General features: G+C 71.5%; 45 protein-coding genes and 3 pseudogenes (1 of these 48 only partly in view). 21 read left to right on the forward strand and 27 right to left on the reverse strand.

Translation table 11 applies throughout. From position 1 onward, the window contains the following. The first annotated feature begins 815 nt into the window (after positions 1–815). The 5 genes and pseudogenes from ACWGKJ_RS09620 (at position 816) to ACWGKJ_RS09640 (ending at position 7,153) form a co-directional block, all read left to right on the forward strand. Entirely contained in the window at positions 816–2,942 is a 2,127-nt protein-coding gene (locus ACWGKJ_RS09620; RefSeq protein ID WP_385020332.1) for a hypothetical protein, read from the forward strand. Positions 2,943–3,332: 390 nt separating this feature from the next. Continuing rightward, positions 3,333–3,824 (forward strand): annotated as a pseudogene (locus tag ACWGKJ_RS09625) (DUF2397 family protein); the annotation flags it as partial. An 86-nt stretch (positions 3,825–3,910) separates the two neighbouring features. Next, on the forward strand, positions 3,911–4,888 hold the full coding sequence (locus ACWGKJ_RS09630) for a DUF2397 family protein (RefSeq protein WP_385020385.1): 978 nt from the start codon (positions 3,911–3,913) through the stop codon (positions 4,886–4,888). A 121-nt stretch (positions 4,889–5,009) separates the two neighbouring features. Continuing rightward, a pseudogene (locus tag ACWGKJ_RS09635) lies at positions 5,010–6,221 on the forward strand (TIGR02678 family protein); the annotation flags it as partial. After that, positions 6,218–7,153, forward strand: a complete 936-nt coding sequence (locus ACWGKJ_RS09640) for a hypothetical protein (protein WP_385020329.1) — start codon at positions 6,218–6,220, stop codon at positions 7,151–7,153. The pseudogene ACWGKJ_RS09635 and the gene ACWGKJ_RS09640, both read left to right, overlap by 4 nt. A gap of 97 nt (positions 7,154–7,250) precedes the next feature. Here ACWGKJ_RS09640 and ACWGKJ_RS09645 read toward each other — a convergent pair whose 3' ends face one another. After that, on the reverse strand, positions 7,251–7,424 hold the full coding sequence (locus ACWGKJ_RS09645) for a hypothetical protein (protein ID WP_385020326.1): 174 nt from the start codon (positions 7,422–7,424) through the stop codon (positions 7,251–7,253). A gap of 252 nt (positions 7,425–7,676) precedes the next feature. Here ACWGKJ_RS09645 and ACWGKJ_RS09650 point away from each other — a divergent pair, with 252 nt between their 5' ends. From ACWGKJ_RS09650 to ACWGKJ_RS09675, 6 genes are all read left to right on the forward strand, one after another. Further along, a complete protein-coding gene (locus tag ACWGKJ_RS09650; RefSeq protein ID WP_385020322.1) occupies positions 7,677–9,275 on the forward strand; it encodes a hypothetical protein in 1,599 nt (532 codons plus the stop codon). Continuing rightward, positions 9,272–9,550 (forward strand): DUF2399 domain-containing protein, encoded by a 279-nt coding sequence (locus ACWGKJ_RS09655; RefSeq protein WP_385020319.1) that lies wholly within the window; start codon positions 9,272–9,274, stop codon positions 9,548–9,550. The genes ACWGKJ_RS09650 and ACWGKJ_RS09655 overlap by 4 nt, the downstream gene beginning before the upstream one ends. Before the next feature lie 285 nt (positions 9,551–9,835). Then, positions 9,836–10,546: a nucleotidyltransferase domain-containing protein gene (locus ACWGKJ_RS09660; protein WP_385020316.1), complete on the forward strand. Its 711-nt coding sequence runs from the start codon at positions 9,836–9,838 to the stop codon at positions 10,544–10,546. Between the two features lie 596 nt (positions 10,547–11,142). Further along, complete coding sequence (locus ACWGKJ_RS09665; protein WP_385020313.1) at positions 11,143–15,375, forward strand: nSTAND1 domain-containing NTPase; 4,233 nt, start codon at positions 11,143–11,145, stop codon at positions 15,373–15,375. A 327-nt stretch (positions 15,376–15,702) separates the two neighbouring features. Further along, positions 15,703–16,491 (forward strand): GntR family transcriptional regulator, encoded by a 789-nt coding sequence (locus tag ACWGKJ_RS09670; RefSeq protein ID WP_385020310.1) that lies wholly within the window; start codon positions 15,703–15,705, stop codon positions 16,489–16,491. A gap of 5 nt (positions 16,492–16,496) precedes the next feature. Further along, positions 16,497–17,261 carry a glycosyltransferase family 2 protein gene (locus ACWGKJ_RS09675; protein WP_385020307.1) on the forward strand — a complete coding sequence of 255 codons (765 nt, stop codon included), beginning with the start codon at positions 16,497–16,499 and terminating at the stop codon, positions 17,259–17,261. 198 nt (positions 17,262–17,459) lie between these two features. Here the strand turns inward: ACWGKJ_RS09675 and ACWGKJ_RS09680 are convergent, their stop codons facing one another. Further along, a complete protein-coding gene (locus tag ACWGKJ_RS09680; RefSeq protein ID WP_385020382.1) occupies positions 17,460–18,335 on the reverse strand; it encodes an FkbM family methyltransferase in 876 nt (291 codons plus the stop codon). Positions 18,336–18,584: 249 nt separating this feature from the next. Then, entirely contained in the window at positions 18,585–19,817 is a 1,233-nt protein-coding gene (locus ACWGKJ_RS09685; RefSeq protein WP_385020305.1) for an amidohydrolase family protein, read from the reverse strand. A 180-nt stretch (positions 19,818–19,997) separates the two neighbouring features. Here ACWGKJ_RS09685 and ACWGKJ_RS09690 point away from each other — a divergent pair, with 180 nt between their 5' ends. Together ACWGKJ_RS09690 and ACWGKJ_RS09695 are read left to right on the forward strand one after the other, a co-directional pair. Beyond that, positions 19,998–20,450, forward strand: coding sequence for a DoxX family protein (locus tag ACWGKJ_RS09690; RefSeq protein WP_385020302.1), 453 nt, complete (start codon positions 19,998–20,000; stop codon positions 20,448–20,450). 139 nt (positions 20,451–20,589) lie between these two features. Next, positions 20,590–21,630 carry a polysaccharide deacetylase family protein gene (locus tag ACWGKJ_RS09695; protein ID WP_385020299.1) on the forward strand — a complete coding sequence of 347 codons (1,041 nt, stop codon included), beginning with the start codon at positions 20,590–20,592 and terminating at the stop codon, positions 21,628–21,630. Positions 21,631–21,751: 121 nt separating this feature from the next. Here the strand turns inward: ACWGKJ_RS09695 and ACWGKJ_RS09700 are convergent, their stop codons facing one another. The 8 genes from ACWGKJ_RS09700 to ACWGKJ_RS09735 form a co-directional block, all read right to left on the reverse strand. Beyond that, the gene (locus tag ACWGKJ_RS09700; RefSeq protein WP_385020296.1) at positions 21,752–22,447 is read right to left on the reverse strand and encodes a polysaccharide deacetylase family protein; all 696 of its coding nucleotides are present in this window, start codon (positions 22,445–22,447) and stop codon (positions 21,752–21,754) included. Further along, positions 22,444–22,770, reverse strand: a complete 327-nt coding sequence (locus ACWGKJ_RS09705) for a hypothetical protein (protein ID WP_385020293.1) — start codon at positions 22,768–22,770, stop codon at positions 22,444–22,446. Before ACWGKJ_RS09705 ends, ACWGKJ_RS09700 begins: the two co-directional genes overlap by 4 nt. A gap of 67 nt (positions 22,771–22,837) precedes the next feature. Then, entirely contained in the window at positions 22,838–23,710 is an 873-nt protein-coding gene (locus ACWGKJ_RS09710; RefSeq protein ID WP_385020290.1) for a class II fructose-bisphosphate aldolase, read from the reverse strand. 61 nt (positions 23,711–23,771) lie between these two features. Next, positions 23,772–24,545 carry a DeoR/GlpR family DNA-binding transcription regulator gene (locus ACWGKJ_RS09715; RefSeq protein WP_385020287.1) on the reverse strand — a complete coding sequence of 258 codons (774 nt, stop codon included), beginning with the start codon at positions 24,543–24,545 and terminating at the stop codon, positions 23,772–23,774. Beyond that, positions 24,535–25,554 carry a D-2-hydroxyacid dehydrogenase gene (locus ACWGKJ_RS09720; protein ID WP_385020284.1) on the reverse strand — a complete coding sequence of 340 codons (1,020 nt, stop codon included), beginning with the start codon at positions 25,552–25,554 and terminating at the stop codon, positions 24,535–24,537. The genes ACWGKJ_RS09715 and ACWGKJ_RS09720 overlap by 11 nt, the downstream gene beginning before the upstream one ends. Beyond that, positions 25,551–26,408, reverse strand: coding sequence for a carbohydrate ABC transporter permease (locus ACWGKJ_RS09725; protein WP_385020281.1), 858 nt, complete (start codon positions 26,406–26,408; stop codon positions 25,551–25,553). Before ACWGKJ_RS09725 ends, ACWGKJ_RS09720 begins: the two co-directional genes overlap by 4 nt. 54 nt (positions 26,409–26,462) lie before the next feature. Further along, positions 26,463–27,416: a carbohydrate ABC transporter permease gene (locus ACWGKJ_RS09730; RefSeq protein WP_385020277.1), complete on the reverse strand. Its 954-nt coding sequence runs from the start codon at positions 27,414–27,416 to the stop codon at positions 26,463–26,465. A 28-nt stretch (positions 27,417–27,444) separates the two neighbouring features. Continuing rightward, positions 27,445–28,746 carry an ABC transporter substrate-binding protein gene (locus tag ACWGKJ_RS09735; RefSeq protein ID WP_385020274.1) on the reverse strand — a complete coding sequence of 434 codons (1,302 nt, stop codon included), beginning with the start codon at positions 28,744–28,746 and terminating at the stop codon, positions 27,445–27,447. 282 nt (positions 28,747–29,028) lie between these two features. On the opposite strand from ACWGKJ_RS09735, the gene ACWGKJ_RS09740 reads away from it, so the two are divergent. Further along, a complete protein-coding gene (locus tag ACWGKJ_RS09740) occupies positions 29,029–29,400 on the forward strand; it encodes a hypothetical protein (RefSeq protein ID WP_385020271.1) in 372 nt (123 codons plus the stop codon). A gap of 77 nt (positions 29,401–29,477) precedes the next feature. On the opposite strand, the gene ACWGKJ_RS09745 is transcribed toward ACWGKJ_RS09740, so the two are convergent. After that, a complete protein-coding gene (locus tag ACWGKJ_RS09745) occupies positions 29,478–30,236 on the reverse strand; it encodes a DeoR/GlpR family DNA-binding transcription regulator (RefSeq protein ID WP_385020268.1) in 759 nt (252 codons plus the stop codon). Positions 30,237–30,435: 199 nt separating this feature from the next. Continuing rightward, positions 30,436–31,149, reverse strand: coding sequence for a Rossmann-fold NAD(P)-binding domain-containing protein (locus ACWGKJ_RS09750; protein ID WP_385020265.1), 714 nt, complete (start codon positions 31,147–31,149; stop codon positions 30,436–30,438). A 224-nt stretch (positions 31,150–31,373) separates the two neighbouring features. Between ACWGKJ_RS09750 and ACWGKJ_RS09755 the strand changes: the two genes are divergently transcribed. Together ACWGKJ_RS09755 and ACWGKJ_RS09760 are read left to right on the forward strand one after the other, a co-directional pair. Then, a complete protein-coding gene (locus ACWGKJ_RS09755) occupies positions 31,374–32,360 on the forward strand; it encodes a hypothetical protein (protein ID WP_385020262.1) in 987 nt (328 codons plus the stop codon). A gap of 84 nt (positions 32,361–32,444) precedes the next feature. Beyond that, positions 32,445–33,647, forward strand: a complete 1,203-nt coding sequence (locus ACWGKJ_RS09760; protein ID WP_385020259.1) for a saccharopine dehydrogenase family protein — start codon at positions 32,445–32,447, stop codon at positions 33,645–33,647. Positions 33,648–33,713: 66 nt separating this feature from the next. On the opposite strand, the gene ilvD is transcribed toward ACWGKJ_RS09760, so the two are convergent. The 5 genes from ilvD to ACWGKJ_RS09785 form a co-directional block, all read right to left on the reverse strand. Next, positions 33,714–35,360 (reverse strand): dihydroxy-acid dehydratase, encoded by a 1,647-nt coding sequence (gene ilvD, locus ACWGKJ_RS09765; RefSeq protein WP_385020256.1) that lies wholly within the window; start codon positions 35,358–35,360, stop codon positions 33,714–33,716. Positions 35,361–35,506: 146 nt separating this feature from the next. Further along, positions 35,507–36,355 (reverse strand): fumarylacetoacetate hydrolase family protein, encoded by an 849-nt coding sequence (locus tag ACWGKJ_RS09770; RefSeq protein ID WP_385020252.1) that lies wholly within the window; start codon positions 36,353–36,355, stop codon positions 35,507–35,509. Between the two features lie 33 nt (positions 36,356–36,388). Further along, positions 36,389–37,762 (reverse strand): family 4 glycosyl hydrolase, encoded by a 1,374-nt coding sequence (locus tag ACWGKJ_RS09775; RefSeq protein WP_385020249.1) that lies wholly within the window; start codon positions 37,760–37,762, stop codon positions 36,389–36,391. Between the two features lie 134 nt (positions 37,763–37,896). Next, complete coding sequence (locus ACWGKJ_RS09780; protein ID WP_385020246.1) at positions 37,897–38,892, reverse strand: BadF/BadG/BcrA/BcrD ATPase family protein; 996 nt, start codon at positions 38,890–38,892, stop codon at positions 37,897–37,899. Positions 38,893–38,931: 39 nt separating this feature from the next. Then, positions 38,932–40,095 (reverse strand): SIS domain-containing protein, encoded by a 1,164-nt coding sequence (locus tag ACWGKJ_RS09785; protein ID WP_385020243.1) that lies wholly within the window; start codon positions 40,093–40,095, stop codon positions 38,932–38,934. A 268-nt stretch (positions 40,096–40,363) separates the two neighbouring features. Between ACWGKJ_RS09785 and ACWGKJ_RS09790 the strand changes: the two genes are divergently transcribed. Both ACWGKJ_RS09790 and ACWGKJ_RS09795 read left to right on the forward strand, forming a co-directional pair. Continuing rightward, positions 40,364–41,143 (forward strand): GntR family transcriptional regulator, encoded by a 780-nt coding sequence (locus ACWGKJ_RS09790; protein WP_385020239.1) that lies wholly within the window; start codon positions 40,364–40,366, stop codon positions 41,141–41,143. A gap of 117 nt (positions 41,144–41,260) precedes the next feature. Next, positions 41,261–41,827, forward strand: a complete 567-nt coding sequence (locus ACWGKJ_RS09795) for a hypothetical protein (protein ID WP_385020236.1) — start codon at positions 41,261–41,263, stop codon at positions 41,825–41,827. A gap of 123 nt (positions 41,828–41,950) precedes the next feature. Here ACWGKJ_RS09795 and ACWGKJ_RS09800 read toward each other — a convergent pair whose 3' ends face one another. Next, entirely contained in the window at positions 41,951–42,373 is a 423-nt protein-coding gene (locus ACWGKJ_RS09800) for a Dabb family protein (protein WP_385020233.1), read from the reverse strand. A 27-nt stretch (positions 42,374–42,400) separates the two neighbouring features. After that, a complete protein-coding gene (locus ACWGKJ_RS09805) occupies positions 42,401–43,042 on the reverse strand; it encodes a TetR/AcrR family transcriptional regulator (RefSeq protein WP_385020230.1) in 642 nt (213 codons plus the stop codon). Positions 43,043–43,247: 205 nt separating this feature from the next. Between ACWGKJ_RS09805 and ACWGKJ_RS09810 the strand changes: the two genes are divergently transcribed. Further along, entirely contained in the window at positions 43,248–44,030 is a 783-nt protein-coding gene (locus tag ACWGKJ_RS09810; RefSeq protein WP_385020227.1) for a hypothetical protein, read from the forward strand. A 64-nt stretch (positions 44,031–44,094) separates the two neighbouring features. Here ACWGKJ_RS09810 and ACWGKJ_RS09815 read toward each other — a convergent pair. From ACWGKJ_RS09815 to ACWGKJ_RS09825, 3 genes and pseudogenes are all read right to left on the reverse strand, one after another. Then, a pseudogene (locus ACWGKJ_RS09815) lies at positions 44,095–44,613 on the reverse strand (phosphotransferase); the annotation flags it as partial. A 69-nt stretch (positions 44,614–44,682) separates the two neighbouring features. Further along, the gene (locus ACWGKJ_RS09820; RefSeq protein WP_385020225.1) at positions 44,683–45,636 is read right to left on the reverse strand and encodes a nucleoside hydrolase; all 954 of its coding nucleotides are present in this window, start codon (positions 45,634–45,636) and stop codon (positions 44,683–44,685) included. 111 nt (positions 45,637–45,747) lie between these two features. Then, positions 45,748–47,172, reverse strand: coding sequence for an MFS transporter (locus ACWGKJ_RS09825; protein WP_385020222.1), 1,425 nt, complete (start codon positions 47,170–47,172; stop codon positions 45,748–45,750). Positions 47,173–47,306: 134 nt separating this feature from the next. On the opposite strand from ACWGKJ_RS09825, the gene ACWGKJ_RS09830 reads away from it, so the two are divergent. After that, positions 47,307–48,128 carry a GntR family transcriptional regulator gene (locus ACWGKJ_RS09830; protein WP_385020219.1) on the forward strand — a complete coding sequence of 274 codons (822 nt, stop codon included), beginning with the start codon at positions 47,307–47,309 and terminating at the stop codon, positions 48,126–48,128. Between the two features lie 54 nt (positions 48,129–48,182). On the opposite strand, the gene ACWGKJ_RS09835 is transcribed toward ACWGKJ_RS09830, so the two are convergent. Together ACWGKJ_RS09835 and ACWGKJ_RS09840 are read right to left on the reverse strand one after the other, a co-directional pair. Continuing rightward, the gene (locus tag ACWGKJ_RS09835) at positions 48,183–50,012 is read right to left on the reverse strand and encodes a serine/threonine-protein kinase (protein WP_385020215.1); all 1,830 of its coding nucleotides are present in this window, start codon (positions 50,010–50,012) and stop codon (positions 48,183–48,185) included. 103 nt (positions 50,013–50,115) lie between these two features. Further along, a complete protein-coding gene (locus ACWGKJ_RS09840) occupies positions 50,116–52,248 on the reverse strand; it encodes a glycoside hydrolase family 3 C-terminal domain-containing protein (protein WP_385020212.1) in 2,133 nt (710 codons plus the stop codon). A gap of 399 nt (positions 52,249–52,647) precedes the next feature. On the opposite strand from ACWGKJ_RS09840, the gene ACWGKJ_RS09845 reads away from it, so the two are divergent. After that, positions 52,648–53,685 (forward strand): glycoside hydrolase family 16 protein, encoded by a 1,038-nt coding sequence (locus tag ACWGKJ_RS09845; RefSeq protein ID WP_385020209.1) that lies wholly within the window; start codon positions 52,648–52,650, stop codon positions 53,683–53,685. A 125-nt stretch (positions 53,686–53,810) separates the two neighbouring features. Here ACWGKJ_RS09845 and ACWGKJ_RS09850 read toward each other — a convergent pair whose 3' ends face one another. After that, positions 53,811–54,146, reverse strand: coding sequence for a chaplin (locus ACWGKJ_RS09850; RefSeq protein WP_385020206.1), 336 nt, complete (start codon positions 54,144–54,146; stop codon positions 53,811–53,813). A 166-nt stretch (positions 54,147–54,312) separates the two neighbouring features. Next, positions 54,313–57,671: the 3' portion of a DNA repair ATPase gene (locus ACWGKJ_RS09855; RefSeq protein WP_453315702.1), read on the reverse strand. The gene runs 1,528 nt beyond the window's last position; 3,359 of the gene's 4,887 nt are visible here — the last part of the coding sequence; the start codon falls outside the window, past its right edge; the stop codon is at positions 54,313–54,315.

Below are 57,671 nucleotides of genomic sequence, written 5' to 3' on the forward strand. Positions count from 1 at the left end.
ACAGGCGCTGAGGCGCTGAGGCGCTGAGGCGCTGAGGCGCTGAGGCGCTGAGGCGACAGCATGCCAGCACGCCAGGCAACTCATCGAGGTGCTCGCCGAGTCCCCCGAACCGCTCATCACTCATATACCCAAACGGCATTCCCGACAGACTGAGCATGACGTGCTCAGCTGATTGTGCACTCGGCTCGCCGGACGCACCTCGGGGCTGGCCCTGACCCATACCAGCCGGGCTATTACCTGGAACCGACTTACGGCCGCGATCCAGTTCTTGAACCCCCGACCCCGGAATCACCCGCACTGAGGGCCCTTCCTTGCCTTGCGACCGACGTCAAGCATCTCCTGACGCCCGCAAAGCTCGCGGTATGCGCCGCCTATCAACACCGGTGCTACCCACACAAGACCTGCAGGGCGCCCTTGCTTCCTCAGAGATGAGCTGGGCAGATAAGAACATCCCGGGAGAAATCTCCTCATAGCAATCGGGACGGCGGTCGTCACGTGCCGCCCGTCCTCATGACCGCCGCAGGCCACTTCGGACCACTCATTGGAGATCTGCGCCCATGACCACCGGAATCCCCGCTGCTCTTTCCCTCGACGTTCTTTGGGGGACGGAACCGATCCGGGTAACCAACATTTCGCCCGAACTCCCTACAGACCCGACCGACACTCATGGCACGGCGGTGACCACCGCGGGCCGGTCCAATCCGGGCACCTGGCTGCCGGGCCCTTCGTGGGGGGCCATAGCACGCTCTACAACTCGACCCGAAGCGCTGGTAGTTCAGCTCCAGCCTGCGGCGGACGAGCCATCGGGTCTCCTGATGATCGAGAACGTCGAAGGGGCGACGCTGCGATCGGTGGTCACCCGCGTCCTGCTCAGCGAGCTCTTCCCAGGTCCCCAGCCTCGTACCGGCATGGAGGTCATGGAGGTGCCCGACCCGCAAGTCCAAGGAATCACCCATGAGGGCCGCCCCGCTGCGATCGTGCAATACCGCTACGAGAACCTCGCCCACCTTCGGAATCACGTGTGGCAGACCATCCACGCGACTCTGTCGCTCAACAGCTACGCGACCTCTATCCTCACACGATCCGTCACCCGCAACCTGATCACCCACCCCGTGGAGATCACCTTCGAGGACGGCGCGGACCCGATCCACGTTCTCGTTGTCCGTGACGGCATCACGCGACTCGCCAGCGCCTGGGCGGTACTGGCCGGGCACGGTGCCGATGCCGCCGAAGTGGCCAACCTGGCCGCAGAAGCACTGCTCGGCAGCGCTTCTGCGGCAGGGACTGCCGCAGGGCCCGGGCTCGAACAGCGACTGGCCACCGGCCGGGCTCGGTGGCGGCAGGAACTCAGGCAGGAGTTCCACAATGAGATGAAAGGGACGGCACCGGGGCTTCGGGCCGCTCAAATCGCCCAGTCCTACGTAGTTCCGGCACAGATCGCCGTCGGCGTAGAGGGACACGAGGGCCGCGTACTGTCTCCGGAGGACATCTTTGACGACGCCATTCGTTCCGTACTGGCTTCAGTGCACGTCGAGTTCATGCAGTGGGACGCAGCCGCCAAGAACATCGAGGTTGTCACCCGGGCCCTGAAGCGGATCATCCAGCAAGGCGATCCACGCTGGAACACAGCTGATCTCCAGTCGGTGTACGGCCTTGCCGTCGGCCGCATTCCCGTGGCCGAGCTTCCACAGGTCTTCGGAGGCGATCCGGCTGCTCCCGGGACCGCCCTGTGGCGTGGAATCTACCTGGTCAGCGCACTTACTCGGCCGGATCTCCTGGAGCTTCTCAAGGACCAGGCCAAGGCCATCAAAGGCGGCCAGCGAATGAGCATGAAGGGGTTTGGCGAACTGCTCGGCCCGATCATCGACCTGCCCTGGCGTGCGAAGAAGAAACTCGTCACCAAGCAGGCCCGAAATGCTTGGAACAACGGTGGTGTGCTGTCGACCGACGTCACCAAGGGCTGGACCCCACGGCCCGCCGACGACTTCACCGAGCTGATCGCACCGGCGATGGACGGCGACGACGACGCCCGCCTCACCCTGGCGGTGGCCGGCGGTATCGCGCTGATCGCCGACAAGCTCCTCACTAGGAACGTCGGCTCGTCGCTGGGGGGTAAGAAGGAGAAGGGCGGCGTCCCGTTCCGGCTGGACGTGAACAAGGTCATCGAAGGGCTCTCACGCCCGTCGAACGAACTCGGCCTGTGGACACTCGCGCTCGCCGCCAACACCTTCCGCAGTGAAGACCTGCCGCAGAACTCCGTGCCCAGGCAGAGCCTGACCGGCAAGGAGTCGGCAGCATCCGACGAACCGCCGTACGTGTACTTCAAAGTCGACCTTGACGCCCCAGACCACATCGCCCGCGACACCAATGGCGTGCCAATGCCCCTGTACGAATGGGATGTCGTCGTGGCCTCGGACCCGGAACGCGCGGCGCAGGCCGAATCGCCGACGTCGGCCGCGGATCCTGCGCCGGTTCGGGCTCCAGCGGTGCTCTCGTCGAACGGTGAGACGCCGCTGGCCAGCGGCGGTGCCTCCACCAGTGGCTCGTACGGCGAGGAGCCCGTCACCACGGACCCCGTGACGGCGCTGTTCCTGTACGGCGCCGCTCAGGGGACCGAGGATGCTTCACCCACCCTCCCCACCCAGGCTCCCCGCGCCGAGGACCCTCCGCCACCTCCCAGCCAGCGTGCCGCCGCACACCGCAGGACCCTCCATCTCGGGGTGCAGGGCGCCCGGGACGCCCTTGATCATCTGCACGCCCTTGAGCCGGAAGTCGGTGACCACACTCCGATCGTCCCGGCGGACCAGCTGAACGACCTGCACACGATGCTGGTCGGCATCCTGACCGACGTGGAGAACCTGCGGCGCAGGACCGCGGAGCACCATGCACCAGAGGGGAACGATCCGGAATCCGATGAGTCTCAGGAGACGTTCGTGGGCTGACCGGCGCGAACTTGTAGCTCAATTTCCCCACCCGAACAGTAAAACAGCAGGTCAGGACCGGTCCTGAGAGAGGCGGCCCGTTGGCCGGTCTGGCGGCTGTACGACACCGACGAGCAGCGGGGGCGAGCTCTGACCTGCCCCTGGTCCGGCGGGGCGCTCTGACTCCAGCTGTCCGGAGTTGCTCCGCCGGTTGCCGGGAGACCAGTTCCGGCCACCCCGCATCGCTTGTCGGAGCCGCCACGTAACCTCGCAGACATGGAGGAAGCCGCACTCGGCACCCAGCCGGAACCCGGCGACGTGCCCTCTGCACCCGACGACGACGAGACGCGCCGCCGCCTCGACGCGTACGCGTACCTCAGTGCGCCGGAGCGGCTGGAGTACCTCGCGATCATGCGGGTCTTCTGCGGCACCCTCCTGGCCGACCTGGCCGTCCCGGACGTGATGGCGAAGCTGCGCGAGGGGGGCGCGACCGCCGCCGGGCTCGACGCCGACCCCCTCACCGCGCGGCTGGAACAGCTGGTGAAGTGGGGGAACCTGCTGCACGGCAGCCACACCGTCAAGGCGTCCAGCATCACGGAGTACCAGCGTTCGCGGGCCCGCTACCAGCTGTCGCGGCTGGGCGAGCGCGTCCAGCGAGACGCCGACGGCGTGCTGGCCGAGGCCGACGCCGCCCGTGAGGTGAGCAACGAACTGCTCGCCCTCGTCGAGCGGGGGCTGCGGGAGCTGGCCGAGCGGGTCGCCGAACCGGGCGGCATCCCCCCGCAGGACGGGCTGGAGCGGGTCAGCACGTTGCTCGTACAGTTCACCGGGTTCGCGGACTCCGTACGGGACTTCTACGCCTATCTCGGCCAGGTGCTCGCCCGGTACGACCTGGACAGCGGCGAGTACCAGGGCTTCAAGGAACTCCTCCTGGACTACGTCGAGGCGATCACGGAGGACGTGTCCTTTCCCCCCGCATCTCGGCAGCCTTGGACACGCTCTGGCCCCGTCTCCCCGGCCTGCTGGAGCAGCTGGACGCGCACGCACAGGGGCTCGCCGGGCTGCCGGCGCAGAGCGAGGGCAGTACGGAGACCCGCGTGCAGCGCAGCCGGGGTCGCGAGTTCACGGACTGGGAAGGGCTGCGGGGTTGGTTCCAGGACACCGACGGGCAGGGCAGCCAGGTCGACCAGCTGCGCGACGCCACCTTGCGGGCCCTTCAGTCCCTGCTGGCCAACGCCAAGCGGATGCTGCGCTCGGCCACCGGCGAGATGTCGCGGCGTCGGGACCTGCTGCGGCTGGCCCGGTGGTTCGACGAGTCCGCGCCGCAGGACGCGCACGACATCGCCGTCGCCGCCTTCGGTCTGTACGGCGCCCGCCACCTGGGCATACCGCCCGCATCCGACGAGGTGGTGCCCGCCTACACCAGCTGGTGGACCGGCCCGGTGGTCGAGGTGCCGGTCGCGCTGCGCGAGAGGGGCAGCCGCGCCCAGCGGGGCCGGACAGCATCGGTGGAGGACCATTCCGCGCAGAAGGAACGACTGCGGGAGGCGGCGCGTCAGCGGGCCGCCGAGAGAAGCGCCGCCGCGGACGAGCTGTGCAGCGCGTCCGGCCGCTTCGACGGCGTACGGCTCACGTCGGCGGCACTCAGCCTGCTCCTGGAGCTGCTGGCCACGGCGCTCGGGAACGCGCAGCTCAGGCGCCACGCCCCAGCGGACGGGCAGGAGAGGCGGGGCTTCGGGCTGGACGCGGCGTGGAGCGAGGACATCGATCTGGGCATCCGGCTCACGGTGCACCGTACGACGGGAGCACGCACGCTTCTGCGCTCGGCCGACGGGGATCTGTTGCTGGACGACCTGGAGCCGGCAGTCCACAGGACGGCCGTCTCGGCGGAAGGAGCGGAGCCGACCGAGAGCGAGGCGCTTCCCACGCGGTCGCACGGCGCGTCCGTCGGCGGCAACGGGAGATGAGCGTCACATGACACTTCCCTCCGCCCACGACGTGGCTCTGGCCACCGAACGCCGCACCGCGGCACGGCTGTTGCTCGCCCGCCCGCTGGTCACATCGGACGGCCCGCACGCCGACCTCTTTCCGCTGGTCCGCAGGCACGCCGATTGGCTGGGCGGCCGGTTTCAGCAAGTGCTCGGCTACCGCCTCCTGGTCGACAGCTCCTACGCCCGGCTGTTCAAGGCCGGGCTCGGAGCCCGGTCGGGGCACTGGCTCGTACGATCCACCGGCATGCCCTTCACCCCGCACCTACGCGTGTCTGGCTCTGGCCCTGTCAGTGCTGGTCACCGCGCCGGAGCAGGTACTGCTGTCGCAGCTCGTCGCCGACATCCGGGCTGCGGCGGCCGACGCGGACATCGAGCTGGAGGAGACCGGACGAGCGGCCGGGAAGCGGACGCTGGTCGCGGCTCTGCGGCAGCTCGTCGAGTGGGGCGTCCTGATCGAGACCCACGGCCACGTGGGCGTCATCGCTCAGGAGGCCGACGGGGAGGCGCTGATCACGGTCGACCGGGAGCTCGCCCGTGTCATCGTGGCCGGACCGCTCGCCCAGTCGCGGGACGGCGCCGACCTGGTCCGGCGGGCGGCGGACCCGGGGTTCGGAGGACCGCGCACCTACGTGCGCCGGATGCTCGTCGAAACCCCTGTCGTCCACCTCGACGAACTGACCGACACCGAACGTGACTGGCTCCGCACCCGCCAGCGCCGGGAGGCCCAGGCGTTCCTCGAACTCCTGGGCCTGGAGACGGAGATCCGGGCCGAGGGAGTAGCCTGGTCGACCCCGAGGAGAAGCTGACCGATCTCCACCTGCCGGGGACGGGGACTGTCGCCCAGGCGGCGTTGCTACTGGTGGAGAGGCTGGTGCAGCGGCTCCGCCCGGCTGAACCCGGACATCCCGCGACCGGGGGTGTCCTCGTCGTCGGGGTCGCCGTTCCGGATGGTGTGGTGGATGAGCTGCTGGCCGGGCTGATCGCCGAGTACGGGCAGCGCAGCAACTGGCAGCGCGGTTACCTCGAAGACCCCGACGCCCTGCGCGAAGCCGTGCTGGGCCTGCTCTCCCGCATGCGCTTGATCGCCCCGGCCGGCCCGCTGCGATCCGAGGGAGCGGGGCTGCCGGAGGAGTACGCCGACGAGCTGCCGGAGGGACGCCAGGTCACCGACGTCCGGGCGGCCCGCCCCAGCGGCGGCGAGGGCTGGGTCCTGCTCGCCCCAGCGGCCCGTTACGCCACCCAGGTCACCGTGCCGACGACGGGCGGACGGAACAAATCCACCGAAGCACAGCAGGAGTTGCCGCTATGACCGCCGATGCTCGTGGTCTCGTTCCCCTTCCGCGTTCAGGTCACACAGAGGCGGCGCGTACGCGCTTCCGGCTGCACCGGGCGGGCATCCAGAACGTCTGGCAGTACGACGAGCAGGAGTTCGCCTTCGGCGACGGACGGCTGCTGCTGCTGCGCGGCAAGAACGGGGCGGGCAAGTCCAAGGCCCTGGAGATGCTGCTCCCGTACCTCTTGGACGGTGACTCCCGGGCCCTCGACGCCACCGGTACCGGGCGGACGACGCTCGCCTGGCTGATGCTGGACGGCTTCGAGCAGACCAACCGCCTCGGCTATCTGTGGGTGGAATTCCGAGGGACGGACGCGGCCGGCGACCACCGCTGTCTGACGCTCGGCGCCGCGATCCGCGCCTCGAAGTCGGCGCAGAAGGCTGTGCCGACCTTCTTCGTCACCCCGCTGCGCGTCGGCGAGGACCTGCACCTGGTCGAAGCGGGCAAACCCCTTGCCGTCGACCGGCTCAAGGAGATCGTCGGCTCCGGCAACACGACGGACCGAGCGGCGGAACACCGTGCCCGCGTGGCCCGGGAACTCTTCGGGATCACGGACGCGACTCGCTACCGCAACCTCACCCAGCTCCTGCACCGGCTGCGGCGGCCCACGGTCGGGGACCGCATCGAGCACGGCGGTCTGGCCGTCCTGCTGAGCGAGACCCTGCCCGGACTCGACGAGGACGTGGTCGAGAAGGTGGCGCGCAACCTCCACGATCTGGACACCGTGCGGGCCGAACTGGGGCGCCTGGAACGTACCGACGCGGCCTTCGCACCTTCCTCTCCGACTATCGCCGCTACCTCGCCGGAGTCCTGCGCTCCGCGGCGAGGGACGTGCGCCGGGAACTCGACACGCTCTCCGAGCGCCGCCGGAACGCCGGGGACGCCGCCCAGCAGACGAGCGTCCTGAGGGAACGTGAGAAGGAATCGGAGGAGGGACTGAGGACACTCCGCGAGGAGGAGGAGTCCGCCCGGACCGAACTCGCCGCCCTGCACGACAGCCACGCCTACCGCAGCCTGCACGAGCTGTCGGAGCGCCGCAGCACGGTGGAAGCCCTGCACACCGCGGCCATGACCGCCTTCGCCGCGTTGCGCGGCGCGCACGAGGCGGAGGAGAGCGCGGCCGAACGGCTGGACGAGGGCGGCCAGGAGTTGGGCGCCCGGCTCACCGAACTGGCCACGGAGCACCGGGAGCTACTGGCACAGGCAGAGCGGGCGGTACTTCCCGCCGCGCATCTCGGCGAGGCTGTCGCACTGCCGCACACCGTCCGTTCCTCGTCGACGCAGATGGAGTTGACCGGCCCGGACGGGGAATCGCAGACCGTACGGCACCGACCTGTGGTGAGGGTGGACCTGGCGACGACGGAGGCCGGACTGCGGTCCTGGCAGCAGCAGCTGGGGGCCGCGAGACCGTCGTACGGAACCGGCAGCGGATGGTGCAGGAGGTGGCCCGCCTCTCCTCGCTGGCCGACCAGGCTCGTGGCAGTGCGATGCGGGCCGACGAGATGCGGGAACGGCTGGAGGGCGAGGCGGAGGAGGCCGCTGACCGTCTCGAAGTCAGCCGGCAGAAGGTCGCTGAGGAGAGCCGGGAGTACGCTGACGAGGTCGCCGCATGGGTGCGCGAGACGCGGACCGCAGCGGGGCCCGAGTGCCCGCCGCTGGACGCCGTCCTCTCCGAAGTGGCCTGCGCGGCCGACTCCGACGCGGCGTTCTCCTCCCGCACGCTCCCGGCCGGCATCGACACCCACGCGCGGCAGACGGCACATCTGGCTCTTGAGCCGTACGCGGACGCCCTCACCCGGCATCGCGACACCCTGGCGGTCGGCGTCGGCCGACTCGGGGAGGAGATGGACCGCCTGGCGGAGGAGAGGCGGGCTTGGGAGCGCCGTACGGACCCGGAGCCTCCGGCCCCGTACCACCGAAGCGTGGGGCGAGACCCTGCCAACGGGGCGCCGTTCTACCGGTTGGTGGACTTCGCCGATCACCTGACCGCCGACGACCGGTCCGGTCTGGAGGCGGCGCTGGAGGCGAGTGGCCTTCTCGACGCGGTGGTCAGCACGGGCGGCGCCCTTCTCGACCCGCTCTCCGGGGACACCCTTCTCGACGCGGCTCCGGCCCACGACCCGCTGCCGGTGGCACAGACCCTCGCCTCAGCCCTGCGACCGGTCGCGCAGCCGGACAGCGGCATCACATCTGACCAGGTGGAGCACTTGTTGTCAGCCATCGTGCTCGCACCGGCCACGAGGACGACGGACGGGGGGACGGCGACCGCGAGTGCGGTCCACTTCGACGGTAGCTGGCGACTGGGAGCCCTCCGCGGGCAGCACCACAAACGCGCCGCCGAGTACGTGGGCGCAGCGGTGCGGGCCGAGACCCGGCGGAGGGCACTGGCCGAGCTGGAAGACCGGCTCGGCCAGGTGGAAGGACAGTTGACCGAAGCCCGTACCGTGCTCGCCGCAGCCGATTCCCGGCGACGGGCCCTGACGCGAGCGGAACACGGCTTCCCTCGGGCGCAGCGGCTCTCCGACGCCTGGAACACCCATGCCTCGGAGGAGAGGGCAGCGCGAGCGCTGTCCGCCAAGGCGGCCGAGGCGGCACGCCAGGCGGAGGAGGCCCGCGCCCTGGCTGTTTCGGCGCGCTCCGAGGCGGACGCCACCGCGACCGCCCATGACCTGCCCACCGACGCCGTCGCACTGGACCGTGTGCGCACCGCCCTGGCCTCGCTGCTCACCGGCGTCGGCCACCTGCGCAGGGCGGTCAACGGTACGGTTGCCCGGCTCAGCGGAAGCCAGGCGGACGACCGGCGGTACGCGGGGGCCCGCGAGAAGCGGACGGAGGCGGAAGAGGGCTACCGGCTCCGCCACCGACAACTACTCACCGCTCAGCAGGATCTACGGGCCCGGGAGGCCGCCGTCGGATCATCCGAGGAGAAGATCCTCGCCGACGAACAAGCGGCCAAGGACCGTATCGCCAATGCCGTGGGTGCCATCCCGTCGAGGGAGCGCGCGTACGATCCAGTCCCGCTCCGATGACGATCTCCGGGCGGCTGAGAGCGCCGCGCAGTGTGCGGCCGGTCTCGATCACGGTTGCTTCCTGGTCCGCCAGTTCCTCGTGCAGGCGCCCCTCCTTCTCCTCCGCCCGCACGCGCTGGTCGCGCAGCCCGCTGGTCTGCACCTCCGGCAGCGCCGCGACGGTGGTCCTCACCCTTCTCGACGCCCTCGCCTCTGGCGACTGCCGCTTCGCCTACCACGGCGCACGACCGCGACGTCGTGCGAACCGTGGTCGTCGAGCAGGCGGCACACCTTGATGCCCTCGTGCTCGTCGAGCTGGCCTGAGCCCGAGCCCCGCGGCCGAAGTCCGCAGGCGTTCGTCGCCCGAAAGGTGTGGCACCGGAAGCGGCCGTACGCACGCTTCAGCAGGCCGTCCAGGTGCTCGACATGCTGCTTGACCCCGCCTACCGCATGCGGTAGGCGCCTCACCTGTTCCATGTGCGCGGAATGTCGCAGCTCCCGCTGGGACGCCTTCTCATGTACACGGTCCTCGTGTGAACAAATCGCTGTGTCCCCGGAAGCCGTATCCGTAGGGTTCCCGTATGGACGACCCCGTGATCACTGCCCGTGCATTGGTGCTCGATCGGTTTCCCGGTGTTCGGGCGGCCTTTCTTGCCGGGAGTGTGCTGACCGAGCGCCGGACGCCCCACTCCGATCTGGACATCGTGGTCCTCCTCGACGGGCCGCCCGCGCCCGGTCGGGAGAACCTCGTGTACCGCGGCTGGCCGGTGGAGTTGTTTGTGCAGACCCCGGATGTCTGGCACCGCTTCGCCGAAGAGGAGACCGCGAAACGGAATTCGCCGTTGCTCTCCATGTGTTCCGAAGGGTTGCTTCTGGTGGACGAGGGCGGGGACGGGGGCGGGCTGGGGGCTTCGCTTCAGGCCGAGGCGCGGGAGCGGTGGGCGGCGGGGCCGGCGCCGTTCTCGGAAGCGGAGCGGGAGTACCAGCGGTACATCCTGACCGATCTGATGGACGACCTTCGTGGCTGCGCGGATCCTGCCGAGCGGGTGCACCTGGTCGCGCACATGCTGCAGCGGGCGTCGGAGCTGGTCCTGCTGGTGGGCGGGCACTGGCTCGGCAGCGGCAAGTGGTTGTCTCGGCGGCTGGCCGCGGCCGATCCCGGGTTGCATCGCGCGCTCACCGAAGCCGTCGTGCCGGCCGTCGCCGGGGAAACGAGCGCCTTCGCCGCGGCTGTGACAGAGGTGCTGGAGAGAGCGGGCGGGCCGCTGTGGGACGGGTACGCCGTCCGGTGAGGCGGTCAGTCGGTGCCGGTCAGTCGGTGAGGTGGTCAGTCGGTGCCGGTGGGCGGGTGAGCCGGTGCGCCGGTAGACCGGTGCGTCAGTGAGCCAGTGGGCGGGTGAGCCCATGTGTCAGTGAGGCGGACGCCCCCCGGCCCCGCCTCGCCGTTCGGTACCGGTCCCTCCCCTGTGGGGACCGGTACCGAACGCGGGCAGCATGGGTCCGCGGCGTGCCGGCGCGGCGGTGTGGATCGTCGAGGAAGGGCGGGCCCGTGGTCGGTGCGGCAGCGGTCCGGGCGGGACGCGCTTCACGGGTTCGCGGGGGTCAGTCGGCGCGACGGCCGGTGTCCGTTCGTGGATTCGGTGGAATGTGACCGAGAACAGATGGCGTCATGACGGGTCTCTCCGAGCGCTGTGCTGGTAGTCCGGCCGGGCGCCGCACGGGCGGTGCGCTGCTGGGTCGTGATCCTGCCAGCTACGGCTGTCGCGGTGGGCGGTCCGGGGTCCGGTTCGAGGACTCACCGCAGGTCAGCCGGATAAGCTGACTTTTCCGGTCCGGACGATCAGGTACGGGATTCAGGTACGGGGATCAGGTGCGGGGGAAGTGAGGGGTGGAGACCTTGAGTTCCGACTCAGGGGCGCGCACAGCCTTGGCGGAACGTCTCGCGCTGCTGTACAAGGAGGCCGGCAATCCTCCCCTCAAGAGCGTGTCCGATGCGGTCGTCCGGCTCCAGCGGCTCGACGAACGCGGTCGGCCCGTACGGGTTTCCGCCCAGCGGATCAGCGACTGGCGGCGGGCCAGGAACGTTCCCGCCCAGTTCGTCGCCCTCGCGGCCGTCCTGCACGTACTGATTCCCCAGGCGCGGCGTGCGCAGCCCGCGCCCGTCTCCGCCGGGCTGTACGACCTGGCGCAGTGGCAGCGTCTGTGGGAGCGGGCGGTGGCCGACCCGGTCGGCGACGGCCCGGCCGCACCCGCGGTGGAGGAGCGGCGGCGCCCTTCGGGCGAGGCCGCGGACGTACCGGGTGGGGTCTGCCCCTACCGGGGGCTGGCTCCGTACCGTCAGCAGGACGCCCGGTGGTTCTTCGGCCGGGAGCGGAGCAGGGACGCCCTCCTCGCTCAGCTCCGGGCGACGGAGACCACGGGAGGGCTGGTCATGCTCGTGGGGGCCTCGGGGTCGGGGAAGTCCTCCCTCCTGAACGCCGGACTGGTGCCCGCACTGCGGAACGGGGCACTGCGGAACGGTGTACCCGCTGCGGGCGGTGGCGGGAGCCGGGCGGGGGCGGTCCTTCAGCTCGTCCCGGGCGGGGATCCGCTCGCGGAGCTGACGCGCCGGATCCCTGAGCTTGCGTACCTCGTCCCGGACAGGGATACGGACAGGGAAGGGGACAGGGATAGGGAAGGGGGCGGGGACGGTACGTCCGACACCGCGCCCGCCACCGCACCGGACCCGGACCCGGACCAGAAACCGGTCAACTCCCCTGCACCGGACCCGGACCAGAAACCGATCAACTCCCCCGTACCGCCCCAGAAGACCGCCAACTCTGCCCCCGCCCCCGTACCGCCCCCGCCCCCCACCCCCGGCACCCCCCGGTTCGCCCGGGCCGCGCGGGAGGCCGTTGCCGCGTGGGTGGAGCGTGCGGGGGCCGGCTCCGGGCGGCCGGTGGTCATCGTGGACCAGTTCGAGGAGGCGTTCACCCTCTGCTCCGACGAGGGGAGCAGGCGCGTCTTCGTCCAGCTCCTCCACGCCGTCTGCACGGCCGCCGGACCCGACGAGCCCGCCCCCGTACGTGTGGTGCTCGGTATACGTGCCGACTTCTACGAGCAGTGCCTGGGCCATCCCGAGCTGGCCGACGCGCTGCAGCACCGGCATATGGTGCTCGGGCCGCTGACCACCGCGGAGTTGCGCGAGGCGGTGACCAGTCCGGCGAGGGCCGTGGGTCTGGAGCTGGAACCCGGGCTCGCGGAGCTGATCGTGCGGGAGGTCAGCGCCGGCAGTTCCCGGGGAGGCGGGACGCACGCGGGGGTGCTGCCGCTCCTCTCCCACGCCCTGCTCGCCACCTGGCAGCGGCGGACGGCGGGGCGGCTGACGCTCGCCGGTTACAGCGCCGCGGGCGGGATCCAGGGAGCGGTCGCGGCGACCGCGGAGCGCGCCTGGTCCGGTCTCGGGCCGGCGGCCCGTACGGCCGCGCGACTGCTCCTCCTGCGGCTGGTCCGGCTGGGCGAGGACACCCAGGCGACCCGGCGGCGGGAGACACGGCGCCAGCTGGCCGACGAATCGACCGACCCCGACCGGACGGAGGAGTCGCTCGAAGCGCTGGTGCACGCCCGGCTGGTGACGCTCGACGCGGAGACCGTCGAGATCACCCATGAGGCGCTGCTCCACGCCTGGCCGCGCCTGCGCGAATGGATCGACGAGGACCGGAACGACAACCTGCTCCGTCAGCAGCTGGAGGAGGACGGCCGGGCCTGGGAGGCCGCGGAGCGCGATACGTCGCTGCTCTACCGGGGCTCCCGTCTGGAACAGGCCCGGGGCTGGGCGAAGTCGGCCGGTGACACCTTCCTCACCCGCAGCGCGGTGGATTTCCTGGCCGCGTCGGCCCGGCTGCGCAGACGTACGGTCCTGATCAGCCGTGGTGCGGTGTCGGCTCTCGTCGTACTGGCGTTGCTGGCCGTCGGTTCGGCGGTGCTCGCATGGCAGCAGCGGGACGACGCCGTGTTCGAGCAGGTGGTCGCCGAAGCCGACCGCGTCCAGTACACCGATCCCTCGCTGGCCGCCCAGCTCGACCTGGTGGCCCACCATCTGCGGCCGGGCGATGAGGCCACCGACAACCGGCTGGTCTCGATCGTCAACGCACCGCTGGCCACACCACTGCTCGGGCACACCGGCGCCGTCTACCTCACCTCGTTCAGTCCGGACGGGCGGACCCTGGCCACGGCGAGCTACGACCGGACCGTCCGGCTGTGGGACGTGCGCGACCCGACCCGGCCCGCCCCGCTCGGCGACCCCCTCACCGGCCATACGAGCTGGGTGAGCAGCGCCGTGTTCAGCCCGGACGGCCACACCCTCGCCAGTTCGTCGGACGACGGCACGATCCGGCTGTGGAACGTGACCGACCCCCGGCACCCGGAGCCGATCGGCACCCCGCTGACCGGCCACGGCGGTACGGCGTACCTCCTCGCCTTCAGCCCCGACGGCCGCACCCTCGCATCGGCCAATGAGGACCACACCGTGAAGCTCTGGGACGTGGAGACCCCCGCCCGGCCGAAGGCGGTGGCTTCCCTGAGAGGTCACACCGCCGCCGTGCGTTCGGTGGCGTTCAGCCCCGACGGCCGGACGCTGGCGGCCGGCGGCGACGACGGCACGGTCCGGCTCTGGAACACGGCCGATCCGCACCGTCCGGCCGCGGTCCACCGGGTGCTGCGCGGCCACACCGGCACGGTGCACTCCGTGGCCTTCAGCCCCGACGGCCGCACGCTCGCCAGCGGCGGCTCCGACGACACCGTCCGGCTCTGGAACGTGGCCGACCCGAGCCGGGCCGGTGCGCTCGGCGCCCCGCTGACCGGGCATACGGGCCCCGTCTGGTCGGTGGCCTTCAGCCCCGACGGCACCATGCTCGCCGCCGGGAGCGCCGACAGCACGGCGAGCCTGTGGAACGTCGGCAACCCCGCGTACCCGTCGCAGGTCGGCGAGGATCTGGCCGGGAGCAGCGGTGAGATGTACGCGGTCGGCTTCAGCCCCGACGGACGGACCCTCGCCACCGGGAGCGGCGACAACAAGGTGCGCCTCTGGTCGATCCCGACGTCGGACATGGCGGGCAGCATCGGCACTTTCCGCCCGGACGGCCGGGTGCTCGCCACGGCCGCGCGCGACGGCAAGGTCCGGCTGTGGAACGTGGCTTCTCCGCGGCAGCCCGCGCTGCTGGGCAGGGCGTTCACGTCCGGGCGGGGGGATCCGCGTTCGCTCGTCTTCTCGCCGGACGGCCGCACCCTCGCGGTGCTTTCCGGGAACCGCGCGGTGCAGCTGTGGAACGTCACCGACCCGCGAAGGCCTGTCCCCTGCGGTCCGGCGATCGCCCTGCGGGCCCGGTTCGCGGGCCCGTACGCGCTGGCCTACAGCCCGGACGGCCGCACGCTGGCCACCGCGCTCGACGACCGCACCGTACGGCTGTGGAACGTCGGGGACCCGGCCCGCCCCGTTCCGCTCGGTGCGCCGCTCACCGGTCACCGGGGCTACGTCAACGCCTTCGTCTTCAGCCCGGACGGACGGACTCTGGCCAGCGGCAGCGCCGACGGCACGATCCGGCTCTGGAACGTGTCCGACCCACGCCGTGCCACACCACTCGGCAAGCCTCTCAGGGGTCATCTGGGCCCGGTCAACGCGCTGGCGTACAGCCCCGACGGCCGCACGCTCGCCAGTGGCAGCGACGACGGGACGGTCCGGCTCTGGGATGTCACGGCCCCCCGAAGGGCGACCCGGCCCGGCGCCACGCTCACCGGGCACACCGAGGCGGTCGTGTCACTGACGTTCAGCCGGAACGGGCACACGCTGGCGAGCGGCGGCAACGACGACACGGTCCGGCTCTGGAACGTCGCCGTCCCGTCGGAGGCCGTGCCGATCGGCCAGTCGCTGAGCCCGAACGCCAAGACGGGCAACTTCCTTTCGTTCAGCCCCCACAGCCATCTGCTCGGAGTGTCGAGCGGCGCCGGCACGGTCCGGCTCTGGGATCTGGACGCGGACCAGGCGATCAGCCGCATCTGCTCGGTCACCCGGGGGGTCCTGACCCGGGAGAAATGGCATGAGTACCTGCCGCGGCTGTCGTACGAACCGCCGTGCGGTCGGTGACGGGTCCGGGGTTCCATCCGGGGCCGCCCGCGTGGTTCCACCCGGGGCCATCCACGTGATCTCCATCACAACTCCCCGCCGCCGCCGAGCAGTTCTCCCACTGCACAACCGCCCTTGTTACTGTGGGGAATAGCCCGATCGCTGGTGCATCCCCCGTCGCCAGCGATCGGGCGCTTTCATGCCCTGCGGCCCTGAGCGGCCGGGGCTCCCGCGCGGCAGGCCGCGCCCTCCCGTTCGCCGCGCCGTGCTGACCCTTCCTCCTGCTCGTCAAGTCCTCTTGAGGAGTCATAGGGTGAGGGCGTCGCGTCAAGAGAACGGTGGACACCAGTGGCGAAGGCGTACGAGCGGATCGCGGATGAGCTGAGGCAGTCCATCCGCACGGGCCGGCTGCGGCCCGGCGACCGGCTGCCCGCGGAGACCCGGCTCGCGGAACAGGCCGGCCGCAGTGTGCCCACGGTGCGGGACGCCCTGCGTCTGCTGCAGGCCGAGGGGCTGATCGAGAAGGTGCACGGCCGCGGCAACTTCGTCCGCCGGGCCCGCACCCCGGTACGGCGGTCCAACTCCCGCCACCAGTGGGAGAAGGACCGGGCACGCCAGTCCATGGAGCAGCGGCTGCGGACCGGCGCCACGGAGCACGACACCGGCCTCGCGGTCGACGACCTCGTCTTCCACGCCGCGTACCGGGAGACCACGGCGGACGCGGACATCGCGGAGGCCATGGGGGTGGCGGAGGGCACCGAGCTGATCGAGCGCTCGTACCGGACGCGCTACCGGGCCGAGCGCGCGCCCTTCAACCTGGTCACCTCCCATCTCGTACGGGAGCTGGTGGCCGGGAACCCGGATCTGCTGGACGAGTCGAAGGAGCCCTGGCCCGGGGGCACCTGGAACCAGCTCGCCACGGTGGGCATCGAGATCGTCCGCGTCGAGGAACGGATCACCGCCCGGCCTCCCACCGCCGAGGAGGCGGAGGAGCTGGACCTCCCGCCGGGAACGGCCGTCGTCGATCTCCGCAAGACGTCGTTCGACACCGCGGACCGCGCCGTGGAGATGTCGTACATCACGCTGCCCGGCGACCGTACGGAAATGTTCTTCACCACTCACTTGGAAAGGTGGTGAGTGCCGTGCGTCGGCGCATCATCATCGTCACCGCCGTCCACGCCCCGGCGGCTCCGTTCCTGCCCGATGCCTATCAGTCGCTCCGCGCACAGGAGTTGCCCGAGGGGTGGGAGTGGCACTGGGTGATCCAGGAGGACGGCGTCGGCCCCGATGTCGGCCCGTACGTACCGGACGACGAGCGGGTGACCTTCCGGCAGGGCCGGGCCGGGGGTCCGGGTGTGGCCAGGACCATGGCACTCGCCCATGCGGAGGGCGAGTACGTCAAGGTCCTCGACGCCGACGACCAGTTGCCGCCGGGCGCACTGGCCCGCGATCTGGCCGCGCTCGAAGAGCACCCGGACATCGGCTGGGCGACCTCACGCGTGCTCGACCTGCTCCCCGACGGCACCACCGTCGGCTTCGAGGGCGACCCCGCCCCCGGGCCGGTCGAGCGCGGCGCCGTGCTCGCCTACTGGAAGGCCAACGACTACCGGGCGCAGGTCCACCCGGCGACCCTCTTCGTCCGGCGTGATCTGCTCCTCGCGCTGGGCTGCTGGATGGCTCTGCCGGCCTCGGAGGACACGGGGCTGCTGCTCGCCATGAACGCGGTCAGCCGGGGCTGGTTCTCGTCCGATGTCGGCCTCTGGTACCGCAAGTGGCCGGGGCAGGCGACGAGTCAGGCGACCCACACCGACACGGCCGAGCGCGATACGCGGATGGCGGTCGTCGAAGCCAGGGCGCGGGCGCTGGAGCTCTTCCAGTGGCACTGGCCGGCGGGGGGCGGCGCCTGACGGGGCCCCGGTTCCCCGGTCGGCCCCGGGTGGCCCCGGTCGGCCCCGGCCCCGGGTGGCCCCGCGCCACCGGACGGCTCCGGGTGGCCGGGGCGCGGGTCAGCTCCGGGTGGCCGGGGCGCGGGACCGCTCAGGGCAGGGCCGGGGCGTCGGCCGGGGCCGCTCAGGGCAGGGCCGGGGCGTCGGCCGGGACCGCTCTCACCGCAGCACTTCGGCGTCGGTCCGGGAGAAGACGAGGTCGCTCTCGCCGGTGACCGGCCCGCGCCACCGGACGGGAGCCAGGGCGGGCCGGCGCAGGGCCGCGGCATAGCTCTCGGGGGTGTAGTCGTTGGCCAGCCGGTAGACGTGGAAGCCGTGTCCCCGCATCGTCTCCAGCAGCTCATCGACCGAGTCCCCCAGCTGCGCCATCCGGTCGGGGGTGACCTCCACGGTGATCTCGGCATCGGGGCGCAGCGAGCCCAGGACGGGAGCCAGGCCCCGTACGACGCTGCCCTCCGCCCCCTCCACATCGACCTTGATCACCCGGGCCGTCGTGATCTCGTCCGGGCGCAGGACCTCCGCCAGCGGGAGTGCTTCGATGTCGAAGACGGACTCGGCGCTTCCGTCGTAGGGGACGATGCTGTTCGCGCCCATGTTGTGCGAGCTGGCCAGGACGAAGGTCAGCAGCTTGCGGGTGTCGGCGACGGCCGTGTTCACCGCGCGGATATTGCCGCACCCGTTGAGCCGCGCCTGCTGCAGCAGCCTCCGGTGGAAGACGGGTGACGCCTCGACGGCCACCACCCGGCCGCTGCCGCCGACCGCACGCGAGGCGAGCACGCTGAAGTAGCCGATGTTGGCACCGACGTCGACGAAGGTGTCCCCGGGGCGGAGCCTGCCCGTCAGCCAGTGGGTCATGTTCGGCTCCCAGCAGCCGAACAGATACAGGTAACGCTGGATCAGGTCTTGGGTGTCGAGGGCGAACCGGGCGCCCGACCGGTCCTCGGACACCCGCCGTCGGGGATGGTCCCGCAGCCGCGGACTGAGGTACCGGCCGGCCAGCCACTCCTTGCCGAGGGAGCCGGGGGCGTCGCGCAGATACCGGCGGCCGAGGGTGACCAGCGCCTCCGAAGCCGAGCCCCAGGCCAGGCTCCGGGCCGTGTCTCCGGCCGTACCCCTGTCCCTGGCCGTGTCCCTGGCCGTGTCCCTGGCCGTGTCCCTCATCCGTTCGCCTCTCCCCGGGGTGCCGCCACCCCCGAACCGTAACGCCGCGGGGCCACCGGGCGCCGAGGGGACCGGTGTTGATGAGGCCGGCCGCCCCCAGCGCTCCGCCGCGGTACGCCCGGGTCAGCCGGTGGCGGCCGCCCGGTCCCGGTCGAACGGCAGGTCCAGCATACGAATGGCGTTGCCCCGCAGCAGCTTGTAGGCGACCTCGTCGGAGAGCCCCGCCATGTGGTCGGCCGCCACCTGCTTGGTGTGCGGCCAGGTCGAGTCGACGTGCGGGTAGTCCGTCTCGAACGTCGCGTTGTTCACGCCCACCGTCTCGATGGCCTCCACGCCGTGCTTGTCGCGGAAGAAGCAGCAGAAGATCTGCCGGTAGTAGTACGTCGAGGGCGGCTCCGGGATCAGGTCCTTGACCCCGCCCCACGCCCGGTGCTCCTCCCAGACGTCGTCGGCTCGCTCCAGGGCGTACGGGATCCAGCCCATCTGGCCTTCGCTGTACGCCAGTTTGAGCCGGGGGAACTTCACCAGCACCCCGGAGAAGAGGAAGTCCATCATCGACGCCATCGCGTTGTTGAAGGAGAGCGATGCCTGTACGGCGGGCGGGGCGTCCGGGGACGCGGCGGGCATCTGCGACGAGGAACCGATGTGCATGTTCACCACGGTCCCCGTCTCCTCGCAGGCGGCGAAGAACGGGTCCCAGTAGCCGGAGTGGATCGACGGCAGCCCCAGATAGGTGGGGATCTCGCTGAACGTCACGGCCCTGACCCCGCGGGCCGCGTTCCGCCTGATCTCCGCCACCGCCAGATCGATGTCCCAGAGCGGGATCAGGCAGAGCGGGATCAGCCGGCCGCCGCTGTCACCGCACCATTCCTCGACCATCCAGTCGTTGTAGGCGCGGACACAGGCCAGGCCGACCTCCTTGTCCTTGGCCTCGGCGAAGGTCTGGCCGCAGAAGCGCGGGAAGGTCGGGAAGCAGAGCGACGCCTCGACGTGGTTGAGGTCCATGTCCTTGAGCCGCTCGGCCGGATCCCAGCATCCGCGCCGCATCTGCTCACGGGTGATCCCGTCGAGTGTCATCTCGTCCCGCGAGAAGCCGACGGCCGCGATGATCCGCTTGTACGGGAAGATCTCCCCCTCGTACCGCCACCAGTCGGTGACCTGCCCCTCCGGGTCGGTGGTGAACCGGTACTTGCCGCCGACGTACGCCAGTTCCCCGATCCCGGCGGTGAAGGGCTTGGGCCCCAGGTCCCGGTACTTGCGCGGCAGCCATGTCTCGAAGAGGTGCGCAGGCTCGATCACGTGATCGTCCACGCTGATCACCCTGGGCAGTTCGGTGGCGCCGTTCTGACTGCTCATCATTCGTTTCCCCTCAGCTACCTGCCAGTTTGCCGAACGTAATCTGACGACCCGTCAGCTCAAGGGTACGGACACACTTCGGCACCGACAAGCGGTCACACCGAACTCACCCCTTGCGGGATCGCATCCCCTCCACCGAAACTGACGACCCATCAGCTTTGCGACCGGCAGGAGCGCCCCATGCAGACGATGTGGCTCAGCGGAGCCGAATGGTTCGCCGTACTGCGGATCGGGCTCGGGCTGTGGTGGCTGGAGAGCTGGCGCCACAAGGACAAGAAGACCTGGTTCGGCGGCGGCGGTGTCACCTGGGCGGCCGGGATAGCCGCCGAACACCGCTGGTCGTTCGTGCGCAGCGGCTTCGAACGGACAGTGAAGCCGAACCCCCGGCTCATGGCGTACATCGTCGCCTACGCGGAACTGGCGCTCGGCCTCGGTCTGATCGTGGGCTTCCTGACACCGGTCGCGCTCGTGGCCGGGCTGCTGCTCAACCTGATCTATCTGGTGCTCATGATCCACGACTGGGCCGAGCAGGGACAGAACCTGATGATGATGCTGGTCTCGGCCGTGGGGCTGTTCGCCATGTGCTGGCAGTCCTGGTCGGTGGACAGCTCATGGGGGCTGTTCCTGCGGTAGCCCGCCGCCACGCCGGTCGGAGGCCGATCGGAGTCCTCACCAAATGAGCAATCCCGAGCAATGGCGGCTCGGTACTGCCCATCGATTGCGCGTCCGAGGACAGTGGAAGGTGACCCCCGATGCCTCCGCGAGGACCTCCATGCAGTCGCCCCACCTGTCGTCCCTGTCCCCCGAAGACGCCCTGAAAGCCAGTCGGTCCCTGGTGGCCCGGCGCAGAGGCGTCCCGATGCTGGTGTCCCTGCGCGCGGCCGCCTCACCCCGCAACGATCCGGACGGTGCCCACCGGAGTGACGCCTACCGGGCCTCCGCGTCCGACGCCGCACTCGCCGCGGACTTCGAGCACTTCCACACACGGCTCGCACCGGGCGCCGGGTCCGGGGAGTCGGCCGTCATCGCCTCGCTCCAGGCGCTCGCCTACGCCCATCTGGGCGTCGGGCGCCCCGCTCCGCCGTCACCGGCGACGGACGCCGTCACCCCGGTACCGCTCTCCGACGACCACACGGTCAGCGCCGCCGGTACCGCGGCGGACCTGCGCACTGGACACTTCCTCCGCGTGGTCAACTACCACAACACGCCGCCGAGCTGGAAGGACGAGCTGGTCCGGGAACTGCGCGGCTACGCACAGGACTTCGCGTCGGTCGGCGCCGGGGACCTGGAGAGCTTCGCGGAGACCGGGGCCTGGCACGGCGAGCGGCCCGGCCTGCTGCCCGTCTTCTACGAGGGTTACCGGGACAACTACGCGATCGCGGCGGCCGCCTGCGACGAGGCGGGCGTCACCGGCTGGTTCTTCGTCTGCACGGAGTTCGTGGACACCCTCGCCGAGGAGCAGTACGACTATGCACTCGCCCATCGGATCAAGCTGGTCGACGAGGACCGGCGAGGACAGCGCACCGCCATGAGCTGGGACGAGATCGCCGATCTGCACCGGCGCGGCCATGTGGTCACCCCGCACACCGCGTCCCACGCCCTCGCGCGCACCACTGTCACCCCGGCGGACATCGCGCGCGAGGTGTCGGAGCCGAAGAGGCTGATGGACCTGGCCACCGGCGGCTCCGCCCCGGCCACCGCGTGGCTGGAGGGCACCGGCTTCACCGGAGGGAACGCTGCCGACCGCGCGCTGGCGGAGGCCGGTTACCGCTTCGTGTTCGGCAACACCATGGTGCAGCGGCTGCCGCGGTGACACACAGGAAGGCCGCCCCCTGTCGCCCGGAGGCGTCGGAGGGCGGCCTTCGCGAGACCCTCGTACAGACCTTCGCGCACCTTCCCCAGACCTTCGCGCAGGCGGGAGGCGGCCGGCCCGTTCAGCCGAGGTACTGGATCATCGTGTTCCCGAACTGGTAGCGGTAGCCGGCCTCGCGCAGCGCCGCGTCCACGACCGGGTTCGCCCCGAAGGGCGTTCCCCAGAGGAATGCCGTGGCGGGCGCGGACTGGCCGGTCACCTCGTCCATGCGCCGCTTGGGTGCGAAGATCTCGCGTTCGAGCTCCTCGTCGGTGTTCAGGGAGGCCGCCTCCGCGTGGTTCGCCGTGTGCGGAGTCACGACATGGCGGCGGCTGAGGGCGGCGACATCGTCCCACGTCATGGCGAGCCGGTCGCCGTCGCGGTCCTCCTCCACCAGGTCGATGTTGTGGGCGTTGGCGTACGCGTACTGCTGGGCGACCGGTACGTCGAGGAAGGCGGTACAGATGAAGAACCAGGCGGTCAGGCCCATCTCTTCGGCGAGCGGGCCGGCCACCTCCGCGTTGTTGCGGTACCCCTCGTAGAAGACCGGGATGACCCCCGGCCGGTCCTTGTGCCACCGGCCGGTGGACCGGAAGAGGTCGAGGTCGCCCAGGGTGACCGGGGCGAAGTGGTCGGCGAGTTCCCTCAGTTCGCCCCGGATCTTCCCGGTGTCCGCGTGCGGGGTGTTGTGGTAGTTCACCACCCGGATGTACTGGCCGGAGCGGAGGGCCTTCTCCTGTGCGGAGAAGGAAGGCAGGAGGGAGGGGCCGGTCGTCACTTCGATGTTTCCTTCCGGGCGGTCTCGTCGGCGGGCGTGAAGTGCGCCGCGCCCATGACCTGGAGAACTTCGATCAGGGCGGGCTCCGCGTCGTCGGCGGCATCCGGCGCGAGGACCTCCCGGTAGTGGCGCAGCAGTCCGGCGAGGTGCGCTCCGGCCGGATCCGGCCGCTGGTCTTCGCCGGAGCCGGCCGGAGCGGGACCGGGCCGCTGAAGGGTGAGGAACATGGGGATCCCCTCGCGTTCCAGTACGCGCCGGCCGAGCTCGGTCAGCAGTGTGCGGGGGTCGGGAACCGGTGGGACCGGGTGGTCGGATGCGGTCATGGTCGTACTCCTGTGACGTCGTGGATGTCGAGGACGGGATGCCGGTGCGGTGGGCGCGGCGTGGTGGTCATACGGCGTCCGGTGCAGGGGCCGAAGCGGGGTCCGGCACGGGGGCGAGCAGCCGCAGCAGCGCGCTGACGGCGTCCGTCACCGCCTCGCGTCCGGCCCCCAGATACCGGCGCGGGTCCACTCCGTCCCGGGAGCCGAGATCCGCGCGGACCGCCTCGGTGAAGGCCGTGTTCAGATGCGTACCGAAGTTGATCTTCCTCATGCCGCCGCTGACGGCCGCGGTGAGAGCGCTGTCCGGCACTCCGGACGAGCCGTGCAGCACGAGCGGTACGCCGACGGCGTCCCGCAGCCGTCCGATCAGCTCCTGGTCGAGGGAGGCGGTCCGGGTGGTCATGGCGTGCGAGCTCCCGACCGCCACCGCGAGGGCGTCGATCCCGGTCGCCGTCACATACTCCGCGGCCTCGGCCGGATCGGTGCGCGCGGTCGCCGAGTGGACGCCGTCCTTGCCGCCGATCTCGCCCAGTTCGGCCTCGACCCATATCCCGTCGGTGTGCAGACGGCCGGCCACGTCCGCCGTACGCGCGACGTTCTCCGTGTGCGGCAGCCGTGAGGCGTCGAACATCACCGAGCCGCACTCCAGCTCGTTTGCGCGCAGGGCCAGTTCCGCGTCCTCGACATGATCCAGATGCAGGGCCAGCGGCGTCCCGCACCGCCGGGCCACCGCCGCACAGGCGGCCAGCAAGGGGGCGGGATCGCCGTGGTGGTAGCGGACGGCGTTGTGGCTGACGGCGAGCACGGCCGGCGCGGAGGTCCGCTCGCAGGCACGTGCCACGGCCTCGGCGTGCTCAAGGGTGATGACGTTGAAGGCGAGTACGGCCGACGCGGTGCGCACGGCCTCCTCCACGAGGGCGGCCGTGGGGACAAGAGGCATGGGGTTCCTTTCCGGGGCGGGGAGGACGGCGTGGTCCGGGCCGGGGCACCGGTCGCACGTCTCAGGCGGCGATGACGTCACTCCCCAGCCGGCCGAGCGCCGCGCAGACCGGATGGCCGGGACCGGCGTCGGTCACCAGGGTGGACACCTGGTCCAGGGGGGCCAGCCGGACCGGCCCGCGGCGCCCGAGCTTGGACTCGTCCGCCAGGACGACGATCCGGCGTGCGGCGGCCAGCAGAGCGCGGTCGGTCTGCGCCTCGTCCACATGGGCGCCGGTGAGCCCGGTGTCGGCGTCGAGCCCGAAGGCGCTGGTGAAGATCTGGTCGATCTGGAGTTCGCTCAGGGCCCGTTCCGTCAGATGGCCGAGCAGGGACTGCTCTCGGCGGCGCAGGACCCCGCCGAGCACGATGACGTCCACGGTGGCGGTCGCCGAGAGGGCCTGGGCGATCGGCAGGGAGTTGGTCACCACGGTGAGGCCGCGGCGGTCGCCCAGCCGGGCCGCCAGGGTCTCGGTCGTCGTCCCGCCGCTGATGAGCACAGTGCTGTGGTCGCGGATGAGCGGCAGGGCCGCCTCGGCTATCCGGCCCTTCTCCTCCAGTTGGGTGGCGGCCCGCTGCGGCTGTTCGGGTTCGGACGAGCCGTCGAGGACGGTCGCTCCGCCGTGCACCCGGCGCAGCATGCCCTGGACTTCGAGGTCGCGCAGGTCCCGCCGGACGGTGGAGGGGGAGATGCGCAGCAGATCCGACAGCTCCTGGACGTTGACCGTGCCCCGGTGCCGCAGCCGGGTCAGTACCGCGTGCTGCCGCTGGGGGGCGAGGAGGAACTCAGTAGCCATGGGCCCGGTCCACCAGGTTCAGCAGGTCCCGCCCGGCGAGGAAGCGTCCGACGTTGTCGCTGACGAGTTCCAGCGTCTGCTCCTCGTAGTCCGGGGCGAAACCGGCGACGTGCGGGGTCAGAAGCACTCCCGGTTCGTCCCACCAGTGGTGCCCGGACGGCAGCGGTTCCTCGTCGAACACGTCGAGGGCGGCGCCCGCGACGCGGCCGGAGCGCAGCCCGGTGGTCAGCGCGTCCTCGTCGACGATTCCGCCGCGTGAGACGTTCACGAGCATCGCGCCCTCCTTGAGAGCGCCGAACGCCTCGGCGTCGATCATTCCCCGGGTCTCGTCGGTGAGCGGGCAGGTGACCACGAGGTAGTCGCAGCGGGCGAGGAAGGCGTGCAGCTCCGCCGGGGTGTACAGCTCGGCGCCTGCGTCGTCCGCCGCGGTGCTGCCGAAGAACTCCCCGGCCCGCGTGCCCCGTCCGCGCTTGAGACCGAGCACGTCCATGCCGAACTGTCCGGCGAGGCGGCCGATCTCCTTGCCGATGCGCCCGTATCCCACGATGCCGACGGTGGACCCCCGCAGGCGGCGCGGCATGAGGGTGTTCCAGCGCTCTTCGAGCGAGGGCCACTCCCCCGCGCGCTGGACCCCGACGGCCCGGGGCAGGCGGTGTGCGAGGCCGAGCAGCATCATCATGACGTACTCGGCCATGGGCACCGGCGAGATACCGCCGATAGACGTCAGGGGCACCGGCAGGTCCCAGACGCTGGAGCCCTTGAGATGGTCGGCGCCCGAGGTGTCGAGCTGGATCCAGCGCAGCTGCGGGACGTCCGCCGCCGAGTGGGGGAAGACGTTGCCGGTGTGCAGGATCCCGGTGCGCCGCCACACCTCACCGGGTATCTCGTCCGGCGACGCGGCCCGCAGCTGCGTGACGACGAGCCGGGGGTGGCGCGCGCGCAGTTCGTCGAGCCACCGGTCGGGGAAGGAGAGGGTGCTGAGGTAGTGGACGGGGGCAGGAGTGGTCACTTGATTCCCGATCGTGCGAAGCCCTGGACGAAGTACTTCTGGAAGCAGAGGAAGAGGACGACCATGGGCAGGATGGAGAGCAGGGCGAGCGCCATGATGGCGCCGTAGTCCGCCGTGTACTGGCCGTTGACGAACTGCATCCCCACGGACAGCGTGTACAGCCGCTCGTCCTTGAGGACGGTGAGCGGCCAGGCGAAGTCGTTCCACTGGCTGAGGAAGGTCAGCAGCGACAGCACGGCGATGAGCGGCTTGCACAGGGGCAGTACGACAGCGAAGAAGGTCTGGAGCTGGCCCGCGCCGTCCATCCGCGCCGCCTCGATGACCTCGTCGGGGATGCCGAGCATGAACTGGCGGGCCAGGAAGACCCCGAAGGCCGTCGAGGACGCGGGGATGATGACCGCCCAGAAGCTGCCGAACAGCCCCATGGCACTGACCAGTTTGAACTGCGGCACCATCAGTACCTGCACCGGTACGGTCATGGTGCTCAGCATCAGCAGGAAGAGCGGGTTGCGGCCGCGGAAGCGCAACTTGGCGAAGGCGTATCCGGCCAGCAGGTTGCAGGAGACCGTGATGAACACGACCAGGCAGGTGATGACGGTCGAGTTCATCGTCCAGGTCCACACGGGCAGCCGGAAGACACGCCGGAAGTTGTCGAGGGTCGGGGCGCTCGGCCACCAGCGCAGGTGCGCCGAGTGGAGGTCCGCCAGCGGTGAGAAGGCCACCAGCACCATCCAGAACAGGGGAAGGGCCATGGCCAGACCGATGACGGCCGCGGCCGCCGCACGCAGGGGGCGCGTGCGGTCGCGTCCTCGTACGGGAGTGCTGCGCAGTTGCTGGGGCGGGGTGACGGACATCGGCGTCCTTCGTGGTGTGGCGACGGGGGAACGGCGCGGTACGGGACGGAGGGGTCAGCCGACCGTGTCCCTGTTGCGGCTGAAGCGCCACTGGAGAGCGGTGAAGATCATGACGATGACGTACAGCACGATGCCGATGGCCGCGGCGTACCCCTGCTGCCGGCCCTGGAACCCGTTCCGGTAGGCGTACGTGATCATCACGTCGGTGGAGTGGCCGGGGCCGCCGAGCGTCATCACATAGACGGTGTCGAACACCTGGAACGAGTAGATGACGTTCATGATCAGCAGGAAGAAGGTCGAGGGGCCGAGCAGGGGCACGGTGATGTGGCGCAGCCGCTGCCAGAAGCCCGCGCCCTCCACTTCGGCGGCCTCGTACATCTCGGGGGAGATGCCCTGGAGTCCGGCGAGGTAGATCACCATGTTGAAGCCGGCCCGCATCCACAGGGTGATCAGCACCACCGAGGCCATCGCGGCGGTTCCGCTGGTCTGCCAGGGGACGGCCGGCAGCCCCAGGGAGGCGAGCAGTTTGTCGAGCAGCCCGATGTTCTGGTCGAACATCAGGGTGCCGATGAGCGCGGTGGCCACACCGGAGATGACCATGGGCAGGTAGACGAGGGTGCGCCAGAGCGGACGGGCCGGCATCACCTTGTTGAAGAGCAGCGCGACGGCGAGCCCGATCGCCATCTCCACCGGGACGGTGGCCACACAGAAGACTCCGGTGTTGAGCACGGTCCGCCAGAAGACGGGATCGCCCGCCAGCTGACGGTAGTTGGCGAGCCCCGCCCAGGTGGGCGCGGCCAGGCCGGTGCTGTACTGGAAGCTCAGCACCAGCGCCATGACGAGGGGCACCAGCAGGAAGACCGTGACCAGGACGAGGTTCGGCCCGAGGGTGCAGTAGGCGGCGAGTGTCTCCCGGAACCGTGCAGCCCGCCTCGCACGCGAGGAAGGGGGTCCGCTCACGGGGGCCGTCGGGCGTGCGGCGCGCGGCGGCGAGGCGGTGGTGGCCATGGCGGCTCCAGAGTGCGGGACGGGGGCCTTAGACGGAGGCCAGCGCGGTACGGGTGGATGCGGCGATGTGGTGGAGCGTGACGTCGGCGGGCTGCCTGTTGACGAAGGCGGCTTCCAGTTCGTCCTGGAGCGCGGTGTTGATACGGCCGAACGTGGGCACGGCCATCTGCGCGGTCATGCCCGGCGTGAGCACCTTGGCCTGCTCGGCGTAGACCGACATCAGGTCGGGCCGTACGGCGTAGTCGAGACGGCGGTTGAGCAGCGAGCGGCGGCTGGGAAGCATGACGCCCTGTTCGCAGAAGCGCGCCATGTTCTCCTCCTCCACCAGGAACTTGAGGAATTCCGCAGCGAGTTCGGGGTTGTCGGTGTGACGTGTGGCGGCCACCGCATTGCCACCGAGGTCGGTGGCGGCCTGCCGTCCGTGCGGTTGGAAGGTGACTCCGTACAGCTCCTTCTTGAGCGCCGGGTCGATGGTCGGCAGCAGGAAGTCACCGGCGAAGCTCATCGCCACGGTGCCCGCGGTGAAGAGGGAGTCGGGGTAGGCGGCGCTCTTCACCGAGCTGTTGGGCGGGACGAAGCCCTCCCGGAAGAAGTCCTGTGTGTAGCGCAGGGCGCGCAGTCCGGCCGCGGACTCGATGGCCGGTGCCGAGAGGTCGTCGTCGAGGAGGCGGCCTCCCGCTTCCCACAGCCAGGTCAGCCAGCGGAAGGCGCCGGTCTGCTGCCAGCCGTAGACGAAGGGGTAGACCCCGTGCACCTTCTTGCGCAGTCGTGCGCATATCTCGGTGAACTCGTCCCAGGACCAGGCTTCGCCGGGCGTCGCGGGGACGGAAGTGATGCCCGCCGTACGGAACATGTCCTTGCGGTAGAGGACGGCCGTGGTGTCCGTGTGGTGCGGGACGGCGTAGGGCCTGCCGTCGTGGCACACGGCTTCCCACAGCGCGGGCAGGAACGCCTCGCGGTCCCGGGCGCCGAAGTAGGGGCTGAGATCGAGGAGTTGTCCGCTCGCGCTGTACATACCGAGGTTGGCGTAGTCGCACCGGAACAGGTCGGGGGCCCGGCCGCCGGCGAGCAGTGCGTCCATGTTCGTGTACATCTGCTCGTAGGACTCCAGGCGAATCTGCACCCGGACGCCGTGGTGGAGGCGCTCGAAGGCCCGGCCCAGCGCCCGGAAGGCCGCCGTCTCCGCATCGCTCCCCCAGAGCGAGAAGGTGAGGGTGTCGGGTCCCCCCGCCCCCGTGCTGGAGGGCGTGAAACCGGAGCGCCGGGCGAAGCCGACCGCGCCGGCTCCGGCTGCGGCGACGCCGAGCACCGCTCTTCTGGCGACAGCCATGCGCACATCCTTGGAGGGTCGGGGAGAGGCGGGGCCTCTGCGTGGAGAGCGCGGCGCGGTCGGGGAGAGCCTCGGCGACACACGGTTCCGCTGCCTGATTTTGTAGTCCGCGCAACCAAGGTCAGTCAATATCAATCAGGGTCTGATTTTTATTGCTCATTTTTCCTTGACGCTCCCAGGAGGCCCGCTTAGCCTCAACCGGACGATCGCCTCCACCTGCGACAACACGGTCACCGGGTCGGCGACCGCGCCCCCTCGTCGTCGTCCGCAGGAGGACCACCCATGCCGGTGATACAGGTGACCGCGCCCCGCGCAGCCGAACACGCGCGGGACGTCGAGCGGTTGAGGTCGCTGAGCGAGGCCGTGGCCACCGCCCTCCGCCTGCCGCCGTCGGGGGTCGTGGCGATGTTGTGCGACGCCGTGGTCACCACGACCGGGGCGGACCGGATCGCCGCGTGGCCGCTCGCGGTGCTGCACGGCTCCGACCGGGGGGAAACCCTCACACGGAGCGCGCTGGAGGCGGCCGCGGACTCACTGGCCGAGGGCTGGGCGGTCCCCCGTGACGAGGTGTGGGTCAGCTGGTCGGCCGCCGCTCCGCCGGACCGGCGGCCGCGGGACGAGGGGGCGGACCTGGTGGGCCCTTCCACGCCGTGACGGGCGGACGGCGCGGGCCTTCCACGCCGTGACGGGCGGGCCGCCGGGCTCCGGGCTCCGGGCTCCGGGCTCCGGGGTCAGGCCCGCACGACATCGACCCCGGCGGCACGCAGGTCCTGTACGTCGTTCTCCGGGGCCGACTCGTCGGTGATCACCCGGAAGAGCCGGCCGGCCGGTGCCACCCGTACCGGTCCGCTCCGGCCGAACTTCGACCCGTCCACCAGAGCCGTGATCCGCTGCACCCGGGACAGCAGCCAGCGGTCAGTCTCCGCCTCGTCGACATGAGCCCCGCTGATCCCGGTGCCGGTGATCCCGTAGGCACCGACGAACGCCTCGTCGATGTGGAGTTCCTCCAGCGCCTGCCGGGTGAGATGACCGAGCAGGGACATCTCGCGGTGGCGCAGATAACCGCCGAGCACCACCGTGCTGATCTCCTCGTGCTGGGCCAGTTCACCGGCCAGATGCAGGGAGTTGGTGACCACGGTCAGCCGTTCGACGCCCGCGAGCAGCGGGACCATCGCCGCGGTGGTGGTGCCGCCGGTGATGAGGACGGTGGAGCCGGGCAGGACGTTCCGGATGGCGGCGCTCGCCAGTTTGCGCTTCTCCCAGGGGGCGAATCCGCTGCGCTGCGGGCGGTCCGGCTCCTCGGTGGCGGTGGACTCCGCCATCGCCCCGCCGTGTGTGCGGTTCAGCAGCCCCTGGGCCTCCAGGGCGGACAGATCCCTGCGGATGGTCGACGGGCTGACCCCCAGGCGCTCGGCGAGCGTGGCCACGTGCGCGACGCCTTCCGTCCGCACTTCGTGGAGCAGCCTCTTCCTTCGCTCGGCGCCCAGCATCCCCGGCCTCTTCTCCCCTCGGTCGATGGCCCGGTGAGAGGCGTTGCCCCACCGTCCGCGACATGGCCGGCAGGCATCCTCGTCCACCGCGAACCGTCAGCTTACTTGCGGTACGTACGGCTGCCGGAAGCCGGAGTGCGGACCGGGCGACCGGAACGCCGCACTCGGCGTACGGACCGGGTGACAGCAGGCGCCGTACTCAGCCCGGACGCCCCGCCCAAGGGCGCACCCGGCCGAGTACGGCGGCCGCGGGAGCGGGAGCGTCGAGAAGCTCCAGTGCGGCGGCGGAGATCTCCTCCGGGGTGTGCCAGCGCGTACCGCCCTCTTCCGCCCGCCACCCGAGCACCAGCGGGCGTACCCACTCGGCCGGGCGGGCCTCCGGCGGCAGAAGGGCGGGCGTCCAGCTCCCCTGTCCGGCAGCGCCACCGTGGCCCCAGACGGCCGCCTCCGCGGGGTCGGCCCAACGGCTGGGCAGGAGCAGCACGCACGGCCCCCCGAGCAGCCCCCGCAGGCAGGAGGCCGCCGCCCCGGGCGGCAGCGCCGGGGAGTAGACCAGCGCCCCGGTCAGCGCCGGAAGGGCTTCGGCGTCCGGTGGTTCTCCGGAGAAGCCGGGCTGCGTGGCGTCCCGCGGTTCTCCGGGGGACGCGGGCCGCGCGGCGTCGCGCAGTCTGCCCGGGAACCCGGGCCCCGTGGCGTCCGCCGCCAATGGCGTCACGTCCCCCGGCACTTCCCCCGCGCACGCGCGGACCAGGGAATCGAGCGCTGTCGCGGAGCGCGCGACGGCCGTGACGTGCGTACCGCGCTCCGCCAGCGCCAGCACGGCCGGCCGCAGGACCCGCGTCGCTCCGACGACGAGGACGTGCCCCGAGTCCGCGGTACGCGGACCGTGTTCCGGGGATCTCCGTGGACTCATGGCCCCGCACTCCTCTCCGCCCCGGTCACCGGGGCCGCCGTTCGCACTCCACTCGCAACCCCCACCTTGCGCAAGCGAGGGCTCACGCGTCACCTCATCGTGCGTATTTGCTCATTCATGCTCATTGACGCGCGTTCCTGGAGTGCCTAGGGTTTCGCCGAGGCGCTGCCGGTTGCCGGCCCTGAAACGCGCCATCCCTTCATCGGCCGCTGCGAGGTATCCCCATGGCTGCTGTCCCGTCCCCCGCCCTGCGCACCGCGCCTCCGCCCGCGAGCCGCGGCGGTATCGCGCTGGCGCAGGGGCGTTACGGGGTACGCGGCAATCTCGAACTCCTCCTCTGCGACGAAGCCGACGGGCTCTGGGTCCTGTGGTTCAACAGCGACCCGCAGGGCACCGAGCCCGAGCCCGGTGGCCCGCCTCCCGGCGAATGGAGCGGCGCCCTGCGCTTCGGCGCCGGGCGCCGTTACGACAGCGTCGAGGTGGTGCAGAGCCGTCACGGTTCGCACCACCTGGAGGTGCTCGCCCGCTCGGGGAGTACGCCCTGCCGTCTCCGGTGGAGCCCCGAGGCGGCGTTCACGGACGAGGAGCCGCCCCCGGTCGGCCCCGCCAGGTCGGTGACGGCCGCGGAGACCCCCGACGGCACCCCGTGGACAGGGGCCGTCGGCGAGGGTGGCGGCGCCCGTCTGCTTCACGCCGACACCACCGCCTACCCGCGCCTCGCCTGGTCCGAAGCGCCGCTCACCGCCCTACAGCTCCCGGAGAGCCAGTGGTCGGCCGTGCTGCTCGTCCCACTCCCGGGCGGCGCGCGGCCCGGTGTCGCTCTGCTGGGCCCGGACGGCGGGCGCTACGCCGGGCCGGCCGGCGGGGCCCATCCCCTCCCGGCGAGCGAGGTGGGCACCGCGGTGGCGCCCGGGGGCGTCCCGCGGCTCTACCTGTGGAGGCGGGACGCAGCGGTGGTCGACGTCGTGCACCCGGGACGTCCCACGACGGACCGGCGTCTCGTACTGCCGGGAACGGGCGAGGTCACCGCCATCGCCGCCACCCCGCTCGCCCATGCCCCGGGCCGGACGGACCTCGTGGTGCGCCGGGGCGGCCGGCTCTGGCACCTGCGGGACCACGGGGAGGACGGGCCGGTCGCTGCCGCTCCCCTCGTCAGCCGGCTCACCCGCGTCACCGGCGACGGTGAGAAGCCGGTGCACCGCACCTCCTGAACTCCGCACCTCCTCAACTCCCGGCCCGCCCCCGGCAGGCCCCGACCCCCTCCCCTCCTCTTTCAGAAAGAGCCCAGGATCACCATGCGCATACTCATCGTCGGCGCCGGAGGCGTGGGCACCGCCGCCGCCCGTATCGCCGCCCGCCGTTCCTTCTTCGAGCACTGCGTGGTCGCCGACTACGTACTCGACCGCGCGGTCCGGGCGAGCGAGGCGACCGGTGACGCCCGCTTCGTCGCCGCGCGGACCGACGCGTCCGACGAGGCCGCCGTCGTCGCGCTGCTCCGCGAGCACCGCTGCGACGTGCTGCTCAACGCCACGGACCCCCGCTTCGTCATGCCGCTCTTCCGTGCGGCGCTCGCGGCCGGGGCGCACTACCTGGACATGGCGATGTCCCTGTCCCGCCCGCACCCGGAACAGCCGTACGCCCGCACCGGGGTCATGCTCGGCGACGAGCAGTTCGCCATGGCCGGGGAGTGGGAGGCGGCCGGCCGCCTCGCCCTCGTGGGGATGGGCGTCGAACCGGGTCTCTCCGACGTCTTCGCCCGGTACGCCGCCGATCACCTCTTCGACACCATCGAGGAGATCGGCGTACGGGACGGTGCCGACCTCACCGTCGACGGATACGACTTCGCACCGTCGTTCTCCATCTGGACGACCATCGAGGAGTGCCTGAATCCTCCTGTCGTCTGGGAGAAGGAACGGGGCTGGTTCACCACCGAGCCGTTCTCGGAGCCCGAGGTCTTCGACTTCCCCGAGGGCATCGGCCCGATCGAGTGCGTCAACGTGGAGCACGAGGAGGTCCTGCTGATCCCCCGCTGGGTGGACGCTCCCCGGGTCACCTTCAAGTACGGCCTCGGCCAGGAGTTCATCGACGTCCTGCGCACGCTGCACAAGCTCGGCCTGGACAGCACCGGGAAGGTACGCGTGGGAGACGTGGAGGTATCCCCCCGGGACGTCGTCGCCGCCTGCCTCCCGGACCCGGCGGAGCTCGGCGACCGGATGCGCGGCAAGACCTGCGCGGGGACCTGGGTGAAGGGTGTCCGGGACGGCGCCCCGCACGAGGTGTACCTCTACCACGTGGTCGACAACGAGTGGTCGATGCGGGAGTACGGCTCCCAGGCCGTCGTCTGGCAGACCGCGCTCAACCCCGTGGTCGCGCTGGAACTGCTGGCGGACGGGCGGTGGAAGGGAAGCGGCGTCCTCGGCCCCGAGGCCCTGCCGCCCGAACCCTTCCTGGACCTGCTGGAGGCGTACGGCGCGCCCTGGGGACTGCGCGAGCAGTAGGAACCGGACCCGGTACGACGTGAGGCCCCCGCCGACGGCGGGGGCCTCACCCATGGGTCCACGGCCTCACACGGTGACCGCGCCGTCCGACGCCGAACCGACCACCGCGACGTACTTGCTGAAGACGCCGCGCTCCACGTCGCGGTCGGGCCTGCTCCAGGCGGACCGCCGCTGGGCGAGCCGGTCGGGCGCCACATCGAGGTCGAGCGCGTTGCGTGCGGTGTCCACGGTGACGGTGTCACCGTCCTCCACGAGCGCGATGGGTCCCCCGTGCCACGCCTCCGGGGCGACGTGTCCGATCACGAGACCGTGCGACACACCGCTGAACCTCCCGTCGGTGACGAGCGTGACCGACTCACCGAGCCCCTGCCCGACCAGCGCCCCGGTGATCGAGAGCATCTCGCGCATACCGGGGCCTCCGGCCGGGCCCTCGTACCGGACGATCACCACGTCGCCCTCCGCGATCGCACCGTCCTGGATGGCCGCGAAGCATTCCTCCTCCGAGTCGAAGACGCGGGCCGGCCCCTGGCGTACGAAGTCAGGGCGGCCCCCCAGCTTGAGGACACAGCCGTCCGGCGCGAACGAACCACGCAGGATCGCCAGCGCGCCCGCGGGCTTGACCGGGTGCGCGATGTCGGTCACCACCTCCTGGCCCTCGGTGGCGGTGGCTGTGGCCGCCACGTCCGCGAGGGAACGCCCGTCCACCAGCGAGACCGTGTCGCGCAGGAGCCCCGCTTCCCGCAGCCGCGCCGCCACCAGGGACGTTCCCCCGGCCCGCCACAGATCGGCCGCGGTGTACGGGCCCGCGGGCTTCAGGGCCGTGATGATCGGCACTTCACGGCAGAGCGCCCCGATGTCGTCGATGGCCAGGTCGAGGCCGGCCTCGCGGGCGATGGCCAGCAGATGCAGTACGGCGTTGGTCGAGCCGCCCATCGCCGCGACCGAGACGATCGCGTTGTGCAGGGCGTCCGCCGTCAGGATCGCGGAGGGCCGCAGGTCGCGGGCGAGGACAGCGAGGGCGATCTCGCCCACCCGCTCGGCGGCGGGGAGCTTCTCCTCCGCCGTGGCGGGGATGTCCCCGACGCCGAAGGGGGCGAGGCCCAGGAAGTCCGCGACCGTGCCCATCGTGTTGGCCGTGTACTGGGCCGCACAGGTGCCCGCCCCGGGGCAGGCGTGCCGGGCGAGGTCGTCCACGTCCTCCTGGCTCACCGTGCCGACCGCGCGTTCTCCGAGCGCCTCCCACATGTCCTGGATCGTCACCTCGCGCCCGCGCCAGCTGCCGGGCATCATGCTGCCGCTGTAGAGGAGCACGGAGGGGATGTCGAGGCGCGCCATCGCCATCATGGCGGCCGGCACCGTCTTGTCGCAGCCGACGATGCACACCAGGGCATCGAACTGGTGGGCTCTTCCCATGAGTTCGATGGAGTCGGCGATGACCTCACGGCTCACCAGGGAGGCCCGCATGCCCGGTGTTCCCATCGTCAGGTTGTCGGAGACGGCGACGGTGTTGAACTCCATGGGCGTCCCGCCCGCGCGGCGCACCCCGGCGGCGACATGCCGTGCCAGGTCCCGGTGGGTCAGGTTGCAGGGCATCGTGCCCGTCCACGTCGAGGCGATGCCCACGGTGGGCCGCCTCATGTCCTCGTCGCTCAGCCCCATGGCGTAGAGGTGGGAGCGTGCTGGTGCGCGGTCGGGATCGTCGGCGATGTTCATGGCGGCTCCTTCAGAAGTACGGGACTCCCCCGGAGGGGGACGGGGGAGGCCGGAGAGAGGGGCGGGGCAGGCAGGAGGGGCGGGCAGGAGGGCCCAGGGAGGGGCGGGCAGGAGGCCCCGGGGAAGGGGCAGTGCGGGCGGTGTGGTCAGCCGGTGAGCCGGACCTGGTTGCGCAGGAGGCCGATACCCTCCACCTCGGTCTCCACGACGTCCCCGTCGTGCAGCCAGAGCTGCGGATCGCGGCCCATACCGACACCGTGCGGCGTCCCCGTGGCGATCACGTCGCCCGGGTACAGCGTCATGTACCGGGACAGATAGGCGAGGGTCTCGCCCACCCCGAAGATCATCTCCTTCGTCGAACTGTCCTGCACGGTCTCCCCGTTGACACGCGCGCCGATCGCCAGAGCGTGCGGGTCCGGCACCTCGTCGGCCGTGACGATCCACGGGCCGAGCGGGCAGAACCCGTCGAAGTTCTTGCCCCGGAACCACTGTCCGTCCGAGAACTGCGCGTCCCTCGCGGACACGTCGTTGGCCACCGTGTAGCCGAAGACGTGGTCGGCCGCCTCCCCGGCCGTGACGTTCCGGGCCGTACGCCCGATCACGACGGCGAGTTCGGCCTCCCAGTCCAGCTGCTCCGTCGTCCCGCGCGCCACATGGAGCGGCGCGGTGGGTCCGGTCAGGGTGTGGGCGGTCTTGACGAAGGCGAGCGGCACCTCCGGCGTCCTCAGGCCGGTCTCGCGGATGTGGTCGGCGTAGTTCAGACCGATGCAGACGATCTTCTGCGGAGCGGCGAGCGGGCTCAGCAGCTCGACCTCCGCGAGGGGTACGCCCGGCACATCGGCGCCGAGCCGCTCCCGTGCCGTGCCGTCCGCAATCAGGTCCCGTACGGCGTCGGCCATGTGCCGGGCCTCCTCCGGCACGACGGGGTACACCGTCCCGTCGTCCACACGGGCGGCCAGGACCCGTCCCTCATGGCGTACGCGGGCGATCTTCACTGTGTCTCCTAGCTGTTCGCAGGGCCGGTACGGTCAGAAGAAGCGGGGCAGGAAGCGGCTCTGCGCCTCCAGCAGCTCATGGGTGAGCGCGGCCGCCGCATCGCGGTCGGTGACGGCGCCGTCCGCGATGACCGCCTCGACCACGAGGTCCCGATCGCCCGTCATCGCGGCCTCCACCGCGAGACCGACGGGTGTCAGCCGCCGGGCGAGGATCGCCGTCAGGGGCGCGGACAGATCCGGTACCCGCACGGGACGCAGCCCCCGTGCGGTGGCCACGGCGGGGATCTCCAGCGCCGCCGCGTCCGGCAGACCCGGGACACTGCCCCGGTTGGGTACGTTCACCGAGAACATCTCGCGGCGGTCGAAGGTGATCGAGCGGATGATCGCGAGAAGCTGCTCCTGCTCACCGGTGGAGCGGTCGAACGCGGACGCGTCGAGCGGTGTGCCGCCCTCCGCCTGCGCCCGCATCGACTGGTAGCGCTCCTCGCCCCACTGAAGGATCTCCGGTACGGAGAAGGCGTCGACCCCCAGCTTCTTGCCGTAGTAGTCGCCCCCCGCCCAGCGCTCGGGGAAGAACTCCAGGACGTGCCGGTCGTTGGCCGCCGGGTAGGCCCCGTAGGTGCGGAAGATCTCCCAGGAGAAGGGGTTGTGCCACGCCTTGCCGTTCTCCCAGATCGCGCCGATGTCACCCGGCTGCGGAGGCTCCGCCAGCTCCCGCTCCATCCGGGCGCGGACCCCGGGCCAGGCGTCCCGGCCCTGGTGGCGGAAGTCGTAGATGAAGGTGAGGTGGTTGATCCCGGCGTACAGCGTCGAGGTCTCGTCGAAGGGCAGACCGGCGAAGGCGGCCAGTTCGCGCTGGACGTGGTGCATGCCGTGGCAGAGCCCGGCGACCTCGGCCCCCGCGTAGTCCGTCATGGCCTGCACATTGGCCGTCATCGGGTTGCTGTAGTTGAAGAAGTACGCCTGCGGGGCGAGGTCCACGACATCGCGCGCGATGTCGACCATCACCGGTGTGGTGCGCAGCAGCCGGGAGATCCCGCCCGGCATGACGGAGTCACCGACCGGCTGGAAGACACCGTGCCGCTGGCAGATCTCGTGGTCCGTCTGCCAGGCGGGACGGCCGCCCACACCGACACAGGTGACGACGTAGTCGGCGCCGGGGAGTTCGGCCCGCCGGTCGGTGGAGGCGCGCACGCTGATGCGCGCCTCCGCGCCACGGGCCTCCACCATCCGCTCCGCGAGACGGGTGGCCACGGACAGGGCCTCGGGATCCACGTCGACCAGCCGGATCTCCCAGCGGCCGAGGTCGTCGGCGGTGATGAGGTCGGCGAGCAGGCCGCGGGTGAAGACGGCGCTGCCCGCACCGATGAGGACGAGGGAACGCATGTCGCTGATGCGGTCGGACATGGGGGCTTCCTTTCTGGTGCGCTCCGCGGTCCATTCCGTACGGGAGCGACGGACGGAGCGCGAACCGGCGCGGTGGCACAGTGAGGCAGTGAGGCAGTGGGGCGGTGAGGCGGTGAGGCGGTCGGCGCGTGGTCTCAAGGCGAGCCGGGGCTGTCCCCGCCCGGGTCCGCCGGTGCGGGGAGCCTGTTCACGGTCTCCGCGCTCAGCGGCTCGGCCGCGAGACGGGCCGCCATCAGCGCGGCGCCGATCACCGGGGTGGTACGAGGTGGCCGCGGTGCGAACGGCTCGGGCGAGGCGTCGAGTGCGGCGGTGAACGCCTCGCGCACCTGCGGAACGGCGAGGACCCCGCCCGACCAGGAGACCGGCACCCGCTCCCCGGGATCCGCCCCGAGCGCCCCGCGCGCCGCCCTGGCGAGCGCGGCCAGCTCACCGCCCGCTTCGGCGAGCAGCGCCGTGCAGGCCGTGTCCCCCGCACCGGCCGCCTCGGTGACGCAGCGGCTCAGCGAGGCGACCGCTGTCCGGTCCCAGCCGGCCATCAGCACGGTGCCCACCAGATCCAGGTCGTCGTCGAGCGTGAGGCGCCGGCGGAGCAGCCCGTGCAGCGGGCCGGGGGGCATCCGGCCGTCGCTCATCCGCGTGAAGAGATTGAGCCCCCGTACCGCGAGCCAGTGACCCGAGCCCTCGTCCCCGAACAGCTCGCCCCAGCCGCCGGTCCGGGCCCGCCCCCCGCGCAGTTCGCCGTACGCCATGGAGCCGGTCCCGCTGATCACGTTGATGCCGTCCGCGAGCCCGAGCGATCCGGCCCAGCCGCACACCATGTCGTTTCCCACAGCGTGGCGGACGCTCCCCAGCACCTGGGCCGGGAGCGCGTCGAGGGCGGCGGTGAGCGCGGCGGACTCCCCGTGTCCGGGCAGTCCCAGGAAGGCGTACCGCAGTCGCGCGGTGTCCGTACCGGCCTGGCGGCAGACCTCGGCGACGCCCTCACGCAGCACGCGCGCGGCCGTCCGCGTCCCTCCCGGTCCGAGCGCGGGCGACAGGGGCGGGCCGCCGGCCTGCCCCCGTACGGTCCCGGCCGGATCGAGGAGGCAGAAGGCGGTCTTCGTGCCCCCTCCGTCGACTCCCAGGTACACGGGCCATCTCCCTTCCGGTGGAGCGTTCGGTGCGAGGTCCTATCGCCGGGGCAGGGGATGGATGGTGACGCCCTGCACGACCCGGTTGACCTCGCCGTCCGGGAACGGGTTGTCGGGTGTCACCCCGTGTGCCAGCGAGGCGTGCAGCGCGATCAGCTGGGCACAGACCACGGCGGGCAGCGCGAGGGCGGCGTCGGCGGCGTCCGCCGCTCCCGGCACCAGCCAGGTGCTCCCGGGCGGGAGCCCCTCGGGGCGGCCCGCGATCGCGACGGCCTGTCCTGCGGGGAGGGCCGCGCTCAGTTCCCGGAAGATGTCCAGGTCGTAGAGCCGGGTGTGGGGGTCGTTGGAGATGTAGACGACCACTCCGGTGCGCGGGGTGAGGAACGCCTTGGGGCCGTGGCGGAAGCCGAGGGACGAGTCGGCCAGTGCGCTGACCGATCCCCCGGTCAGTTCGAGGAGCTTGAGGGCGGATTCACCGGCGAGTGCCTTCAGCGGGCCGCTGCCCAGGTAGACGAAGCGCTCCAGGCCGCGCCCGGTGAGGTCGGTGACCCGGCGCTCCCACGCGTCGGACAGCACGGCTGCCGCCGCGTCCGGGGCGGTGTCGAGTCCGCGGATGTGCCGGCCCGCCAGCGCGCCCAGCACCCCCAGCAGCATGCAGGTCAGGCTGGAGGTCATCGCGAAGCCCTGGTCCTCCGCCGCCCCGGGGGTCAGGAGGACGAGGGAGCCGGGGCGGGCCCGGTGTCCGGCCGCCAGGGATCCGTCCGCGTTGCAGGTGATGACGAGGTGGGAGCACCGGTCGAGCAACTGGTCGGCCAGCTCCGTCGCCGCGGTGCTCTCGGGGCTGTTGCCGGAACGCGCGAAGGACACCAGCAGGGTGGGGCGCTCCCGCTCCTCGAAACACCCGGCGGGGTCGGCGACGATGTCGGTGGTGGCCACGGCCTCGACGGTGCGGCCGGTCGCCGCGGCCAGCGCGGAGCGGGCCACCCCTCCCGCGTAGGCGGACGTGCCGGCGCCGGTGAGGACGATGCGCAGGGCGGGTTCCGCGAGCAGGGGCGCCAGGAAGGCGTCGAGCGCCGGCCCCTGCTCATGCAGGTGGTGGAGCATCTCACGCCATACGCGCGGCTGTTGCCGGATCTCGCGGTACGTATGGGCGGCGCCCGCGGGCGCCGCGGGAAGGTCGCTGGTCTCGGGGGCGGTCGTCACGCGTACTCCTTGGAACGTGGGGGCCGGGCCGTCTCCCGGGTTCGGTGCGCGGCCGCTTCCAGCACCGGGAAACGAGCACCGGGGAACGCGCGCCGCGCACCGCGGTGATTCCGTCCGCAGCATCGGCTTTCTGGTCTCATACCAGCAGACCCAACGGTCCGGGCAGGTCCGCATTTTTCATCAACGGTCACAAGGCCATTCGCCCTGCTGCCTGAAGATTACTGGTACGGACTGGTTCGGTCAAAGGGCCATCTGGTATTATTCTGGTATGCCCAGCTACCCGGATCCCGGTCCCGTCGGCGCGCGCGGTGAGACCCTGCCCCTCTACTCCCTCGTGGCCCGGCGCCTGCGTGAGGACGCCACGGGGGGCGACATGCGCCCAGGGGACCGGCTGCCCTCGGAACGCGTCCTCGCCGAGCGCTACCAGGTCTCGCGCGTCACCCTGCGTTCCGCGCTCAACCGCCTGGCCGAAGAGGGGCTGATCGCCTCCGCGCCGGCCCGGGGCTGGTTCCTCCAGGAGGACCGATCCGCCGACCATCCCGCCCTGTCCCGCCCCAGCGCGGGCCGCACCGTACAGGGCTTCGCCGACTACGCCCTGCGGCACGGCCTCGCGGTACGCACCCGGGTGCTGGCCGCCGAGGCGCGAGCGGCCACCATCGCCGAGGCGGAGGAGCTGCGCATCGCGCCCGGCGCCCCGCTGTTCAGCATGCGCAGGCTCCGCTTCCTGGACGAGCTCGTGGTGGTCGTCGAGCACAACCGGCTGCCACTCGCGCTCTGCCCGGAACTGGCGGACACCGACTTCGGGCACGCCTCGCTCTACGCCACCCTGCGGCAGGCCGACCCGCCCCAGGTGCCCCACGTCGCCGACTACTCGGTCGAAGCCCGGCAGCCCGATGCCGAGGAGAGCGAGCTGCTCGACATCACGGACACCACTCCCGTACTCGTCGCGACCCAACTCGCCTTCAACCAGGAGGCCCGCCCGCTGGAACTCACGGTGGCCATCTACCGCGGCGACCGTTACCGCTTCCGCGCCTCGATCACCGACTGAGAGCACCACGCCGGGGGCAGCCGGATTCCGGCACGCCCGCCGTGTACGCCGCGTCCGCCCTAAGATCTCCTCCGTGGGCCGGGTCATCCGGTCAACTGCACGGACGGGGGACGAGAGTTGGGCACCGGAGAACAGCTGGTAACGATCGCCGCGGTACTGCTCGGGGCGCTGACGACCCATGTCACCACCTATGTAATGGAGCGCACGCGGACCCGCTATCAGCTGCTCACCCGGTGGGACGACCGGAAGCTCAGCGCCTACGAGGGTTACGTCGACAGCGCGCGGGCCGCCGTCTTCCTCGCCGTACAGCTCTTCGAGCACCGGTCCGGGCTGCGCCCGAGCGAGAAGCCCGTACCCGAGATGTGCGCGGAGCACGCCGAGGCCACGCGCGCACGCGGCCGGGCCTTCGAGCGGATCATGCTGCTCGGCGGCGATGACGTCGTCGAGGCGGCGCACCAGCTGAACAAGGCGGCCATCGAGATCGACTGGCAGGCCGAGGAGAAGATCACCGGAACGGTGGAGGACTGGCGGGAGCGCCACCGGGTCGCGTTCCGGCGGATCAACGAGTTCCACGAAGCCGCCCGGGTCGACCTCGGCGTCCAGGGGAGCGTGCAGGGCGACAGACATCCGGCGCGGGATCTGCTGCTGCCGTCGCCGCGGGAAGAGGGCGCGGGAGCGCCCTGAGGGGGCTGCCCCGCACGCCGACGCCCCGGCCCGCCCGGATACGGAACACCGGATACGGGATACCGGGTACGGAACACCGGCTACGGGACAGCTGGTGCGGGATACCCGGTACGAACTCCGGCGTCACGGGCCGGGCGGGGAGCCCGCCGGGGCGCTGCTGCCGCTGTAGGAGGGCAGATCGGCCACCAGTTGAGTGAGGTCCGGGTCGCCCGCGTAGCGGCGCGCGTGGAGCCCGGCGATCTTCTCGGCGATGCCGGGGTCGTCGCTGTCGGTGGTGTCGTAGGAGACGAAGCTGTCGAGCAGCGGCAGGCCGATCCGGTCGGTGCGGGCGTGCGAGGGCGCCATCAGGTACTCCCAGTACCCGTCGAGATCGTTGAGGACGAAGACGGCGCCGTACTCGAACTCGCCGCCGACGTCCCGGCCGACGACATACCGCACGACCGCGTCGATCGACTCGCCCTGGTTCCGCAGGGCGGCAAGGGCCTCCTCGCGCTGCTCGGCGCCGACGTTCTTCTTGAAGGCGAAACGGTTGTGGTGGTAGATCATTTCCCTCTCCTGCCTCTCTCCTGACGGCTACTCACCCGGCGCTCCGACGGTGTCGGGCGGGTGGCGTTCTCGTGGGGTGTGCGACGGGCCGGACCAGTAGCCGAGCAGGGCCGACACCGCCTGACCGGCCAGGTGCAGGGCACGGTCGAAGCCGACATCCTCGATCGCGCCGATACCGGCGAGACCGTGCAGTGAGCCCCAGAGCAGATCGCAGGCGTCCTCGATGGCGCCCGGCTCGGCCCCTGCGTCGGCCGCCCACACATGGATGATCTCCCGTGTGAACGCGAGCACTTCGGAAGCGGCCGCGCGGCGGGCGGAGGCGTCGACCTCCGCGCCGGCGCCACCCGACATCAGCTGGTAGAGCCCTGGTCGCGACCTGGCGAACTCCAGATAGGCGACTGCCGCCAAGTGCGGCCCCCGTGAAGCTGGTTCACTGGCGACCGCGGTCCGCATCCGCTCCAGCAGATCGGCGTTGCCCTGCTCCAACAGCTGTCGCAGTACGGCCTCTTTGCTCGGGAAGTGCTGGTAGATCACCGGCGCGCTGTAGCCGATCTCGGTGGCGATCCGCCGGATCGTCACGGCCTGCCAGCCCTCCGCCTCGGCCATCCGGCCCGCGGCCTCCAGAATCTCGGCGAACGTCCGCCTGCGTACCTCTTCCCGCTTTCCCACCCGAACCCCTAACAGCGTTAGAACTCCTAACGTTGTTAGTATTTTGCGAGTCGCCCGGAACTGTCAAGCCCGGCGCCACCACCGCAGCAGGGGCGGTGCCGCTTGTTGAATGCGGGAGCTTCACAAGAAGCGCACAACATCCTTAAGATCTCCTCTACTCCGCCCTTCAGGGGCGGCACAGCAGAACGAGAACGGGGGGGGTTGCATGTCTCTCAGGAATGCACCGGAGCAGCGTGGGTCCAACGGCGCTCAGCGCAAGGGGAAGAGCGCGAGAAGGAGACTCCGGATCGCCGGTCGGCTGATGGCCGGGGCGGTGGTCCTCTCCATGGCAGTGGCCGCCTGCTCGGGCGGCGGGCAGAACGACACGTCGGCGGCGGCCCCTTCGAGTCCGGCGAACATATCCGCCTCCCCGCACACCGCTTCCCCCACACCCCAGCCCACGACGCCCACGCCCGCCAGTCCCTCGCCCACAACGCCCCCGAAGAAGCCGGTCGTCCGGGCGGTCGTGAGCGACCACACCGACTGGAACCTCCAGAAGGCCGTGGCGGACGCCCACGGGCACCACGTCGCGTCCGTCTCGTACACGGACGCGAGCGAGTTGAGGCGCACGGTGGTGCACCCCGCCAACTGGAAGGTGTGCGCGCAGACGCCGTCGGCCGGTTCGTACAGCACCGCCACAAAGCTCACGTTCAAGGTCGTGGAGTCGGGTGAGTCATGCGCGCACCCGCCGCACGCCGCATCCGGCGGTAAGTCCAGCGGCGGCGGTTCGTCCTCATCGGGCGGTACGGGCTCCGGCTCGGGTGGGAGTACGTCGGCGGGCGGCGGCTCCACCAAGACCCAGGTGTGCAGCATCCGGTCCAACGCGGGCAACTGCTACCGCGCCGGCCAGTTCTGCCGGAACGCGGACGTGGGCGCGACGACCACGGATGCGGCAGGGCGCAAGATCACCTGTGGCTACCAGAGCTCCGCCAACCGGTGGCACTACTGAGCTGCGTCCGGCTCTCCCACCGGCAGCCGGGATGACCGGAGTGGACGGCTGCGCTCCGGCTCTGTCCGATGAGGGCCTGGGTGATCTGACGGGTGGTCCGGGCCGCGACCCGGGGGCTGACCGCGCCGAAGTGGGTGTACGCGTTCAGGCCGGTGGCCAGGGCCCAGCCCCGGCCACGGGTCCACGTGGCGTCGTCGGTGCCGAGTGCCGTACGGAAGGCGGCCCGGACGGCCGGTGACGTCAGCGTGTACGCGATGGTCAGGTCGCAGGCCGGGTCGCCGACGCCGAGGCCGCCGAAGTCCGGCGCCCCCACCGCCACCGGCACCGGAACGGCCGGCGGCAGGTGCGGAGCGAGCAGGGGCAGCCACACGGATTCCTTCCGGGCCTCTCCCACAGCCCCGGCGTGCCGGGGCAACCGGACGGAGAGTGCGTCGCCCAGGCGATGGATCACATGGTCCGAACCGGCCGGGTCGAGCAGCCGCAGCGGCGACTCCGACCACTGCGGGAACTGCGTGTCGATCGGACGCCTGACCAGCCCACGGTCGATCGTGGGCCGGACGTCGGCGGTACGTTCCGGTGTCATCGGCAGTTCCTCCGGAGCACGCGCGGCGGACTCCGGTCCCTCCGCCGGGAGTCCGGGGACTTCAGGGGCTCAGAGGGTCAGCAGCCGCTGGACGAGATGGGCGGCGGAGTCCGGGCCCGCCTCCAGTACGACGCGGCAGTGGGCACCCTCCTGCGCAGGGTAGTTGAGGAACTGACCGCGCAGGTCGCAGATGGTCTGGCCGCGCCCCGGCCCCTGGGTGGCGTCCACCACGACGTCGACCACGGGCGCGAGCGTGGGCACCACACCGCCGACCGCGATGGCCGCCGCCAGCGGGTCGTGCACCGCGCAGCAGCGGCGGCCGAACGTCTCCAGGTAGAAGCCGTAGTAGAGGTCCATCATCTCGCCGAGGGCGACGGGCAGCGGGCGGCCCGAGTCGAGGAGGGCCTGGCGGTCCGATTCCTCAAGGGTGTGGGCGAGGGTGACGTCGAGCGGGACGAGCGTGATGTCCCAGGGCGCGGCGAGGACCTCGGCGGCGGCCTCGGGGTCGTTGTGGATGTTCGCCTCGGCGACAGGCGAGACATTCCCGCTCTGGTGGGCCGCGCCGCCCATGATGGTGATGTCCTGGACCAGCGACGGGAGTTCGGGCTCACGGCGGAGCGCTTCGGCGACGTTGGTGAGCGGGCCGGTGGTGAGCAGCCGCAGGGTGCCCCGGTGGGCGCGGGCGAGCTCGATGATCATGTCGGCGGCGTCCTGGGCGACGGCCGCCTGCGCCGAGTCGGGCACCGTGATGTCACCGATGCCGTTGTGGCCGTGGATGTGCGGCACGGAGCCCGCGTACGTACCGGCCTGGGGGTCTGCCGCACCGACGGCGACCGGGATGGTGGCGCGCCCGGCGAGCTGGGTGAGCGCCAGGGTGTTGCGGGCCGCCTGGGTGGAGTCGACGTTGCCGCTGACGGTACCGATGCCGACTATCTCTATCTCGGGCGATGCCAGCAGGTAGGCGAGCGCCATCGAGTCGTCGATGCCGGTGTCGCAGTCGAAGTAGAGCGGCTGGGCTGCCATGGTGGAGGCTCCTTGGGGTCGGGGCACGTCGGTGCCCGGGAGGGGCGGGGGAAGGGGAAGGCGTTCGGCGCGGATTCGGTGCGGGCTGTACGTAGGGCGCGGTGCGGGCCGTCAGTCCGTACGGCGGGTGATGAAGAGGCTGGCCACCAGAGCCAGGACGCTGATCCCCACGGATATCCACAGGGCGGTGCTGTAGCCGGTGTGGGTGGCGCGGGCCGCGTACGGGGCGACGATGCCGATGCCGGTGCTCGCGCCGATCCCGAAGGCGGCGCTGTTGAGTCCGGGCAGCGCGGCGGGCGCCTCCTTGGGCGAGTTCAGGACGCCCAGGCCGTTCACGGTGGTCAGGACGAGACCGTTGTACGTGATGCCGAGGAAGGCGACCGCCGCGAAGACGGTCCACTTCTCCAGCGGATAGACGGCGATGACACACAGGGCCGCGATGCTCAGGACGAGCCCGGACCGGAGGGTGAGGAGCCAGCCCCGGCGGTCGGCGAGCCAGCCGGCCATCGGGGCGGCTGCCAGGCCGATCAGCGCGGCGGGCGTCAGATAGAGGAGTGACGACTCGGTGGCCGTCATACCGAAGCCGGTCTTCGGGTTCTGACTGATCACGACCACCGTGAAGTTGATGACCGCGAAGATCCCGGACAGCGAGATCACGGTCGTCGCGATGACCGGCCAGACCTGCCGGGACTTGAGGTGCTTCAGGGCGATCAGCGGGACCGCCTTGCGGCGCTCCACCATGCCGAAGGCGATGGCCGAGACAAGGGTGCCCGCGAGATAGCCGAGGGTGCTCGCGCTGTGCCAGCCGTCGGCGAAGCCGTGCGAGACGAGGTACGTGACGCAGTACAGCGCGACCGACAGGGTGGCGGCGCCCCACCAGTCCATCCGGCCCCGCTCCGGCTCCCCGTCCCCGGGCAGGACGAACGCCACACAGACCGTGGCGGCGACGCCGATCACCAGGATGACGGCGAAGATCGACCGGTAGCCGTAGGCGTCCGAGAGCCGGCCGCCCAGCAGGCCGTCCACTCCGCCGACCCCGCCGTTGATCGCGGTGATCACGCCGAGCGCGGTGGCGAAGAGCTTCTTGCTGAGGCGTTCGTTGAGGACGACGTACGAGATCTGGAAGGCGGCGCTGGAGGCGCCCTGCAGTACGCGGCCGGTGAGCAGGACCGGGAGGTTCGGGGCGGCCAGGCAGAGGACTGTGCCGACGGCGGTCACGGTCAGCACCGCGATGAGGACCCGGCGGCGCCCCCAGAAGTCGCTGACGCGGCTCAGGACGACGCCCGTGATCGCTCCGGCCAGGAAGAACAGCGAGGAGACCTGGGCTATCCCGTCCACGCTGCCATGGAGGCGGCGCGCCATTTCGGGGAGCGCGGGGGTGATCATGCTGGCGTTCAGCTGGAAGGCGATGACGCTCAGCAACAGCGTCGCCACCAGGACAGCAGCCTTCTTGCCGTGCAGAAGCGTCGTTTCGCCCTGTTCCAGCGGCTTTGGGTCTCTGATTCCTGAGCTGCTGCCCGGACTGCCTGTGTTCACAAGGAACCTCATCGTTACAGTGAGTCACACTCTTGGCTGATGTGAGATGTTATACCTCTCGGTCCGACATGCGTCTAGCCCCGATGGTCCTCTGGTTAGATGGACCGGACCACCAGTAGCGAGCGAGGTGTGCCGTGGCTGTCCCCACCGTCCCCAGCGTTGACGGGTTTCTGGCCGAACCCATGACCGTCTCCGTCGGCCAGCCGCTACGGGTGGCGGTCTACTCACGCCTCGCCCACGGCATCCGGGACCAGGTCTTCCCGCTGGGCTCCGCCCTGCCCAAGGAGGCCGACCTCGGTGCCCGGCTGGGAGTGAGCCGTACGGTGGTCCGCGAGGCGCTCATGCTCCTGGAGGAGGACGGCCTCATCCGCACCCGTCGCGGGGTCGGACGGTTCGTCAGCCAGACCCTTCCGCGCCAGGGCCTCGAACAGCTGCAGCCCTTCGAGGACACGCTGGCCACGCCCGGCCGGCCCGTGCGCGCCGAGCGTCTGGAGATGAACCTCCAGCGCACAACCGACTTCGTACTACAGGGACTTGGTCTCGAAGAGGGCAGTAACGCCTGGTTCTGCGAGACCCGGCTGTCCCGGGAGGGGGAGCAACTGGCCCTCGTCCAGGAGCACATCGCGTGCGGTTCCGAGCTGCGCGCGCTGTCCCCCGTGGTGGCCGACCGGGTGCAGGAGCTGCACGACAGTCCGCGCACCCTGCTCGGCGCCATGATCGGCATGCTCGGCCCGGTCTTCGGCCCCGGCGAGTGCACGATCACCGCCGGCGTCGCCGGAGCCACCCGCGGCAAGCTCCTCGGGCTGCGTCCCGGCGATCCGCTGCTCATCATCACGCAGACCGCGCAGCTCGGCGGCAGGCCCGCCTATCTGGCCAAGTACCTCGTCCCGCCCACCAGCGCCCCGCTCTCCATCCTCCAGCCCGCTCAGCCGGGAGCAGCGCCCGCGCGGCCCTGAGACGGGCGGACGGCGGTCCGGATGTCCGGGCTCCCGGGTGTCCGGGTGTCCGGGTCAGCAGCGCGTCGAAGGGCCGCTCTGCCGGGTGAAGTTGTCGTTGGACATCCAGCCCGATGTGTTCGTACCGGCGATCCGGACGTAGGTCCACCGGTTGCCGTACGCGTTGGTGACGTAGCAGTGGAACCAGACCTTCACACCCGACTTGGCCAGCGCCACGGCCGGGCACGACTGGTACGGCCCGGTCTCCAGGTGGTAGCTGCCCGCCATGGCGGCGTACGAGCCGGGGTTCGGGTCCTGGTGGTTCCAGCCGCCGCAGCTCTTCGACACCGAGGACGGTTTCGTGGCGGGAGGCGCCGGGGTGCCCGGCGGTGTTCCGGCGCTTCCCCCGCCGCCCGCGCCGCCGGGCTTCGCGGTGGGTCCCGCAGGGGAGCTTTCCGCGCCGCCGGCCCCCGGTGACCGGCCGGTCCGCCGTACGGGGGTCTGTGACGGCTTCCGCTTCCCGTGGGAGCGCGCGGAGGCCGAAGCGCCGGGCATCGTCGTGCCGTTGGCCATCCCGTCCGCGCTGGGCAGGCTGCCGGCCGAGCCGGGCGCCGCCGAGCCCGCCGCCCGCGTCTCCCCGCCGCTGCCGCCCTGGTGCGTCATGACGGCGTACGTGGCACCGCCTCCGGCGATCACCACGGCGGCCACCGCGGCGGCGACGGTACGGCCACGGCGCCGGGTGCGTACGGCCGCGGTGCGGTGGCCGCCGGTCCGGGACGCCTCGGCCGTACGGGGGCCCGGCTGCGGGAACGGGTGTGGGAACGGCTGGTCGGGCGGGCCGGACGCCGAGCCGGGGGCCGGACCGGACGCCGGACCGTAACTCCCGTACGGCGCTTGCGCGTTCCCGTACGGAGGCTGGTCATGTGCGTACGAGTCCTGCTGCCGGGCGTGCTGCTGCTCCTGCTGCTCGTACTGCTGCTGGTACGGCGCCGGAGTGTCACCGCCGGGCGCCGGACCGGAACCCACGGGCGGCGGGGCCGGATGTGGTTGGCCCGCCGCGACCGACTCCAGTATCCGGCGGGCCTGGTCCGCCGTGGGCCGGTCCGCCGGTTCCTTCGCCATCAGCGCCCGGAGCACCGGGGCGAGCGGCCCGGCCCGCCGCGGTTCCGGCAGCGGTTCCGTGACGATCGCGGCCAGCGTCGACCACGCCGACGTACGGCGGAACGGCGCCGCGCCCTCCACCGCCGCGTACAGCGTCATCCCCAGCGCCCAGATGTCCGACGCCGGGCCGGGGTCCATGCCCTGGGCGCGCTCCGGCGGCAGATAGTCGAGGGAGCCGACCAGTTCGCCGCTGCGCGTCAGCTTGTCCAGGGCGCCGTCGCCCGCCGTCTCCATGCTGGCGATGCCGAAGTCGGTGAGCACCACCCGGCCGCCGCGCTCCAGGAGGACATTGCCCGGCTTGACGTCCCGGTGCAGGACGCCCACCCGGTGGGCCGCGTCGAGCGCGTCCGTCAGACGGGCACCGATCTCCGCGGCCTCCCGCGGTGCGAGGGTGCCGCGCTCCGTCAGTACGTCGTCCAGCGAGGGCCCGTCGACCAGCTCCATCACGATGACCGGCAGCCCCTGCTCCTCGGTCACGTCGTGCACGGTGACCACTCCGGGGTGCCGGATGCGGGCCGCGGCCTGCGCCTCCCGGTGCATCCGGGCCCGCAGATCGGCCAGTTCGGCCCCGGACGCGTCGGTGTAGGCGCGCAGGATCTTGACCGCGACCTCCCGGCTGAGCAGCTGGTCCACCGCCCGTGCGACCACCCCCATGCCACCGCGCCCGATCGGCGCGGTGACCCGGTACCGCCCCCCGAGCACCCTGCCGACCAGCTCCCCGCCGTTCACGTCCCCCGTCGTCACCGCACGCCCCGTTCCGTCGCTCGCCGTTCTGCTGTCCGCCGGGCCCCAGCAGGGTCCGGCGGGCACCAGAGTATGGGCAAGGGCGTGCGCGCCGGAGGGGGCCTCAGCCGACCCGGACCTTCCTCTCCAGCGGCAGGTCCGCCGACGACCGGCCGACCGACACCGTGTAGGTCCCCGGCACCACCGTCCACCCGGTCCCGGCCGTCAGCCACACCGCGAACGCCTCACGGTCCAGGTCGAGATGGACCGTCCTGCGCTCGCCCGGCTCCAGGGTGACCTTCTGGAACGCCTTGAGCTGCCGGGCCGGTTCACCGGCCGCCGCGGGCGCCGTCAGATACAGCTGGACCACCTCGCTGCCGGTGCGGTGACCGGTGTTGCGGATCCGGACCGTGGCGCGGTAGCCGTCCCCGTACCGGCCGAGGCGCAGGTCCGACAGCCGGAACGTGGTGTACGAGAGGCCGTGGCCGAAGGGGAACAGCGGCTGCTCGCCGGAGCTCTGATACCAGCGGTAGCCCACCGCGAGCCCCTCGTCGTAGTAGACCTGCGTCCCGTCGCCCGGGTACTGCGCGGTCGTCTTCGCCGGGCCCTGCTGCTCGGATGCCGGGAAGGTCTCGGGCAGCCGGCCGCCCGGCTCGGCGTCGCCGAAGAGCATCGCGGCCAGGGCACTGCCCTGTTCCTGTCCGCCGTACCAGTTGGCGAGGACGGCTCCGGCGCCGTCGAGCCAGGGCATGAGGACCGCGCCCGATGTGTTCAGGACGACGACCGTACGGGGGTTGGCCGCGACGACCGCCGCGATCAGCTCGTCCTGGCCGTCCGGCAGGGCGAGCGTGGTGCGGTCCGAGCCCTCGCTGGTGTAGTCGCCCGCGACGACGACAGCCACATCCGCCGCACGCGCCGCTTCGGCCGCCCCCGCGGGGCCCTCGGTGTACGTCACCGGGATGTCCCCGGCCCGCGCCCTGATGCCGGCGAGCGGGGTGACGACAGCGCCGTTGGCGGTGACGGAACCCGAACCCCCGCCGTGCGTACGGGCCCCGGCGTCGGCCGCGGCGCCGATGACCGCGACGGACGCGGGGCGGGCGAACGGCAGCACCCGTTCGTTCTTCAGCAGCACACTGCCCTGGATGCTGATACTGCGCGCGAGCCCGAGATGCGCCTCGCTGCTGACGACCTCGGTGAGCACGGTCGCCGGGTCCGGCAGCCGGTGGTCGAAGAGCCCGGTCCGGTACATGGCGGTGAGCGCATGGACGGCCATCGTGTCCACGGTGGCGGTGCTCACCGTGCCCGCCGTGACCGCGTCCTTCAGCTTGTCGCCGAGGTAGGTGGAGCCGGGCATCTCCATGTCGGAGCCCGCGCGGGCGGTGAGCACGGTGCTGTGGGTGCCGCCCCAGTCCGACATCACCAGTCCGTCGAAGCCCCAGGAGTCGCGCAGGGTGTCCTGGACGGCGGTGCGGTTCTCGTGCGACCAGGCGCCGTTGACCTTGTTGTACGAGGTCATCACGGCTCCGGCGCCGCCGCGCTGGACGGCGGCGCGGAACCCCGGGTAGTAGATCTCGTGCAGGGCGCGCTGCGAGACCACCACGTCGATCGAGCCGCGCAGGGTCTCCTGGTTGTTGGCCGCGAAGTGCTTCACGGTGGCCATCACCGGGTGGGTCTGGATGCCCTCGACGACCCGGGCCGCCAGCTCCGCGTTGAGGTACGGGTCCTCGGTGAAGGTCTCGAACGACCGCCCCCAGTAGGGGACGCGCAGGATGTTGATACAGGGCGCCAGGGCGATGTTGTGCCCCTTGGCCGCCTGCTCGGCGGCGTAGGCGTCACCGTAGGCCCGCGCCGTCTCCGGGTCCCAGGTCGCTGCCAGGGTCTTGCAGTCGGGCCACTGGGTCACCCCTTTCGAGCCGTTGCCCACCCCGTTGGGGCCGTCGCCGAGATACAGGGCCGGGATGTCGAGGCGGGTGTTGGCGAGGACCCGGCCCGCGTACCCCACGCCCTTGGGGGACCAGCCCTGCCCGTGCAGCAGGGCGATCTTCTCGTCCAGGGTCATCTTCGCGACGAGTGCGGCGGCCCTGGCGGCGGCCGCGGCCGATCCGGGGCGCGGTCTCGGCTCCGTACGCACCGCTCCGGCGGCGACGCCGCCCCCGGTGGCCGCTGCGGCGCCGGTGGCCGATGCCACCGTGCCGGCACCGGCGGCCACCGCGCCCGCTCCGGCCAGTTTCAGTACCGATCTCCGGTTGACGTTCATGAGCCCTCCCGAGTCGCTGTCATGGATGCACGTATGCCATGGGTGAACGAGTGCACGGACGTACGGGTGCACCCGCGCACGGGTGACAGAACGAAGTGACATGTACATGGCCTCAGAGTTCGTCCGGTCCGTCAATGGTCTGTACGCGCTTCACCCGATCCGGCGCCCCGGCCGCCCACCCGGCATCGACAGCGGAACGCCGTACGGCAACTGGCCGGATATCTCACCCCGTTGGCTTCAGGGGATGAACGCGGCACGCCCCTTGACGGGTCGGCCACCGTGCCCGACAGTCGTTCGGAAGGCGGCTGAGAGCGCTCTCAGGCAGCCTCACCCGCGCGCCCCCACGCCGCTCCCCCGCAGTGCGCTCCCACCCCCACGCCCCCCACGGAAGCAGCCCAGATGAACAGGATCGCCTTCCCCGGCTCGTCCCCCGGCACCTCCCGCGGCCCCGAGCGCCACCCCGGTCGCCGCCCCGCACACCGCCCCCGGCGCCGCTTGCTGACCGTGCTCGCCGCGCTCGCCCTGCCGCTGGCCGGACTCACCGGCCTGGCGGGCCCCGCCGGGCTCACCGGTACCGCGGCGGCGAGCGAACCGGCCGCCGGGTCCCGTACGGCCGCCGCCGACTGGACCACGGTGTTCAGGGACGACTTCGACGGCGCGGCCGGAACGGGCCTCAACACGTCCGACTGGCTCTACGACAAGGGCACCGGCTACCCGGGCGGCGCCGCGAACTGGGGCACCGGCGAGATCGAGACATCGACGGACTCGACCGACAACGTCTACCAGGACGGCTCGGGCCATCTGGTGATCAAGCCGCTACGGGACGCGTCCGGGCACTGGACGTCCGGCCGGGTGGAGACCCAGCGCACCGACTTCGCCGCACCGGCCGGCGGCCAGCTCCAGCTCAGCGCCTCCCTGAAGCAGCCCGACCCGGCGAGCGGACTCGGCTACTGGCCGGCCTTCTGGGCGATGGGCGCGGACGCACGTCCTGCCGGTGCCACCAACTGGCCCGGTATCGGCGAGCTGGACATCATGGAGGACGTCAACGCGCTCAGCCAGCACTCCACGACCTTCCACTGCGGCCAGTGGGCGGGCGAGTGCCACGACCCGGACGGGATCAGCAGCGGTCTGCAGACCTGCACGGGCTGCCAGTCCGGCTACCACACGTACTCGGTGGTCGTGGACCGTACGAACGCGTCGGCCGAGCAGCTGCGCTTCTCTCTCGACGGCGTCCAGACCTTCGTGGTCAACCAGAACGAGGTGTCCGACGCGACCTGGAAGGCCGCGGTCGACCACGGCTTCTTCGCCATCTTCGACGTGGCGATCGGCGGCTCGTATCCGGACAAGGTCTGCGGCTGCACCTCCCCGGGGGCCGACATCAGCTCCGGTGCGGGGATGAGCGTGGACTGGTTCTCGGCCGAGGTGAGCACGTCATGAGCCGGTAGCCGGTAGCCGGTAGCCGGTAGCCCGCAACTGGTGGCAGACAGCACCGCCCCCCGGAGGGCCGATTCGGCGTCTTCCTCCGGGGGGCGGTGTTCACTGCCTGCCGCGAATGACCGCGGTCAGTTCCAGTCGTGGTTGCGACCGTGGTCCCAGCCGTGGTTCCAGCCACCGTGGCCGTGCTCGCGACCGTGGTCACGGCCGTGGTCGCGGCCGTGCCCGCCGTTCACGCAGGTGTTGCCGAAGGCCGGGTTGAGCAGGCCGATGACGTCGACGCTGTTGCCGCAGACGTTGAGACCGAGGTCGACCGGGACCTGGACGACGTTGCCGGAGAGCACACCGGGCGAGCCGATGGCCGCGCCCTCCGCACCGCTGTCCGCGGAGGCGACCGACGCACCCCCCAGCACGGTGGCGGCGGCGATGGCAGACAGCACGGTCATCCGCACGATTCGAGACATGATGGACACAAACCCTTCCGTAGGAGCACTCCAGGGCCGGATTGCGCGGGCCCTCTTGTGTGGTCCTTCGCAATGCCTGCCCGCTGGGATGGGTCCCGCATCGCGACTTCACCCGAAGAGACGCGGCACTGAACTGACGTACGCGGGTTGGGCTGCGAAAACTCCGCTACCGGGTGTCGGCCGCCCGGCTGATCGCCGACTCCACCGCCGCGATCCGGTCGGCCAGCAGCCCCAGCGCCGCCACCGCGCGCGGCAGCGGATCGGTTTCCGGTCCGCCGCCCAGGGTCCTGGCGCGGACATCGGCCGCCTTGATCTCCGCCCAGCGTGCCGCCTGTTCCGGCGTCAGGGTCTGGCGCAGCTCGGCCAGTTTCAGCAGGTTGGACTCGGCGCCGCTGGTCAGGGTCTGGGCCTCGCCCCGGTAGTGGTCGTCGATCACAGCGGCCAGCTCGGCGCCGTTCATCACCGGGTCGATCCGTGCCGCGATCTTGTTCATGTTGCGGTACGAGCCCTGGAGCCGGAACGGCGGCTCGGTGCGGGCCGCGTCCGACTGGGCGGCCGACGCGATATAGGCGGCGTTGACCGCGAGCACCGTGGCGCGGGCCGTCAGCAGATGGCGCAGGACCGCCACGACACGGTCCAGTTCCCCCGCCGGGCACGGGTGCTGGAGCCGGTCGCGGCGTGCGGTCGGATCGTCGGACGCCAGCCGTACGAGCAGGCCCAGGTCGTCGCGGTGCCAGGCCGCGAGCGGGGCCAGCACCGGGTTCGCGGTGAGCGCGTTCTCCACGAAGCTCAGCGCGAAGACGTCCTCCTTGCCGGTGAGCACATCGCCGAGGTTCCAGACGTCGGCCCGGTTGGCCAGCATGTCGGGGATCCGGAAGCGCTGCCCCGACTCGGTGTACGGGTTGCCCGCCATACAGACCGCGAAGCGTTTGCCCCGCAGGTCGTAGCTGCGTGCGGCGCCGTCCCTGACGCCGTCGATCCTGCGCTGGGCGTCGCAGAGCGGGATGAACCTCTGGAGCAGTTCGGGTGAGGTGTGCTGGATGTCGTCCAGGTACAGCAGGGTGTTGTTGCCCGCGGCCAGCGCGAAGTTGATCTTCTCGACCTCCTGGCGCGCGGTGGCGTCCGGCGCCTGCGCCGGGTCCAGGGAGGTGACCCGGTGGCCGAGCGCCGGGCCGTCGATCCTGACCAGGGCCAGCCCGAGCCGGTCGGCCACGTACTCCACGAGCGTGGTCTTGCCGTAGCCGGGCGGCGACACCAGCAGCAGCAGACCGTTGCTGTCGGTGCGTTTCGTGTCGCCCGCGGTGCCGATCTGTCTGGCCAGGTTGTCGCCGATCAGCGGGAGGTAGACCTCGTCGATGAGCCGGTTGCGTACGAACGACGGCATGACGCGGGGGCGGTGGTCGTCCAGCCTCAGCCGTGCGCGCTCGGCCGCGACCAGGGCGGTGCGCTGCCGCTGGTAGGCGCGGAATCCGGGGACCTCGGTGCGGTGGAACTCGGCTGCCGCCGGAATGAGTTCGTCGATACGGACGGTCAGTCCGCGGCCCTCGATGCGCGGATGGGTGCCGAGCAGCCCCTCCACCCTCGCGGCCAGCGGCGCGGCCGACTCGTAGCGCGGCAGCTCCGGGCAGAGCTCGACGGCGACCGCCTCGGCCAGGGCCCCCGTCGGCACCGGGCCTCCGGGGCGGGTGCCTTGGCCGCCGGAGTTCGCGTACGCGCCGAGCCAGTTCTCCACGAGCTGGCGGCGGGCCGTCAGGTCGTCGTCGCCGATCCCTTTGAGGTCGTCGTCGTAGGCGGAAGTCCCCACGGCCCGGCGGAAATCGTCGAGCAGGGTGCGGGTCGCCGTGTGGGTGACGAAGCCCTCGGGGCCGCCGGTCAGCTCCTCGAAGAGGTACTCGGCGGCCTGCGGCGCCTCCGGTCCTCCGATCACGCCAGCCAGTTCGGCCTGCCACTCCGTGATGGCCGGGGCGAGTCCGAAGGTCTCGCGGGCGCGAGCCATCGACACGGCCCTGCGGGTCCAGGCCAGCCGTGCCGGTTCCGTCGTGGAGTGCGCCCAGAACAGCTGGGCCGCGGCGCGGGCCCGCGGCGGGAAGCGGAGCAGTCCGGCCCCGGTGTGCAGCCGCAGCAGCGCGCCGAGTATCAGTGCGGCGTCGTGGTCGTGGACTCCGCGTTCGTACCCCTCGTCGTACGCGGCCTCGGCCGACTGCCGTACCAGTGAGGGGAGTTCGGCGGCGGCGAGTGCGTCGGGCCCCTGCTCGGCGAGCAGCCGGGCGGCCAGATACTCGGCCCGGTAGAGCGCGGGTGACTCGGACGGCAGGGTGCGGCCCCAGTACGGGCGGCAGGCGGCGAACGCCGGATCGGTGACCGGGGAGCGGTAGTCGGTACCGGTGAGGGCGAAGGCAAGACCGGCGCCGCCGCTGTCACTGTCACCGCCGCTGCCGGGGCCGCCGTACGGCACCAGGGTCAGGTCCAGGGGCTGCGCGTTGACGGCGAAGCGGTGCCGGCCGAGCCGGATGGTGCCGCCGCCGTCCGCGTACAGATCGGTGCGGTCGCGCAGCGCTCGGGCCGCCTCCTGGCGGGCCGCCTTGAGCCGGCCCGCCAGTTCGTCGGCCCCGACCCGGTCGCCGAGTCCGCGCAGTTCGTCGGCGGTGCGGCCGACCTTGGCGACCAGCGGGTCGGAGGCGAAGAACGTACTGATCGCGTCCGCGGAGCCGAGCGAGGCCGCCCGGCGGGCGAGGGTCTCCAGGACCCGGGAGGCCGAGGCGCCGAGCCGCTCGGCGCGGCGGGCGCGCTCGTCCTGGAGGGTCTGCCTGCGCGCCGAGAACGCCTCGTACACCTCGGTCCGCCGGGCACCCAGCTCGGCCAGGAACTCGTCCGAACCGTCGAACCTGGACTCCAGGTCCTCCACCCGGAGCAGCAGCCCGGCGAGCTGGTCGTCGCAGCTCTCCGGGGTGCCGGCCGCGGCCAGCGCCGCGGTGACCGACTGGCCGAGCAGGGCCAGCCCGGCGGCGAATTCGGCGCGCCCCTCGTGGCCGAGCAGTTCCCGGCGGCGCGCTTCGAGCGTGGCGCGGGCGCGGTTGACCCCGCCGACGACCTCGGCGATCCGTTCCAGGACCGAGGTACGGACCGTGGCGTCGCCGATGTCGAGCCCGGTGACGACCTCGGTGACGGTACGCAGCCCATCGGCCAGTTCGTCGAGGCGTTCGGTGACCGGTGCGGCTCCGGCCACGGTGGCGATCGCCTCCGCTTCGGCGGTGAGCCGTCCGGTCTCTTCGTGGTACCCGGCGAAGGCGTCGTCGCCCCGCAGCTGTCCGACGGCGCGCTGGGCGAACGAGGCGATGTCCGCCGCCACTTCGTCCGCGAGTGCGTCGATGCGGTCGGTGTCGGCGTACCGCTGCTCTTTGAGCGTGAGCACCTGCCCATGGGCGCCGCGCAGTTCGGTCAGCCGGGTGACCCACTCGGCGGCCGCACCGGGCGCCTCACCGCGGGCCCTGCGCACCAGTGCGGCGACCCGCGCCGCGGCCGCGT

It is taken from the genome of Streptomyces sp. NPDC054757 (assembly GCF_053612185.1).

Bases quoted from the DNA above. Each gene is read 5' to 3' on its own strand.
- ACWGKJ_RS09710 (WP_385020290.1), bottom strand. From the start codon at position 23,710: ATGCCTCTTGTCCCCACGGCCGCCCTCGTGGAGGAGGCCGTGCGCACC.
- ACWGKJ_RS09705 (WP_385020293.1), bottom strand. From the start codon at position 22,770: ATGACCGCATCCGACCACCCGGTCCCACCGGTTCCCGACCCCCGCACA.
- ACWGKJ_RS09845 (WP_385020209.1), top strand. From the start codon at position 52,648: ATGAACAGGATCGCCTTCCCCGGCTCGTCCCCCGGCACCTCCCGCGGC.
- ACWGKJ_RS09660 (WP_385020316.1), top strand. From the start codon at position 9,836: ATGGACGACCCCGTGATCACTGCCCGTGCATTGGTGCTCGATCGGTTT.
- ACWGKJ_RS09655 (WP_385020319.1), top strand. From the start codon at position 9,272: ATGACGATCTCCGGGCGGCTGAGAGCGCCGCGCAGTGTGCGGCCGGTC.
- ACWGKJ_RS09715 (WP_385020287.1), bottom strand. From the start codon at position 24,545: ATGGCTACTGAGTTCCTCCTCGCCCCCCAGCGGCAGCACGCGGTACTG.
- ACWGKJ_RS09745 (WP_385020268.1), bottom strand. From the start codon at position 30,236: ATGCTGGGCGCCGAGCGAAGGAAGAGGCTGCTCCACGAAGTGCGGACG.
- ACWGKJ_RS09790 (WP_385020239.1), top strand. From the start codon at position 40,364: ATGCCCAGCTACCCGGATCCCGGTCCCGTCGGCGCGCGCGGTGAGACC.
- ACWGKJ_RS09755 (WP_385020262.1), top strand. From the start codon at position 31,374: ATGGCTGCTGTCCCGTCCCCCGCCCTGCGCACCGCGCCTCCGCCCGCG.
- ACWGKJ_RS09850 (WP_385020206.1), bottom strand. From the start codon at position 54,146: ATGTCTCGAATCGTGCGGATGACCGTGCTGTCTGCCATCGCCGCCGCC.
- ACWGKJ_RS09685 (WP_385020305.1), bottom strand. From the start codon at position 19,817: ATGAGCAGTCAGAACGGCGCCACCGAACTGCCCAGGGTGATCAGCGTG.
- ACWGKJ_RS09760 (WP_385020259.1), top strand. From the start codon at position 32,445: ATGCGCATACTCATCGTCGGCGCCGGAGGCGTGGGCACCGCCGCCGCC.
- ACWGKJ_RS09800 (WP_385020233.1), bottom strand. From the start codon at position 42,373: ATGATCTACCACCACAACCGTTTCGCCTTCAAGAAGAACGTCGGCGCC.
- ACWGKJ_RS09640 (WP_385020329.1), top strand. From the start codon at position 6,218: ATGACCGCCGATGCTCGTGGTCTCGTTCCCCTTCCGCGTTCAGGTCAC.
- ACWGKJ_RS09725 (WP_385020281.1), bottom strand. From the start codon at position 26,408: ATGTCCGTCACCCCGCCCCAGCAACTGCGCAGCACTCCCGTACGAGGA.
- ACWGKJ_RS09735 (WP_385020274.1), bottom strand. From the start codon at position 28,746: ATGGCTGTCGCCAGAAGAGCGGTGCTCGGCGTCGCCGCAGCCGGAGCC.
- ACWGKJ_RS09740 (WP_385020271.1), top strand. From the start codon at position 29,029: ATGCCGGTGATACAGGTGACCGCGCCCCGCGCAGCCGAACACGCGCGG.
- ACWGKJ_RS09840 (WP_385020212.1), bottom strand. From the start codon at position 52,248: ATGAACGTCAACCGGAGATCGGTACTGAAACTGGCCGGAGCGGGCGCG.
- ACWGKJ_RS09810 (WP_385020227.1), top strand. From the start codon at position 43,248: ATGTCTCTCAGGAATGCACCGGAGCAGCGTGGGTCCAACGGCGCTCAG.
- ACWGKJ_RS09750 (WP_385020265.1), bottom strand. From the start codon at position 31,149: ATGAGTCCACGGAGATCCCCGGAACACGGTCCGCGTACCGCGGACTCG.
- ACWGKJ_RS09695 (WP_385020299.1), top strand. From the start codon at position 20,590: ATGCAGTCGCCCCACCTGTCGTCCCTGTCCCCCGAAGACGCCCTGAAA.
- ACWGKJ_RS09690 (WP_385020302.1), top strand. From the start codon at position 19,998: ATGCAGACGATGTGGCTCAGCGGAGCCGAATGGTTCGCCGTACTGCGG.
- ACWGKJ_RS09820 (WP_385020225.1), bottom strand. From the start codon at position 45,636: ATGGCAGCCCAGCCGCTCTACTTCGACTGCGACACCGGCATCGACGAC.
- ACWGKJ_RS09650 (WP_385020322.1), top strand. From the start codon at position 7,677: ATGGTGCAGGAGGTGGCCCGCCTCTCCTCGCTGGCCGACCAGGCTCGT.
- ACWGKJ_RS09620 (WP_385020332.1), top strand. From the start codon at position 816: ATGATCGAGAACGTCGAAGGGGCGACGCTGCGATCGGTGGTCACCCGC.
- ACWGKJ_RS09775 (WP_385020249.1), bottom strand. From the start codon at position 37,762: ATGTCCGACCGCATCAGCGACATGCGTTCCCTCGTCCTCATCGGTGCG.
- ACWGKJ_RS09730 (WP_385020277.1), bottom strand. From the start codon at position 27,416: ATGGCCACCACCGCCTCGCCGCCGCGCGCCGCACGCCCGACGGCCCCC.
- ilvD (WP_385020256.1), bottom strand. From the start codon at position 35,360: ATGAACATCGCCGACGATCCCGACCGCGCACCAGCACGCTCCCACCTC.